A 42,177-nucleotide genomic window follows, 5' to 3' on the forward strand; every position below is an offset into this window, starting at 1 on the left:
GGCGCGCTCGCAGGCGGAGGTCGCGGGCACGGTCGCCCGGCTGGTCGCGCGCGGCCCGGGCGCCGTCGCGCCGGGGGCGCCCGGCGAGCGGGTGGGGGAGGCCGCCGCGGCCCTCGCGGCGGAGTGGGGGAACGCGCCGCTCGTCCGCGCCCGTCACACCCGCCCGTTCGTCAAGATCCAGGACGGCTGCGACGCGCGCTGCAGCTACTGCGTCGTGCCGCTCGCGCGCGGCGGCTCGCGCTCCCTCCCGCTCGACGAGGCGCTCCGCCGGCTGGCGCTGCTCGGCGCGCGCAACCCCGAGCTCGTCCTCACCGGCGTCCACCTCGGCGCGTACGGCCGCGATCTCTCCCCGCGCTCCTCGCTCGCGGAGCTCGTCCGCGCGGCCGTCCACGGTGGGCTCGCGGCGCGGCTCCGCCTCTCCTCGATCGAGCCGCTGGAGGTCCCGCAGGAGCTCCTCGCCGACCCCGAGGTGACTCCTTCACTGTGCGCGCACCTTCACCTGCCGCTCCAGAGCGGCTCGGATCGCGTCCTCGCCGCCATGCGCCGGCCGTACCGCGCAGACGGCTACCGCCGCGCCGTGCTCGAGGCGGCCGCGCGCCTCCCCGGCGCGTGCCTCGGCGCCGACGTCCTCACCGGCTTCCCCGGCGAGACCGACGCGGACCACCGCGCCACCGTCGCGCTCGTCGAGGCGCTCCCGCTCGCGTATCTCCACGTCTTCCCGTTCTCGCCGCGGCCCGGCACGGACGCCGCGGCGCTCCCCGGCGCAGCGCCCGCGGCGGTCGCTCGGGCCCGCGCGCGGGAGCTCATCGCCCTGTCCGACCGCCGGTGGCGGGCCTTCCTCGGCGGCCTGCGCGGCCGGGAGCTGGAGGTCGTGGTCGAGCGGGTGGAGGACGGCGTCGCGCGGGGCACCTCGCGCGAGTACGCGACGGTGCGGTGGGCGGCCGATCCGGCGGCAGGCGACGCGCGCGGCGCCCTCGTCCGCGTCCGGGTCCGCGGCGACGACGGGGAGGTCTGCGGGGGCGTCCGGACGGACCCACCTCCGCGCTCTTCGTGACGCCCCGCCGAGGCCCGGCCGGAACCTTGCCCTCGTGGGCCGTCCGGCCTAATCCATGCGCCATGCTGCTCCCCGACGGCCGCCAAGTCCCGGACCTCCCGCTCGATCGCGCCGTCGTCGACCGCTGCCGCGCGCTCGCCGACCAGGTCACCGCCCAGGTGCTGGAGTTCGTGGGCCGCCACTCGACCGTCTCGATCGAGCGCACGGTGCTGCGCCTCTACGGCCTGCACGACGCCGGCCCGCGCGGCGTGCCGCTCGTGAACCTCGCGGTGGACGCGCTCCACGAGAAGCGGCTCCTCGGGCGCGGCGCGGCCTACTGGATGGGCTACGCGCTGCGGCGCGGCGCGACCGATCCGATGGGTGTCGTCGAGCGGCTCGTGGCGCTGCCCTCGAGCCCCGAGCCGCTCCCCGAGGCGGAGGAGCGGGCGATGCTCGAGGAGATGCGCCGCGAGGCGCGCGCGAACGTGGACGAGCTCCGCGCCCGCGTCCGCCGGCGCGACGCGCTCAGGGACGAGCTGGGCGTCGGCCCGCGGCCCCACAAGTACCTCATCGTCGCGACCGGCAACATCCACGACGACGTGGAGCAGGCCCTCGCGGCGGCCCAGTCCGGCGCCGACGTCATCGCGGTGATCCGCTCGACGGCGCAGTCGCTCCTCGACTACGTGCCGCACGGCGCCACGACCGAGGGGTACGGCGGCACGTACGCGACGCAGGAGAACTTCCGCATCATGCGCGAGGCGCTCGACGACGAGTCGCGCCGCCTCAGGCGCTACGTGCACCTCACGAACTACTCCTCCGGGCTCTGCATGCCGGAGATCGCGTTCGCCGCGGCGTGGGAGCGGCTCGACATGCTGCTCAACGACGCGATGTACGGCATCCTCTTCCGCGACATCAACATGAAGCGGACGCTCTGCGATCAGTACTTCTCGCGCCGCATCTGCGCGCTCGCGGACGTCGTCATCAACACCGGCGAGGACAACTACATCACCACCGCGGACGCGGACGAGGCGGCGCACACCGTCATCGCCTCCCAGTTCGTGAACGAGAGCTTCGCCCACCGCGCCGGCCTCCCCGACCGGCTCATCGGCCTCGGCCACTCCTTCGAGATCGATCCGGCGCGCGAGGACACCGTCGCCCGCGAGTTCGCGCAGGCGCTCCTCGTCCGCACCCTCTTCCCGGAGGCGCCCATCAAGTACATGCCGCCCACGAAGCACAAGCAGGGCGACATCTTCTTCAGCCACGCGTACGACGTCATGGCGGACGTCGTGGGCTACGTGACGGGGCAGGGGATCCAGCTCCTCGGCATGATGACCGAGGCGATGCACAACCCCTTCCTCATGGATCGCTACGTCGCGCTGAAGAGCGCCGACTACGTCTACCGGGCCTGGCGCTCGATGGGCGCGGAGATCACGTTCCGCCCCGACGGCATGGTGCAGCGCCGCGCCCAGGAGACGCTCCGCGAGGCGCTGGCGCTCCTCGAGGAGGTCGCCCGCGACGGGCTCTTCCGGGCCATCGGGAAGGCGCGCTTCGGCGACGTCGCGCGCGAGGAGGACGGCGGCAAGGGGCTCGCCGGCGTCCTCGAGCGCGGCCCCCGCTACTTCAACCCGTTCCTCGAGATCATGGAGGCGAGATGAGCCACTCCGCGTTTCCGCGCGCCACCCGCGCCGCCCTCGTCCTCTGCGTCGCCGTCGCGACGCTCTCCGGGTGCGCCACCGTCCGCCAGGCGCTCTCGCCCGCGCCGAGGGGCGTGCCGAGCGGGAGGGACGGCTGGCTCGTCTACTCGGTCCACGCCCTCCGCTTCGAGGCGCCCGCGGCCTGGGGGGCGTCCGGCGGCGAGCAGCACCTCACCCTCGAGGCGCCGGACGGCAGCGCGCGGATGGAGATCTCGACGCCGGGCACGAGCTACGCCGACGAGCAGGCCTGCCTCGCCGGCGCCGAGGAGTTCCTGAAGCGCGGAGCGGCGCTCGAGCGCGTGCGCCGGCACCCGACCCGCCTCGCCGGCGTCAGCGCCGTCACGCTCGAGGGCGACTCCGGCGGCTGGCACGTCTGGGCGTACGCGGCCTGCGACGGCGGCACCCAGTACCAGCTCTTCTTCACCGCGCGCTCGCCCGCGGCCGCCGAGGCGGTGGAGGCGTACCGCACGCTCGTGCAGAGCGCGAAGATCGGAGGGCAGGCGTGAGGCCGCGCGACTGGGAGCCCGGGCAGATCGTCCGGCCCTACGGCGACCGCCGCGACGACGGCGTCGTGCAGCTCTCGTTCGTCCTGCCCGTGCCGCCGGGGGAGCGCGCGCGGGAGGCCGCGGCCGAGCTCGCCCGCAAGATGGGGATGGACCAGGTGCACGTCGCCTCGATGGAGCCGGCGGCGGAGCAGTACACCTTCTTCGTCGTCTACGGCCGGACCTCGGTCTCGGTGGACTACGCCGCGCTCTCCGTCCCCGAGGTGGTCGTCCGGAAGAAGGGCTTCGACGAGCTGAACGAGTACGCGCTGCGCGAGGTCGGGCGGCGGATGGTGGTCATCGGCGCGTGCACCGGCTCCGACGCGCACGCGGTCGGGATCGACGCGATCATGAACATGAAGGGCTTCGCCGGCGACTACGGGCTCGAGCGCTACGCCTGCTTCGAGGCGGCGAACCTCGGCGCGCAGGTGGAGAACGCCCAGCTCGCGCGTGTCTGCAAGGAGCGGGAGGCGGACGCGGTGCTTGTCTCGCAGGTGGTGACCCAGCGCGACGTCCACAAGGAGAACGCGCGGCAGCTCCTCCGCGAGCTCGAGCGGCTCGGGATCCGCGGCCGGGTGACGGCGATCCTGGGCGGGCCGCGCATCGATCACCGCCTCGCCGTCGAGCTCGGCTACGACGCCGGCTTCGGCCCGGGCACGAGGCCGTCGGAGGTGGCGAACTTCATCGTCGGCGCGGTGCTGAAGCGCATGGGCAAGGAGATGCACTGATGCCGCTGCACGAGAAGGTGACCCTCCGGCTGCGCATGTCCCAGGCGGACGCGCACTACGGCGGCGCGCTCGTCGACGGCGCGCGGATGCTCGCGCTCTTCGGCGACGTGGCGACGGAGCTCCTCATCCGCCACGACGGCGACGAGGGGCTGTTCCGCGCGTACGACGCGGTCGAGTTCCTCGCGCCCGTCCACGCCGGCGACTACGTCGAGGCCGAGGGCGAGATCGTGAAGGCGGGGAACACCTCGCGCGCGATGCGGTTCGAGGCGCGGAAGGTCGTCTCGCCTCGCCCGGACCTGTCCGACAGCGCCGCCGAGGTGCTCGCGCCGCCGGTGGTGGTCTGCCGGGCGACCGGCACCTGCGTCGTCCCCAAGGACAAGCAGCGGTTCCCGAGGTAGAGGTGCGTTGATCCGGCGACATCCGTCATGAACGGGCGAGGGCGCGGCCCGTTGCGGTAGGAGGAGCCACGATGGCCGAGAAGGTGATCGTCACCGCCGCCGTGGTCGGCGCAGAGGTGACGCGCGAGCAGAACCCCGCCGTGCCCTACACGCCCGCCGAGATCGCGCGGGCCGCCGTGGACGCTTGGCGCGCCGGCGCCGCGGCGGTCCACCTGCACGCGCGCTGGCCGGACGGCCGCGCCTCGCAGCGGCCCGAGCACTTCCGCGAGATCATCAACCGCATCCGTCAGGCGGGCAGCGACGTCGTGATCCAGTGCTCCACCGGCGGCGCGGTCGGCATGTCCGTGGACGAGCGGCTCGGCTCGCTCGTGGACGGCGCCGAGATGGGCACCCTCAACCTCGGCACGATGAACTTCGGGGACGAGGTCTTCCAGAACGCGCGGCCCGACATCGTCCGGATCGCCGGGCGGCTGCGCGAGCGTCGCCTCGTCCCGGAGTGCGAGGTCTACGACGCGGGGATGCTCGACACGCTCCGCTGGCTCCTCGAGAAGGGCCACCTCGCCGCGCCCTATCACGTGCAGTTCGTGCTCGGCGTGCCGGGCGGCATGTCCGCGAGCGAGCGCAACGTCCGGTTCCTGCTCGAGGGGCTGCCGGAGCCCACCCACTGGAGCATCGCCGGCGTGGGGCGGTTCCAGCTGCCCATGGCCGAGCTCGCGCTCGCGCTGGGCGGCCACGTGCGCGTCGGCCTGGAGGACAACCTGTACGCCGCGAAGGGCGTCCTCGCGAAGGGCTCGGACGCGCTCGTGTCGCTCGCGGTGGACCTGGCCGCGCGCGCCGGGCGCGAGCTCGCGACGCCGGCGGAGGCGCGGCGCATCCTCGGCATCGCCTGAGGTGCCGCCCGGGGAGGGCCCGGCCGCGGGCCGCGCTCGCTCCGGCGGCGCGGGCGGGGCGTCGCGTGTCAAGCCGGCGCGTCGCTTGACCGACCCGCGGGGCCGAGGCTAGCTTCCGCTCCCTCTCCCGGGGAAACGCATGACGAAGGCGGAGCTCATCGAGAAGGTGCAGGCGGCTCACGGCGATCTCTCGCGGCGCCAGGTGGGCCTGCTCGTGGACACGCTCTTCGAGCACCTCGCGAAGGGCATCCGCAAGGACAAGCGGTTCACGATGCCCGGCTTCGGCACCTTCGCCGTGAAGAAGCGCGCCGGCCGCGTCGGTCGCAACCCGCGCACGGGCGCCGAGATCCGCATCGCCCCCACCAAGACCGTCGGCTTCAAGCCGGCGCCCGAGCTCAAGAAGTCGCTCTGAGGAGCCTCTCGTGACGACCCTCGCCGCCTGGCTCTCCGCGTTCCGGACCCTGCACGAGAAGGCCCGCAAGGGCACGCTCGTGGGGATCGAGCGGGACGACTACCACGCCGGCCGCGACGAGCTCGCGCGCGCCCTCCTCGCGGCGCAGCGGCTCACGGTCGCCCAGGGGCAGCCGCCGCGCCAGGCGATCCGCGTCGCGCGCGCCCTCCAGCTCGATCTCGATCTCCTCACCTCGCGTGAGCGCGCCATCACGCTCGACCTCTCGACCGGGGGCTTCTCCTGCCTCCTCGCGAAGGCGCCGCCGCTCGGCGACGAGGCCCGCTTCTCGCTGCGGCTGCCCGGCGCCGAGGCGCTCTCCGGCCACGCGCGCGTCACCGACGCGAAGCCGAACGCGGGCAACGTCCGCGTCTCGTTCCAGATGATCGGGCTCTCGCCCGAGGAGCGCGAGCGCGTCGAGCTGTTCGTGTTCGACACGCTGCTCGCGCAGCTCGCGCCGTAGCTGGCCGTCGCTTCGCGGCGCCGTCCGGGCCGCACGTCGGGACGCGGCCGGGCGGCTCCTCTCGACGGCCCGCTGGTCCCAGAAAAGACCGCGGGGCGCCCCCGTCGCCGGAGACACCCCGCGGGACCGCTGCGGCCCACCCGCTGCGGCTCAGCGCTTCGCCAGGAGCTCGATGTCGGCGTCGAGCTGGAACGACCACATCCAGTCGCTGCCGCCCGGCTGCACCTTCGAGTTGAGGAAGAACACCGGCCCGGTGAGCAGCGCCACGGACGGCGTGAAGTAGAACGCGGCGCCCGCGCCCACCGCGCCGAGCGCGCTCTTCCCGGTCATCACGTCGGCCGAGGGGACGATCTTCTGCAGGCCGGGCGCGCCGATCTTGAGCTCCGGCCCCGTCCAGCTCGCCATGAAGCCGGCGTTCTCCTTGCCGCCGTTCTCGTCCACGAGCAGCTTGTCGTTGAGGCCGTAGTACCCGCCGACCGCGAGCGTCCCGACGACGGGGAACGTCTTCGACGCCGTCGCGTGCAGGATGTCGTAGTCGTTCACGTCCTTCTCGAACCCGAGGCTCTGGATCCCGAAGGACAGCCCCGGCGCGACGGCGCCGAGCGCGCCCTCCGGCACGGCGAGCTTCGCGTTGAGGAGGAACCCGTTCTTCGTGAACCCCGGGTAGAACAGATCGAACCCGATCTCGCCCTGCAGCTTCTCGAACGGCAGCACGCCGAGCGTGAGGCCGGTGTCGATCTGGTAGGCGCCGCGCTCGGCGAAGTACGTGTCGTACGTGAGGTGCGGCACGAGGTACGGCTGCACGTAGGTCGTCGCCGGGCTCCAGAACACGGTGGAGGGCGTGGCCAGGGCAGCGGGGGCGGCGACGACGAGCGCGGTGAGGACGAGCGCCTTCAGGACGGTCTTCATCGAGGATCTGTCTCCGGGGTGTGTGGGAGCTGCGACGGGACTACGCCGCGGTGGTGCCCGCGGGCTGGGGAGCCGCGATCGGCGGCGCGTGGTGAGGGCTGGCGGCGCCCGACGACGACTCGAGATCGGTCGAGATGTACCCGCGCTCGCCGGCCTCGGCCTGATCGAGGCCGGTCCACTCGTCCTGCTCGTCGGCGCGCAGCGGCGTGACGAGCGCGACGAGCTTGAAGAGCCCGAACGAGAGGACTCCCGAGTAGATCATCGTCACCGCCACGCCGAGCGCCTGCTTCCCGACGAGGGCGAGGCTGCCGTCGGCGCCGGCGGAGTTCACGGCGGTCGAGGCGAGCGCCCCGGTGAGGAGCGCGCCGAGCGTCGCGGCGACCCCGTGGACGGCGAAGACGTCGAGCGAGTCGTCGAGCCCGAGGCGCGGGCGCAGGCGCACCGCGCCGAACGAGGCCAGCGCGGCGAGGCCGCCCATGAGGAGGCTGGAGACGGGCTGGATGAACCCCGCGGCGGGCGTGATGGCGACCATGCCCGCGACCGCGCCGGAGGCGAGCCCGACGCCGGACATCTTGCCGTAGAGGAACAGCTCGAGGAGCCCCCAGGTCAGCGCCGCGGCCGCCGGGGCGAAGAACGTGTTCACGAAGCCGGTGGCGGCGAGGCCGTTCGCGGCGAGCGCGCTGCCGCCGTTGAACCCGAGCCAGCCGAACCAGAGCAGCCCCATGCCGAGGATCGCGAACGGCACGTTGTGCGGCATCACGGACGGCATCCGCAGGCCGCGGCGCTTGCCGATGAGGATCGCGCCCACGAGCGCCGCGGACGCGGCGTTGATGTGCACCACGGTCCCGCCGGCGAAGTCGAGCACGCCGAGGCCGCGCAGCCAGCCGCCCGGCGCCCAGACCCAGTGCGCGACCGGCGCGTAGACGACGAGGCTCCAGAGCGCGACGAACAGGATGTACGCCTTCATCCGGACGCGCTCGACGATCGCGCCGGAGATGAGCGCGGGGGTGATCACCGCGAACATCGCCTGGAACAGCATGAAGGCCGAGTGCGGGACGGTCGCCGCGAGCGACGCCTCGGGCGCGTCGCCGACGCCGCGCAGCCCGAGCCAGCCGAGACCGCCGACCACCTTGTCGAGCGCGCCTCCCGGGGAGAAGGCGAGGCTGTAGCCCACGAGCGCCCAGATGACGCCCGCGATGCCCATCACCACGATCGACAGGTTCATGGTGTGGACGACGTTCTTGGAGCGGACGAGCCCGCCGTAGAAGAAGGCGAGCCCGGGGGTCATGAGCATCACGAGGCCGGCGCTGACGAGCACAAGCGCGGTGTCGCCGGTGTCGACCCGGTCGGCCGCGAAGGCGGCGGCGGGCAGCGTGGCGGCGATGGCGAACAGCAGCAGCTTTCTCAAGGTGTCCTCCGGTGGGCGGGGGGCAGGGGTGAGTGAGTCCGGACGGGTCGCTCTGCAGCCGACATGCCGGCGGAGAAACGCCTGCGAAGCGCGCATTCCCGCGGGTCTGGGGCAGGCGCTGCCCGGGCCCGAGGCACGCCCTGCCGCGCGGTCGTGCACGGGCGGGCGACGCTGACACCGCCCAGGCAGGCGGGCGCGCGGCCGCGGCGCGCCGGCGCGACGCGCGGGCGGTACTCACTCAGGGTGAGGTCGGACGCTGGCGCCGCCGGAGAAGCCCCCGGGGCGCGCCTCGCCGCGGGAGCGAGCTCCCCCGACGGTCTCGCCTCAGCGCCGCGTCGAGGCCGTGCGGCTCGTGGGCCGCTTCACGGGAGCGGCGCTCTTCGCGCGCTTCGCCGGGGCGGCGCCGGACTTCTTCTTGGCGGCCGCCGCCTTCGCCTTCGCGGCGGGCTTCACGGCTGGGCGCTTCGCGGTCGCCGTCTTCGCCTTCGCCGCGGGGGCCTTGGCGGAAGGCTTCGGCGCGGGGCGAGCGGGAGCCACGGCGGGGGGCGGGGGAGGCGGGGCGGGCGCCACGGCGGGGAGCACGGGCGGGTCGTCGTCGCTGGCGCTGCGGATCCCCGCGGGCGCGCCCTCCACCGCGCGGTAGGGCCCGCGCTGCGCCGCCTCGACGGCGGCGGCACGCTCCGCCCAGCTCCGCGAGCTCGCGTCGAGCGCGGCGGCGTCGAGCGCCGCGTCTGCGCCGGCGCGATCCCCGGCCCGCAGGCGCAGCGCCGCGAGGTGGAGCGCGGCGCGGCCACGCTCGGGTCCGGGAGTCCGCTCACGATCCTCGAGGACGCGTCGCAGCGCGGTCGCGGCCTCGCCGTCCGTGGCGTGTCCGGCGAGCGCGAGCTTCGCGAGCCCGAAGGCGGCGCGGGGGTGCATCGGGGACGCGGAGAGCGCCGCCCCGTAGGACGCGCGGGCGGCGCCGAGATCGCGGCGCGTGCGGCGAAGGATGTCGCCGCGGAGCGCGAGGGCGGCGGGCGCGCCGGCCTCGGCGGCCGACTGGACCGGCTCCACGGCGGCGGCGATGTTGCCGGCGAGCAGGGCGATCCGCCCGGAGATCACGCGCGCCTCGGGCAGCGCGCCGGCGCGGACCGCCGCCGTCATCGCGTCCCCCGCCTCCCGCCGTCCGAGCGCGAGGGCCGCGGCCGCGAGGCTCGCCCGCGGCGGGACCTCGTCGGCCCGCATGGGCTCCACGAGCAGGAGCTCCGCCGTGCGCCCCGCCGAGGCGTCGCGGTAATCGGTCGCGAGCATCGCGAGCGCGAACGCCCGCGCCCCGCCGGCGTCGAGGGGATCGAGCTGGGCGAGGGGCTCGAGCAGCGTCGCGGCGCCCCGGTAGCCGGCTGCGGTGTCGAGTCGCAGCAGGGTGTCGGCGCGCGCGAGCCCGTCCTGCAGCACGGCCCGTCGGTGGTGGGTGCGGTAGCCGAGGAGCCCGCCCGCGAGGAGCGTCAGGACTGCGACGACGGCGCCGGCAAGGAGCAGCTTCCGCCGCGGCACGCGGGCGGAGCGCAGGGGCTCGTCCCCGGTCGGCACGTCGACGGCGTCGAACTCCTCGTCATCGAGCTCCGGAGGGAGCTCGTGAAAGCTCTCGCTCGAGAGCGGTTCGTCGGACGCTTCGGAAGGGTCGATGAGCGGAGATCTGGGCATCGGAGCAGGGAGGGCAGGCGACCCGCGAAGGGTAGCGCCCTCGACCCGCCAGGGCCAAAAAACGGATCGCGCCCGAGCCGGAATCCCGGCGCGGGCGCGTCGTAACTGTCCGGCGAGAGAGCGGAACGGGTGTGGTTACCCGCCCTTCTCCTCGCGCTCGTCCTCGCGCGCAACGCCAGACAGCACGTCGTTGACGGAGGGGAACCGCATGATCTCGCCCCGGGCGATGCGCCAGGCCTGCTGGACGATCCACGACAGCGAACGGTCCTGCCGGTTCGCCTCAGCCTGGATCTCGTTCAGCATGTCCTCGGGGAAGTACAGGGACTGCTTGCGCTTGTCAGTGCCGGGCATCGGTACTCCGTGCTGTGGGACAACCGCGACCTTGTACGCTGGCCCGCGCCTGGGGTCAAGCGCTCGTCCACCTCGGCCGGGGAGGTAGGGCGGACGGAGCGTGGAACCGCTGGATGAGGCGCTCCACGTCACCGCGGATGGACGGCCTTGACGCTGAGCGGAACGCATGAGCGTGGTTCGCGCAGGGTGTGCGCGGCGCGGGTGCGAGCGAAGTCTGCCGGGAAAAAGAGGAGAGCCGGCATTGCTGCCGGCTCTCCGTGGGCCCAGAGGGGGAGGGGGGGGACCCCTAGGCCCAGCGCCTGTAAGTTGTCTCACGCCCTGCCGACGTCAACGCCTGGCACCCAACATCGCATTCCCGCTCAGAAATCGCAATCCTGTCGCGGGCCTGCGCGGTGTGCCTCCCTCGCGTGCTTTGCCTCCATAACCGCGCGCCCGCCGCCTTCATTCCCGGTTGTCGCGCCTCGTCCCGGAGTTCGCGCGGGTACTATAGAAGCCCGCGCCTGAGGGCGCCGCACCGTGCGCACGAGAATCCATCCTTACCCGGCCGCCGTGCTGGCCACGATTCGCCGGCGACGGCTCCTCTCTCCCGGCGACCGCGTCCTCGTCGCCCTGTCGGGCGGCCCGGACTCGACCGCCCTGCTCGCCGCGCTCGCCGAGCTCCGCGACACGGGCTGTCTCCCATCCACGGGACTCGCCGCGCTGAACGTCGACCACGGACTCCGGCCGGGCGGGGCGGAGGACGCAGCCGCCGCCTCCGCCATCTGCGAGCGGCTGGGCATTCCCTTCGAGGCGGTCCGGGTGACCGTCGCCCCAGGCAACGTGCAGTCCGAGGCCCGCCGCGCCCGCTACGCCGCCCTCCGGGCCGCCGCGACCCGCGCGGGCGCGACACGCATCGCCACCGGCCACACCCGGACCGATCAGGCGGAGACGGTCCTCCTGCGGCTCATGCGTGGCGCGGGCGCGCGGGGACTGTCGGGCATCCCGCCTCGCCGAGGCCCGATCGTGAGGCCGCTCATCGACCGCTCACGCGAGGAGGGCCTCGAGTACCTCGCGGCGCGGGGGATCCCCTGGCGCGTCGATCCGACGAACGCGACGCCTCGCTTCGCGCGGAACAGGCTCCGGCTCGAGCTGTGGCCGGCGCTCACCGCGCTCGCGCCGGCGGCCGAGCGCGCCATCGCGCGCGCCGCCGATCTCGCGCGTGAAGACGAGCGGGCGCTCTCGCGCCTCGCGCGCGCGCTCGCCGGCGACGGCGCGAGCGTCGCGCTCGAGACGCTCCGCGGCGCGACGCCCGCGGTGCGGCGGCGCGTCGTCCGCCGGCTCTGGGCGCGGGCGACCGGGCAGCGCGGCTCGCTGGAGGCGAGACACGTCGAGGCGATCCTGTCGCTCGTGCGGCGCGAACGCCCGGGGAAGGTCACGCTGCCGGGTGGACGCCTCGCCCGCTGTCGGTACGGTCGGCTCGAGCTCCTCCCGTCCGAGCGCGCTCCCGAGGCAGGAACCCTCGCGCCCATCGAGGTCCGGGGCCCCGGAAGGTATGCGCTGCCGGAGCACAGGTGCGCCGTCGAGATCGAGTGCCTCCGGGAGGGCGCCGTGCCCTGGCCGCTCGCGCTCCGGACGCGGCGGCCGGGCGACCGCTGGCGCCCCGACGGAGGCCGCGGCTCCAAGACCCTCAAGCGCTGGCTCATCGATCGAAAGGTCCCCCGCGAGCGGCGCGACGGGCTGGTCCTCCTGGCGCGCGGGGCGGAGGTGGTGGCGATCCCGGAGCTGGCGGCCGTGGGCTCGGGCTTCGGCCCCACGGGCGCAGGGCTCGCCGTCCACCTGGTGAGCGACCCGTAGGACCGCCGGCCGCACTGCAAAAGGGGTGAGGGGCTGCTATAAGGTCCGCCTGGTCCGGAGCGCGGCTCGACGTGCAGGTCCGCGGAAGACGCGGCGAATCCCGTCGGTTTCGACGATCTGACGCTCCACCGAAGGGGAAAGAGAGCCTTGCGACAGTCCTACAAGACCGCCCTGCTCTGGGTCTTCTTGATCGTGATGTTCCTCGCGCTGTGGCAGCTGTTCCAGCAGCGCGGCGCTCAGGCGAAGCCCTACAACTGGTCGCAGTTCATGCAGAAGGTCGAGGCGGGCGAGGTGAAGGAGGTCCGCATCAAGGACCTCGACTACATCGGCCACCTCCGCGACGGCTCCGAGTTCGTCACGACGGGTCCCATCGACGCGTCCGCGACGATCGCCGAGAAGCTGCGCCAGCAGGGCGTGAACCTCTCGTTCGAGAAGCCCGAGCAGAGCTCGCTGTGGGTGACGGTGCTGCTCCAGTACCTCCCCCTCGTCTTCCTGTTCCTCCTGTTCTTCTTCTTCATGCGCCAGCTGCAGTCCGGCGGCGGGAAGGCGATGAGCTTCGGGAAGTCGAAGGCGAAGCTCATGACCGAGCACCACAACAAGATCACCTTCGCCGACGTCGCAGGGATCGACGAGTCGAAGGACGAGCTCGAGGAGATCATCTCCTTCCTCAAGGACCCCAAGAAGTTCACGCGCCTCGGCGGCCGGATCCCGAAGGGCGTGCTGCTCATGGGGCCGCCGGGCACCGGCAAGACGCTGCTCGCCCGCGCGGTCGCGGGCGAGGCGGGCGTGCCGTTCTTCTCCATCTCCGGCTCGGACTTCGTCGAGATGTTCGTCGGCGTCGGCGCCTCGCGCGTCCGCGATCTGTTCGAGCAGGGCAAGAAGAACGCGCCCTGCATCATCTTCATCGACGAGATCGACGCGGTCGGCCGCCACCGCGGCGCGGGCCTCGGCGGCGGGCACGACGAGCGCGAGCAGACGCTCAACCAGCTGCTCGTCGAGATGGACGGCTTCGAGTCGAACGAGGGCGTGATCCTCATCGCGGCCACGAACCGGCCCGACGTGCTCGATCCCGCACTGCTCCGGCCCGGCCGCTTCGACCGGCGCATCGTGGTGCCCCGCCCGGATCTCAACGGCCGGCTCGGCATCCTCAAGGTCCACACCAAGAAGACGCCGCTCGACACGGCGGTGGACCTCACGCAGATCGCGCGCGGCACGCCCGGCTTCTCCGGCGCGGACATCGAGAACCTGGTGAACGAGGCGGCGCTCTACGCCGCGCGGCGCAACAAGGAGAAGCTCGCGATCGAGGACTTCGAGTTCGCGAAGGACAAGGTCATCATGGGCACCGAGCGGCGCTCCATGATCATCTCCGAGAAGGAGAAGCGCACCACGGCGATCCACGAGGCGGGCCACGCGCTCGTCGCGAAGATCCTCCCGGGCACGGACCCCGTCCACAAGGTCACGATCATCCCCCGCGGCCGCGCGCTGGGCCTCACCCAGCAGCTCCCGCAGGAGGACCGGCTCAACATCTCCCAGGAGTACGCGCTCAACCAGGTCGCGATCCTCATGGGCGGCCGGCTCGCCGAGGAGATCACCTTCAGCCAGAAGACGACCGGCGCCGGCAACGACATCGAGGTCGCGACCAACCTCGCCCGCTCCATGGTCTGCGAGTGGGGCATGAGCGAGAAGATGGGCCCGCTCGCCTTCGGCAAGAAGGAGGGCGAGGTCTTCCTCGGCCGCGAGATGAACACGGTCCAGACCTTCTCCGAGCAGACCGCCCGCGACATCGACGCCGAGGTGCACCGCATCGTCTTCGAGCAGTACGACCGGGCGAAGCGCGTGCTCCTCGAGCACCAGACGATCCTCAACAAGATCGCCGACGCCCTCATCGAGTACGAGACGCTCGACGCGTCGGACATCGACCTGCTCGTCTCGGGCGGCTCGATCAGCCGTCCGCCGCCGCCGAAGCCGCTCGCCGCGGCCGCCGCCGAGAAGAAGAAGGGCGGCCTCCTCGACGCGGCCACGGCGCCCGTGCCGGCCAAGGCCTAGCGCGATGCGCATGCGGATCGGGGCCAGGCTCTTCGACGGGCCTGGCCCCTATCTCATGGGGATCGTGAACGCGACCCCCGACTCGTTCTCGGACGGCGGCCGGTTCCTCGACCCGGACCTGGCGGTCGCGCACGCGTTCCGGCTCGCCGAGGAGGGGGCGGACCTCGTCGACCTGGGCGGCGAGTCGACCCGGCCCGGCGCGCCGCCGGTGCCCGCGGACGAGGAGCAGAGGCGCGTGGTCCCGGTCGTCGCGGCCCTCCGCGCCCGCGGGTTCGCGCTCCCGATCTCCGTGGACACGACGAAGGCGACGGTCGCGCGCGCCGCGCTCGAGGCCGGCGCGGATCTGGTGAACGACGTGTCGGGCCTCGCCGATCCCGCGCTCGCGCGGGTCGTCGCGGAGGCGGGCGTCCCGGTCGTGCTCATGCACACGCGCGGGACGCCGGCGGACATGCAGTCGCGGGCGCGCTACGGCGACGTCGCCGCCGAGGTCCGCGCCGAGCTCGCCCTGGTGCTGCGGCGGGCCGAGGCGGCGGGTGTGGATCCGGAGCACACCATCCTCGACCCCGGCATCGGCTTCGCGAAGACGCCGGAGCACAACCTCGAGCTCCTCGCCCGGGTCGCAGAGCTGCGCGCGCTCGGACGCCCGCTCCTCGTCGGGCCCTCCCGCAAGAGCTTCATCGGCAAGGCCGCGGGCGCCCCCGTGGAGGATCGGCTGCCCGGAACGCTCGCGGCCGTGACGGCGGCGGTGCTCGCCGGGGTGGAGTGGCTGAGGGTCCACGACGTGGCGCCCGCTCGCCAGGCTGCCCGGGTGGCGGCGGCCATCCGGGACGCCGCGCGGCCCCGCTGACGAGTGCTCGGCTTGAAGTCGGCCTCACGGTAGACTGCCGCGCCCGGAGACCTCCGTTGCAATCCGTCCTCACGTTCCTCATCGGGCCGGACGCCACCGTCCGCGACGCGCTGCTCGCGCTCGTCGACGTCGCCGTCGTGGCGTTCCTCTGCTACCACGTGCTCCGCTTCATCCGGGGCACCCGCGCGACCGCGATCCTCGTCGGGCTCGCCCTCGTCGGCCTCGCGTACGCGGGCGCCGAGGGGGCCGGGCTCGCCACGCTCTCCTGGCTCCTCGGCCACTTCCTCAGCTACTCGTTCATCTTCGGCGTCATCGTGCTGTTCCAGGCGGACCTCCGGCGTGCGCTCGCCGAGCTGGGCCGCTCTCCGCGCCTGGCGCGGGTGGTGGCGAGGATCGTCCACGACGAGCGCGGCGCGCACGCCGAGCGGGTCGCGCGGATCGGCACGATCGACGCGGTGGTGAAGGCGGCCCTCGAGCTCGCCCGGCGGCGGGTGGGCGCCCTCGTCGTGGTCGAGCGGACCGCCGATCTCGCCGAGCTCGCCGGCTCCGGGTTCCGCCTCGACGCCGCGATCACGCCCGAGCTCCTCGTCGCGCTGTTCCAGCCCGCGAGCCCGATCCACGACGGCGCGGTCGTGGTGCGGGGGAGCCGGGCCGCCGCCGCGACGTGCCTGCTCCCGCTCTCCGCGGCGCCCACCGCGCTCGAGCTCGGCACGCGCCATCGGGCCGCCCTCGGCCTCGCCGAGGAGGTGGACGCCGCGGTGGTCGTCGTCTCCGAGGAGCGGGGCGAGATCTCCGTCGCGCTCGAGGGGACGCTGCACCGCGGGCTCGACGAGAAGCGCCTGCGCGCGCTGCTCTACGCCGCCGTCCTCGGCGCGGATCACGGCGGGGCGGGCGGTCTCGCCGCCGTCGCCCGGCCGGGGGAGGCGTCGCCCGCGAGGCGCCGGCAGGGAGGATCGCATGCGGCGCTCTGACGTCGCGCTCGCGCTCCTCGCCGTCGCGATCGCGCTCGCGCTCTTCGTCGTGGTGCGCGGCGAGCGGCGCGTCACCGCGGTCTACGCGGTGCCGGTCGAGGCGGTGCTTCCACCGCGCGTTCCGCCTCTCGACGCGCTCCCGGTCGAGGTCACCGTCGCGGTGAACGGGCCGTGGGCGCGCCTCCGGGTCCTCGACCCGGCGAGCCTCGGCCCCGTCCGCGTCGACGTCACGCGCGCCGGCGGCGGCCAGGTCGCGTGGCGCGCGCGGGCGGAGGCGCTGCGCCTCCCTCACGGCCTGCGCCTCGAGTCCATCACCCCCGCCCAGGGCACGATCGATCTCCGGCGGGACGCCCGTTGAACGCTCCTCCCTCAAACCCTAGGTTGCCTGCGATGCCCACCCGTGAACCCTCCCCGACGTCCCGCGCAGCCGTGAACGGCGCGGCGCGCGCGCGCCTCCCCCGCAACGAGGCGCGGAACACCCTGCGCGACGGCCTTTCCGGCAACGGCGCCCGGAGCCACGCGCCGGTCGCTCGCCGGCTGTTCGGCACCGACGGCGTGCGCGGCGTCGCGAACGTCCACCCGATGACCGCCGAGATGGCGCTCCAGCTCGGGCGGGCGCTCGCCTACGTGGTGCGGAACGGCTCGCACCGGCACCGCATCGTCATCGGCAAGGACACCCGCCTGTCGGGGTACATGCTCGAGCAGGCGATCGCCTCCGGGATCAGCTCGATGGGCGTGGACGTGATGCTCTCGGGCCCCCTGCCGACGCCCGGCATCGCGTTCCTCACCGAGTCGATGCGGGCGGACGCGGGCGTGGTCATCAGCGCGAGCCACAACCCGTACCAGGACAACGGGATCAAGTTCTTCTCGCGCGACGGGTTCAAGCTCCCCGACGCCGTCGAGCTCCAGATCGAGCAGCTCGTGCTCGGCGAGTCGGGCCTCGAGGAGTTCCACGCGCTCCGCCCGACGGCCACGCGCATCGGGAAGGCGAAGCGGATCGACGACGCCATCGGCCGCTACGTGGTGTTCCTCAAGTCGATCTTCCCGAAGAGCCTCACCCTCGACGGGCTCACCATCGTGGTCGACTGCGCCCACGGCGCGGCCTACCACGTGGCGCCGGCGGTGTTCGAGGAGCTCGGCGCCAAGGTCATCGCGCTCAACGTGAAGCCGGACGGGAAGAACATCAACGACGGGTGCGGCGCCGTTCACCCGGAGAGCATGGCGAAGGCCATCCAGAAGCACCGGGCGCACCTCGGCCTGGCGCTCGACGGGGACGCCGACCGCGTGATCCTGGCGGACGAGAACGGGCGCATCGTGGACGGCGACGCGGTCATGGCCCTCGTCGGGCGCGACCTCATCCACCAGAAGGCGCTCGCCAAGAAGACGGTGGTCGCGACGGTCATGTCGAACCTCGGCCTCGAGCGCGCCCTCGCCGGCGCGGGTGGCCGGGTGGTCCGGACGGCGGTGGGCGATCGCTACGTCGTCGAGGAGATGCGCCGCAGCGGCTACAACTTCGGCGGCGAGCAGTCGGGGCACCTCATCTTCCTCGACCACGTCACGACCGGCGACGGCGTCGCCGCCGGCCTGAACGTGCTCGCGGTGATGCAGCGCGAGGGGCGCCCGCTCTCGGAGCTCGCCCGCTGCTTCGAGCCGGTGCCGCAGGCGCTCGTGAACGTCGCGGTGAAGGAGAAGCGGCCGCTCTCGGACCTGCCGGGGGTCGCGGGCGCCATCGCCGCGGTGGAGAAGGCGCTCGGGAAGGACGGGCGCGTCCTCGTGCGCTTCTCCGGCACGGAGAACAAGGTCCGCGTCCTCGTCGAGGGCACGGACGGCAAGCGGATCCGGGCCCAGGCCGAGCAGATCGCCGAGGAGCTGCGCAAGGCGCTGGGGTAGCGGCCACCGAAGGTCCGTCGCGGGCACAGGCGCAGCCGGGTGAGGCTGCGCCGGAGCCGAGCGCGGGTTCGGGGGGGGACGCGCCGTGTGCGTCCCTCCGGCACGAAATGAGTTAGATTCCGGCCATGCCAGCTCGTCTCGGTGTCAACGTCGACCACGTCGCGACGCTCCGTCAGTCCCGCCGCACGACGTACCCGGACCCCGTCGCCGCGGTGGTGCTCGCCGAGCTGGGCGGGGCGGACCAGATCACCATCCACCTCCGCGAGGACCGCCGGCACATCCAGGAGCGGGACCTCCAGATCCTGCGGCGCACCGTCTCGACCCGGCTCAACCTCGAGATGGCCGCCACCCAGGAGATGGTGAAGATCGCCTACGAGGTGAAGCCCGACGTCGTGACGCTCGTGCCGGAGCGGCGCGAGGAGCTCACCACCGAGGGCGGCCTCGACGCCGTCGGCGGCCGCGACAACGTGCGCAAGGTCGTGAAGACGCTGCGCGACGCCGACATCAAGGTCTCGCTGTTCATCGATCCGGATCTCGATCAGGTGAAGGCGGCGCACCGCGCCGAGGCGTCCACGGTCGAGTTCCACACCGGGCGCTACTGCGACGCGCGGCTCGCCCCGGATCGCCGCAAGGAGCTCTCGCGGCTCGTGGACGCCTGCAAGGCGGCGTCGAAGCTGGGGCTCGAGGTGGCGGCGGGGCACGGGCTCAACTACCAGAACGTGCTGCCGGTCGCGGCCATCCCCGAGATCGAGGAGCTCAACATCGGCCACTCGATCGTGGGGCGGGCGGTGCTGGTCGGCATGGAGCGCGCCGTCCGCGAGATGCGGGAGCTCATCGCGAAGGCGCGGCCGTAGGTTCGATCCGCTCGCCCTGAGCTGTCGGGCGGCGCGGGCGAGGGGAGGCGACGTGGTCCTCGGGCTCGGCATGGACGTCGTGGAGGTGGCGCGGATCGAGCGCGTCCTCGCGGGCCCTCCCGGCCGCGCGGACCGCTTCCTCGCGCGCTGCTTCACCCAGGGCGAGCGCGCCTACTGCGACGCCGCCCGCGACCGCGCGACGCGCTACGCCGCCCGCTTCGCCGCGAAGGAGGCGGCGTCGAAGGCGCTCGGCGCGCCCGCCGGGATCCGCTTCACCGACGTCGAGGTGGTCCGGGGGCAGGGCGCGCCCGCGCTCGCGCTCCGCGGCGTGGCCTGGGAGGCGGCGGAACGGCTCGGCGTGCGGCGCGTGCTCGTCACCCTCACCCACGACGGCGGGGTCGCCGCGGCGACCGTCGTGCTCGACGGGGAGGCGCGATGAGGCTCGTCGGCTCCGCGGAGATGCGGGCCATCGACCGCGCCGCCATCGACGCGTTCGGGGTGCCTTCGCTCGCGCTCATGGACCGCGCCGGGCGCGCAGTGGCGGAGGCGGCGCGCGCGCTCGCGGCGCCGGACGGCCGGTTCGTCGTGGTCTGCGGCGGCGGGAACAACGGCGGCGACGGCTACGTCGCGGCGCGGATCCTCCGCGCGGCGGGGCGCGACGCCAGGGTCCTCTCCCTCGTCGCGGCGGCCCGCCTCGCGGGGGACGCGCGCGCGACGCGCGACGAGGCGGAGCGCGCGGGCGTGCCCATCGACGAGGCGGGCGCGCTCGGCGGGCTCGACGCCGGGCCGGGCGACGTGGTGGTCGACGCGATCTTCGGCACCGGGCTCTCGCGCGCGCCCGAGGGCGCCTTCGCGCGGGCCATCGAGCGCGTCGACGCCGCGCGGGCCGCCGGCGCGCGCGTCCTCGCCGTCGACGTCCCCTCCGGCCTCTCCGCCGACACCGGCCGGCCGCTCGGGGCCTGCGTCCGCGCCGACCGGACCGTCACCTTCGCGTTCCAGAAGCGCGGGCTCGTCCTGCACCCCGGCCCGTCCTTCGCGGGCGAGGTGACCGTCGCCGACATCGGCATCCCGCCGGAGGCGGCCGGGCGCGTCGCGGTCCTGTGCGAGCTCCTCGAGGCGGACGGGGCCCGCGCGCTCCTGCCGCCGCGCAGGCCCGACGCGCACAAGGGCGACGCCGGGCGGCTCCTCGTCGTCGCCGGCTCGCCCGGCAAGACCGGCGCGGCGCACCTCGCGCTCACGGGCGCGCTCCGCGGCGGCGCCGGCCTCGTCACGCTCGCGGCGCGGGCGGAGGCGCTGGCGCTCGCCCTGTTCGGCCGCCCCGAGGCCATGAGCACGGCGGTGCCCGGGACGGGACCGCTCGGGCGCGCGGACCTCCAGGCGCTGCTCGCCGCGGCGAAGGGCGTGGACGCGCTCGCCATTGGCCCAGGCATCCCGCGCGGCGACGAGACGGGCGAGCTCCTGCGCGCGCTCCTCGAGCGCGCGCGGCTCCCGGCCGTGCTCGACGCCGACGCGCTGAACGCGCTCGCGGACGATCCCGTACGGCTCGCGGGCCTGGGCGTGCCGCTCGTGCTCACGCCGCATCCCGGCGAGATGGCGCGCCTGTGCGGGACGACGATCGAGGCGGTGCAGGCGGACCGCCTCGGCGTCGCCGCCGAGAAGGCGCGCGAGTGGCGCGCGACGATCGTGCTGAAGGGCGCGCGCACGGTGGTCGCGGACCCGGAGGGTCCGGCGGCGGTGATCCCGACCGGCAACGCCGGCATGGCCACGGGCGGGACGGGCGACGTGCTCGCGGGGCTCGTCGGCGCGCTGCTCGCGGGCGGCCTCGCGCCCGGCGCGGCGGCGCGCGTGGGCGCCTGGGTGCACGGGCGCGCGGGAGATCGGGTGGCGGCGCGCCTCGGGCAGCGCGGGCTCCTGGCCGGCGACCTGGGCGAGGCGATCGGGGAGGTCTGGGCGGAGTGGGGACGATGACGGCGGAGCGGTTCACCGCGCGGCGGACGACGCGCTCGGCGCGCGCGACCTACGCGCTCGGGAGGAAGCTCGGCGGGCTCCTCCAGCCCGGCGACGTGGTGGCGCTCGTGGGCGAGCTCGGCGCGGGCAAGACCCAGCTCGTGCGCGGCGCCTGCGAAGGCGCGGAGGTCCCGGCGGAGGAGGTCTCGTCGCCGAGCTTCGCCATCGTCGCGACCTACCGCGGCAGGATCCCGGTGCACCACGCCGACCTCTACCGGATCGGCGACGAGGACGAGCTCTACGGGACCGGCTTCGGCGACCTCGTGGGCGGGGAGGGCGCGCTGCTCGTGGAGTGGGCGGACCGGATCCCGTCCGCGCTCTCGGCCGAGCGGCTCACGCTCACGCTGTCGCACGACGCGAAGGCGCCGTCGGTGCGGCACGTGGAGATCGAGGGCGTCGGAGCGCGACACGCGGCGCTCGCGCGGGCGCTCGCGGGGCCAGGGCGGCGCACCCGCCGCGTCGCGAATGCAGCCGAGCCGCTCGCGCGCGTCAAGCCCGGGAAGTGATCCCAGGGCGCGCCTCGCTCACCGGCAGCGACGCAACGCGCGGCGGCGGCTTCAGCGGCCGGCCCGACGGCACCACCTGCTCACCCGCGCTGCGCGGCCACGGCGGGTCCCCCGGCGCCGACCCGGGGGACCCGCGGCGGGCCAGCCGTCAGTACCAGAGATCGTCGCGGCGCACGCCTGCTCCCGGCCGCAGCCCCTGGTCGTCGAGATCCTGCGCGAGGTCGTTCCAGAGCGACTCCGCGAGCCCGGACAGCGCGCTGCGCTTGCGATCGAGGCTCATCGGGTCCGTGCGACCGCGGCCGGCCTGGAACTCCTGCGCGGCGCGGCGGAGGTACCCGGCGATGCGCCCGCTCCGCTCGGTGCGGGCGGCCTGCTCGGCCCGCTCCAGCTCGTCGAGGATCCTCGCTTCCACCCGCGCGACGAGGTCGGCGCTCCGGCGGACGCAGGCAGTGTCGAACTGGGCGAGCAGCCGGTCCACCTTCACCAGGAACGCGCTCACCTCCTCGTCGTCGCCCCCGCGCCCGGGCCGGCCTCCGCCCGAGCCGCCGGTGCGCTCATGCGCCAGCGCTGCGACCTCGTCGTCGGCGATGGCCCCGCGGTAGACACGGACGTCGTCGAGCCGCCCCTCGAGCCCGGTCCCGAGCCGCGCGCGGGCCCCGGTCGCGTCGGGGCGGGCGCCGAGGAAGGCCGGGCCCTTCGAGCCCTCGAGCCGCTGGAGCGACGCCTCGGCCTCGACGGACCCGTCGAGGAAGATCGCTGCGCGCTCGCCATCGAAGGTGGCGGCGACGTGGACCCACTGGCCCTTGGCCACCGCGCGCGCGGTCCGCACGCCCTGCGCCCGCGAGCCGTACCCACCGCCGGGGATGGCGAGGGCCACCTTGCCGCCCGCGTCGATCCGCAGCTCGAGCCAGCGATCCCGTGGGCCCTCAGCGGACGAGACCTTCGAGAAGATCACCTGCTCGCGGTCGGTGCGGCCGGGCCGGACCCAGGCCGCGATGGTGAACCGATCGGGCTCCGCCCGCTGGCCGAGGTCCACGTAGTCCCTGCCGGAGAAGGCGAGCGAACCCTCTGGGTCGCCGCCGCGGTCCTCCGCCGGGCGTGCCTTGCCGACGATCTTGCCGTCGGCGCGGCCCTGCCGGTCGGCCGCGTCGCCGTCGAGCGGGTACCACGCCACCAGCGCGGCGGCGCCGCCGCCGTCCGGGCCAGGCCCGCCGGGCGGCGGATACGGCATGGGCGGCACGGACGGCGGCGGCGCGCGGCCCGCCACGGCCAGCAGCTCCGCGTCGCCGAGCGCGCGATCCCAGAAGTTCACGTCCTCGATGCCGCCCTGGAACGCGAAGGTTGGGCCCGCCGGCGTGCGACCGTCGCGGCCACCACCCTCGGGGCGCGCGCCGATGAAGGTCTCGGTGCGGGTCTGGGCGTACGCCACCTCGAGCGGAGCGCCGTCGCGGACACCATCCACCCAGAGCTGCGCTCGTCTGCCGTCGTAGGTCGCGGCCACGTGCACCCAGCGGCCGGGCTCGAGCGCGCGCTGCCCCTGCGCCGCGTCCCAGTCGCCACCGCCCGGGACGTGCAGGAAGAGCCGGCCGCCGGGGTCGAGGCGCAGCTCGAGGTTCTTCTCGTAGTGGCCCGGGAGGTTCCGGATCTTGGAGACGATCGCCATCACACGGTCGGTCGCGTCGGGCCGGATCCAGGCGGCGATGGTGAAGCGCGGGAGCTGCAGCGCGTCGCCGAGGACGACCCATGCGCGCGCACCGTCGAACCAGAGCGCGCCCCGGGGCCGCCCATCGTGGCCCTCGAGCGGGCGCGCGCCGACCACGCGCGCCGGCCTCCGCGTGACGCGGTCCACGGCGTCGCCGTCGAGCGGGTACGACGCCACCAGGCCGCGATCGAGCTCGACCGAGACCGGGCTCGCGCTGGGCCGGCCGTAGGGATCGATCGACCGCGCCTGCGCCGTAGCGACGGCGGGCAGCACGAGGGCGAGGGCGAGAAGGGCGAGGGTGCGGGGTCGAAGCAGCATCGGGGCCTCCGGGTTGGGCGCGCAGGGTCGCAGGGGCTCGGGGCCGCCCGCAAGCGGTGGTTCGTACGACACCGGGGACTCCGGCGGCGCTCCGCGTATTCAGCCGCAGCGGGCTCCTCGCGCGGCCGGGTGGCGGGCTCCGTGCGCAACGCGTCGAAACTCTTCGGGTTGGCACTCGGCTTCGAGGCACGCCGCCGCGTCCTCGAACACTCTGGGTCCGGCGAAGCCGAAGCCTGGAAAGGATCGCGCGTCGAGTCAGGTTCCGGTGGCCCACTCGAGCGCGTCGTCGAGCCGGTCCTGGCCGAAGAAGAGCTCGCCGCGCGTGACGAAGTCGGGCGCGCCGAAGAGGCCGAGCCGGGACGCCTCGGCCGTCCGGTCGCGGAGGGCCTGCTTCACCTCGGAGGACGACGCCCGCGCGACGAGGGCCTGCGGGTCCTGCCCGGCGTCCGCGAGGAGCGCCGCGACGACCGCGGGGTCCGCGATGTCCCGGTCCTCGGCGAAGTTCGCGCGGAAGACCGAGCGGAAGAAGTCGGGCGCCCACGGCTCGGCCGCGACGATGCAGCCGATCCGCGCGGCGAGCAGGCCGTTCCGGGGGAAGAGCGAGGGCCTCCGCCACGGGAGACCGTACTTCGCGCAGAGCCGCTCCACGTCGCGCCACATGTAGCGGCCGCGCACCGGGTAGGCGTTGAACGGGGAGTCCTTGATCCCGAGCTGCTCGGTGAAGATCGGACCGAGCAGGAACGGCCTCCACTCGACCGGAACGCCCGCGCGGGCGGCGAGCGGTTCGATCCGCAGCGCGGCGACGTACGAGTAGGTGCTCGCGAAGTCGAACCAGAACTGGAGGGGCGCGCTCGGCATGCGACGATCTTAGCGCGCCCCTGGCCTCCGGGGCCGGGGCCGGCTGGACCCGTGTCGGACCCGCCTGCTACGTTGCACGTCCCTGAACGTATGTCCCGGCGTTACCAGCTCAAGTCCCAGGCCGCCCCGGCCCGCGCGCTCAACTACCAGGGCCTGCTCAACGACCAGCAGATCGCGGTCGTCGAGGCGGGCGAGGGGCCGATCCTCGTCGTGGCGGGAGCCGGCTCCGGCAAGACGCGCACGCTCACCTGGCGCGTGGCGCGGCTCCTCGCGGACGGCGTCTCGCCCGAGTCGATCCTCCTCCTCACCTTCACCAACAAGGCGGCGCAGGAGATGCTCCGGCGGGTCGGCGAGGTCTGCCGGCTCGACACGCGCCAGATCACCGGCGGCACGTTCCACCACGTCGCGCACCAGATCCTGCGCGAGCACGGCGGCGAGCTCGGCTACCAGAAGGGCTACTCGATCCTCGACCGCGAGGACTCGCGCGACGTCATGACCGCGGCGATCGCCGACTGCGGGCTCGCGGTGGGGGCCCGCCGCTTCCCCAAGGCGGACGTCCTCATCGACCTCGTCTCGATGGCGGTGAACACCCAGACGCCGCTCGCCGACGTCCTCGCCGACCGACGCCCGCAGTTCGTCCCGCTGACCGACGACGTCCTCCGCGTCGCGCGCCGCTACGCAGAGCGGAAGCACGAGCTCAACGCGATGGACTTCGACGATCTGCTCCTCAACTGGAAGATCCTGCTCGCCGAGCGCGAGACCGTCCGGCGCGCCGTCGCAGGCCGCTACGCCCACGTGCTCGTGGACGAGTACCAGGACACGAACCGGCTCCAGGGCGACGTCGTCGACCTCATCGCCGCCGGGCACCGGAACCTCTGCGTCGTCGGCGACGACGCGCAGAGCATCTACGCGTTCCGCGGCGCCCACTTCGCGAACATCCTCGAGTTCGAGAAGCGCTACCCCGACGCGCGCCGCTACGACCTCACCGTCAACTACCGCTCCACCCCGCAGATCCTGGGCCTCGCGAACGCCTCCATCGCCGCGAACATGCGGCAGTTCGAGAAGGAGCTCACGAGCGTCCGCGCCGACGGCACGCTCCCGGCGGTCGTGCCCTGCCGCGAGGTCCAGCAGCAGGCCGCGTTCGTCGCGCAGCGGGTGCTCGAGCTCCGCGACGAGGGCATCCCGCTGCCGGAGATCGCGGTCCTCTACCGCGCGCACCACCACGCGATGGAGATCCAGTTCGAGCTCGCGCGGCGCGGCATCCCCTTCGTCGTGCGGAGCGGGGTGCGGTTCTTCGAGGCGGCGCACGTGAAGGACGTGCTCGCCCACCTGCGCTTCGTCCGCAACCCCGGCGACGAGCTCGCCCTCAAGCGCTGCCTCAAGATCACCCCCGGCGTCGGGACCGCCACCGCGGAGGCCGTCTGGAACGCGTTCCTCGGGCGGCGGCGGCGCGGGGCGGGCACGGTGGACGAGCTCCTCGCGCCGGACGTCGCCTCCCACGTGCCGCCCAAGGGGCGCACGGGGTACCGCAAGCTCGCGGAGCTCCTGCGGGCGCTCTCGCGCAAGCCCACCGCCGACCTGCCGGGCGAGGCGATCGAGAAGGTCATCGAGGGCGGCTACGAGGAGTACCTCCGCGCCGAGTTCCTGAACGCCGACTCGCGCGTGGAGGACCTCCGCCAGCTCGCCGAGTACGCGCGCGGCTACGAGGACACCGAGACCTTCCTCGCCGAGATCTCGCTCCTCACCGAGCTCACCGCCGAGACGGTCTCGGAGGGCGGCGAGCCGGACGAGAAGATGATCCTCTCGTCGGTGCACCAGGCGAAGGGGCTCGAGTGGCGGGCGGTGTTCGTGGTGTGGCTCTCCGACGGGAGGTTCCCGTCGGCGCAGGCGCTCAAGGATCGCGACGGGGAGGAGGAGGAGCGGCGCCTGTTCTACGTCGCGTGCACCCGCGCCAAGGACGAGCTGTACCTCACGTACCCCATCCTCGCCGCGCCGCGCGACCGCGAGCGCGTCGTCATGAAGGCCTCGCGCTTCGTCGAGGAGCTCCCCGGCGAGCCGGAGCTGTTCGAGCGCTGGCAGCTCGACGAGCCGGGGGGCGGCGCGCCCGCGCTCGGCGCCGCGCCGCCGCCGCACGGGCAGCTCCCGCCGCGCGACCCGCGCGTCGTGCCGGCGCTCTTCGGCGCGCCCGATCCCGCCGACGCGCCGCGCCTCGGCGCGCGCGGGAGCGCCGCGCGCGAGCTGCCGGCCGCGAACGACGGGCCCGAGGACGGGGACGGGGACGGGGACGGGGACGACGTGCCGTTCTAGATTCGTGCTAAGGATCCGGGCACATGGCCGCCCGCGAGAAGCCCGTCCTCGGCATCGATCTCGGCACGACCAACGCCTGCGTCGCGCACGTCCGCAGCCGGCTCCCCAAGGTGGTCCCGACCGACCGCGGCAACCTCATCCTGCCCACGGTCGTGGCGCTCTCGGACAAGGCCGACTTCCTCGTCGGCGCCGTGGCGAAGGACCAGCTCGTCACGAACCCGAAGAACACCATCTACGGCGCGAAGCGGCTCATCGGGCGCAAGTGGAGCTCCAAGGTCGTCCAGGAGCTGCGCAACTACTATTCGTACGACATCGTCGAGGGGCCGAACGGCGACGCGGCGGTGACGCTGGGGGGCAAGATCCTCACGCTCCCCGAGATCTCCGCGATGGTGCTCGCGCACATCAAGAAGATCGCCGGCCAGTTCCTGCAGAAGGACATCGACGAGGCGGTCATCTCGGTGCCGGCCTATTACTCCGACGCCCAGCGCCAGGCGGTGCGCGAGGCCGGACGGCTGGCCGGGTTCGAGGTGAGACGGATCGTGAACGAGCCGACCGCGGCCGCGCTCGCGTACGGGTTCGGGCGCGCGCTCGACCAGAAGATCCTGGTCTACGACCTCGGCGGCGGGACGTTCGACGTCTCGGTGCTCCAGCTCCAGGGCAACGTCTTCGAGGTGCTGGCGACCGGCGGCGACACGTTCCTCGGCGGCGTGGACTTCGACAACCGCATCATCGACTACGTCCTCGAGGACTTCTGGCGGCAGCACAAGATCGACCTCGCCGGCTCGCCCATCGCGATGCAGCGGGTCAAGAAGGGCGCCGAGGCGGCGAAGATCGACCTGTCGCTCATCCCGAACGTCACGATCGACCTGCCCTACATCGAGGAGAAGAAGGGGCGCCCGCTCGACGTCCGCGTGCCGCTCTCCCGCCAGCAGCTCGACGACCTCACGATGGACCTCGTCTACCGCACCTTCGAGCTGTGCGACCAGGTGCTCGCCGACAAGCGGCTCCGCCCGCAGGACATCGACGAGATCATCCTCGTCGGCGGGCAGAGCCGGATGCCGCTCGTCCAGCAGAAGATCCAGCAGCACTTCGGCAAGCCGGCGCGCAAGGGCGTCCACCCCGACGAGTGCGTCGCGCTCGGCGCGGCGATCCTGGGCGACTCCCTCGGCCAGATCGACTCGGTGACGCTCGTGGACGTGCTGTCGATGCCCATCGGCATCGCCACGCCGCAGAACCTGTTCCGCCGGGTGCTCGAGAAGAACACCACCATCCCCGCCTCGAAGAGCTTCCGCCTCCCGCCGCCGCGCGAGCCGGGGAAGCCCATCGAGATCGACATCTACCAGGGCGACTCGGACCACGTGGTGGACGACGAGTTCCTCGGCTCGATCCGGCTGCCCGCGGCGGCGACGGGCCGGCGCATCGACTTCAGGCTCGACGAGGAGTGCCTGCTCAAGGTGAGCTTCGACGATCCGGTGAAGGGCATGACCGAGCTCGAGCTCGCGACGCGCGACACGCCCGAGGCGATCCGGCGCGCGCTCGCCGAGGACGCGCGCGGGCGGGCGGCGGGGGAGGGCGGTCGCGCCGCCGAGGGCGACGCGGGCGAGCGCCGCGGCGGCATCTTCGGGTGGCTGAAGCGGGGCTAGCGATGCGCTTCGGATCTCGCGAGTGGATCGACGCGGTCGCCGCCGCGCTCAACCGGCAGCCGGACCTCGCGAGGGCGCTCGCCGGGCTCGGCGCCGACGCCGCCTTCGTGGTCGAGGCGGAGAGGCCCGCCTGGAAGGCGGACGTGGCGGCCTACGCGCGCCACGCGCGCGGGCAGATCGTGGAGTGGCGTCTGCTCGAGGATCCCGACGATCTCCTCGAGCTCGAGCCCGCCTACGTCGTGCGCGCGCCCTACGGCACATGGAAGGGGCTCTTCAACGGGGGCGACCCCGTGAAGGCCGCGATCTCCGGCCGCGTCCGGGTCGAAGGTGACCTCGAGGCGCTGGTGCGGCGGAGCGGATTCCGTTACGTGGTCGATGCGGCGCTCTGCGCCGTCGTGACCGAGTTCCCCTGAGGAGGCGGAGACGGATGGCGCGCAAGGGCTTCGCAGAGCGGCTCCTCGAGACGGGGACCCGGCTCGTCACCCAGGCGACGGAGGCGGTCCTCAAGGACCCGCGCGGCCAGGAGGCCGTGGCGCGCGCCGTGGGCGCCGCGCAGCGCGGTCGCAAGCGGCTCGAGGAGGCGCAGACCCGCTTCATGAAGGCCGCGGGCGTGCCCGGCCGGCAGGATTACCAGGAGCTCGCGAAGCAGCTCGCCCGCATCAAGCGCAAGGCGCGGGAGCTCTCGCACCGGCTCGACGAGCCGGGTCGGCCGGGCGACGGACCGGACGGTCCCACGACGCATTGAGCTCGTTGACACGACCCGGGACCGACGGCATACTCCGCCGCCTCGTTGCACCGGGGCGCTTAGCTCAGCGGTAGAGCACAGCCTTCACACGGCTGGGGTCGCAGGTTCGAAACCTGCAGCGCCCACAAGAAGATCGAGGGGTTGGCGGAGACGCCAGCCCCTTTCCCTTTTCTGGAGGGTCGCCTCGGGCGCCTACCCGCCGGGAAACCCCGCGTCCTCTCGGCAGCGACGATCCGCGGCTGCCGAGCGTGGCCGTGCGTCACCCAGGGTGACCTCCGGGGGCCGGACGGGCCATCGCCGGCAGGACGCTCGCGGGGCTGCGCGCACCGAGGCGCCCTGCTACAGGGTGAGTTGCGGCGCGCGGCGCACGACGCGTCCGCCCCGCGCCAGGAGGCCGCCATGGCGGACGTCGCGTATCGCCCGGAGATCGTCATCGAGCGGCTCGCGGGCTCGATCCGGAGAGCCCACCTCCCTGCCGAGCCCGAGCCCGTGCTCTTCGGGACCCACGGCGCGGTCGCGGAGCACTACGGTAGGGCGCCCGGCACGTTCGAGCCCCATGCGACGACGCTCGACTACGTCATCGGCGCCACCGGCGGCTGACTGCTCGGCACCTTCGGAGGCGCGCTGGAGGCGCGCCAGATCCCGGCCACCGGCGACAGGCTCCGTGCGCGGGTCACGGGCGAGGTCGAGCTCGAGGAGCGCGTGCTCGTCATCCGGCGCATCCACGTGGTCCTGGAGCTGAAAGGGAGCGCCGAGCAGCGGGAGACCGCCGAGCGCGTGCACGGCTTCTTCGCGGACGCGTGCCCCCTGTACCGCACGCTCCGGAGCGCCATCGCCATCACGACCGAGCTCGCCCTTCTCGGTCGGCTAGAGCGCCTGCCCGTCGCCCCCCGGGTCGCGCCCCGCGCACGATCACAGCTCGTACTCGCGGGCGACGAGGCCTTGCAGCCTGCGCGCCTGCCGGAACGCCTCCTTGAGGACGTGGCGGTCGAGGTCGTTGAGCTCCCTCGGGTCCACCCGGTTCGCGCCCTCGCCCGGCGCGTGCGTCGCCTGGTTTCGCAGGCGGAGCAGGTGGATGAAGTAGAAGGCGTCGACGAGGGCGGCGACGCTGCCGGAGCCGAGGTGCCCGGCGTCCGCGACCGCACGGAGGCGCTCGGCGCTGCTCGTGTGCGGGATGCGGTGGGCGAGCGCGAGGATGCGCGCGGCGTCCACGAACGGTCGCGAGCCGTAGGTCTTGAGCTCGAGCGTGTGGGGGAAGTCCTTCGCCCGGTTGTCGAAGACGAAGTCGCGGAGCGTGCCGAGCGGCGGCTGGCACGTGAGCGCGTTCTCGGCCAGGACGCGCAGGAAGAGCGGCCGCTCCGCAGTCTCGGCGAGGAGCCACTCCCGGAGCTGCTCCGCGAGGCGGTCGGCCCCGTGGATCGGCCTGAGGTCGAAGAAGACGGAGGCGTGGAGGAGCGCCTGCGCCTGCGGCTCGTGGATCCAGCGCCCGAAGGCGCGCCGCCACTCGTCGAGGGTGAGGCACCACTGCGGGTTGCCCGCCATGATGCCCCCCTTGCAGAGGGGGAAGCCGCAGGCGTCGAGCTTCTCGTTCACCGCCCGCGCGAACGGGACGAGCGCCGCGCGGACCTCCGCGGCGTCCGACTCCTCGGCCTCGAAGACGAGGCCGTTGTCCTGGTCGGTGCTGAACGTCTGCTCGAGGCGGCCCTCCGACCCGAGGGCGATCCAGCAGAACGGCACCGGCGGCAGGTCGTGCTCGTCGATCGTCAGGTCGATGATCCGGATGGTGAGCAGATCGGTGAGCGTCGAGGTGAAGTGGGTGAGCAGCTCCGCGCCGACGCCCTGGGCCACGAGGCCGATCGCCAGGTGCCGGATCTCCGCCGCCGCGCCGCGGAGCGCGGCGAGGTCCTTCGCCGCGGCGATCTCGCCGCTCACCTCGCCGAGGCCGACCCGCTGGAGCCCGAAGAGATCGTCCCGCGACACGACGCCGGCGAGCCGCCCCTCGCCGTCCACCACCACGACGTGTCCCATGGCGTTCCGGGCCATCAGCAGCGCGGCCTGGTGCGCGGTCGCCTGGGGCCGGAGCGTGACGAGGCCGCCCGTCATCGCCGCGGCGATCGGCTGCTGCAGGTCGCCGCCGGGCAGCGTGACGCGCCGGAGGAGGTCGCGCAGGGTGAAGATGCCGAGTGGGACGTCTCCCGTCCGGTCCGTCACCACGATGGAGTCGATGCGCGTCCGCTCCATGCGCTCGAGCGCCACCCGGAGGGTCGCGTCGAGCGGCACCGTCACCGCGGGGCGGCGGATGATCGCCGCCAGCGGGCTGAACATCGACAGCGTCGCGCGTCGCCCCTCGGTCCCCACGGTCGCTCCTCCGTCGCTCGCGCGAGGCTCAGCGCCGGACGCCGAGCAGGTCCTTCATCTGCGCCAGGAGCTCCTTCGTGGAGAACGGCTTCGTCACGTACGCGTCGGCGCCGGCCCGGAGCCCCCGGGCCACCTCGGTGTCGCGGCCCCTGGCGGTGAGCATGAGGATCTTCGTCCCCCGCCACCGCGGGTCGGCGCGGATGCGCTCGCACACCTCGAAGCCGTTCAGCTTGGGCAGCATCACGTCGAGCACCACCAGGTCGGGCGCCGCCGCCATCGCCTCGAGCGCCGCCTCGCCGTCCGGGGCGACCGCCGTCTCGTAGCCCTCGCGCTGCAGGAGGTACTCGAGCGAGATGACGATGCTCGGCTCGTCGTCCACGATCAGCACGCGCTTGCTCATCGCCCGACCTCCTTCCGCTCCGCCACGCGCGGAGCCTCGCCGGCGGCGCGGGCGCCCGCGTCGAGCGGCAGCACGAACGAGAACGTCGCGCCGTGGCCGGGCTCGCTCTCGACCCAGAGCCGTCCCCCGAAGTGCTCGACGATCCTGCGGCTGATGGGCAGGCCGAGGCCCGTCCCGCGGGGCTTGCCGGTCAGCGTGTCGCTCACCTGCCGGAACTTCTCGAAGATGAGCTCCTGGTCGGCCGCGCCGATCCCGGGGCCGCTGTCCTGCACGTCCACCCGCACGCCGTCCGGCGCCGGCGCGAGCCGGACCTCCACGCGGCCGCCGCGCGGGCAGAACTTCACCGCGTTCGACAGGAGGTTCATGAGCACCTGCACGAGGCGGTCGCGGTCGGCGCGGACGCGCGGCGCCGGCGCGAACGAAACCGTGAGCTCGACGCCGCTGTCGCGGAACAGCTGGCTCGTCGCGTCGACCGAGTCCTGGATGGCCTCCTGCACGTCGAGCTCGGAGGTGTGCCACTCCGCGCTGCCCGACTCGATCTTCGCCATGTCGAGGAGCTGGTTGATGAGGCGGGTGAGCCGCTCGGTCTCCTTGACGATGATGGCGAGGAAGCGCGAGCGGTCGGCGAGGTTCGTGCGGGGATCCTCCCTGAGGATCTCGGAGAAGGCGCGGATCGACGTGAGCGGCGTCCGGAGCTCGTGGGTGACGCTGGACATGAACTCGTCCTTCATCCGGTCGAGCTCCTGGAGCTGGGCGTTCGCCGCGCGCAGCTCGGCGGTCGCGGTCTCGAGCTCGCGCGACTTCTGCTCGAGCTCGCGGCTGTAGGCGCGCACCTGCGACGCCTCGTCGAGGATGTCCATCACCTCGTCGATCGAGACCGGCTCCTCCTGCACCACGGAGGCGACGAGGACGCGCGCCGAGGCGCCCCCGATCGCGCCGGCGAGCTGGGTCTCGGCGAAGTGGACGAGATCGGCGTCGGCGGGCAGGGCGTCGAGCGACGCGCACCCGCGTCGCCGCGCGTAGGCGAGGAAGGCCTCCCTCGCGCGGTCCGGTCCGAGGAACCGCCCGGTGAGGGGGAGCAGATCCTGCACCGAGGCGCTGCCGCGCCAGAAGCGGGACCGGTCGAAGGCGTGGGTGCGCTCGAAGACGTCGACGAACAGGGTCGCCTGGCTCGTCTCGGCGACGCCGGGCCGGCTCGCGACCGACACGCCCACGTAGAGGCCGATGTTCGCGAGCATGCTCCAGAACAGGGCGTGCGGGATCTCGTCCATGCCCACGAGCCCGAACAGCTCCTGGGGCCGGAGCAGGGCGAGGCCGAAGAGCCCGTCGGTGAGGAAGCGCGCGGGCAGCCACCCCGACTTGGCGAAGGACGGGAGGAGCAGGGTGTAGGCCCAGACGACGAACCCGCCGGAGAGCCCGGCGATCGCGCCGGAGCGGGTGCCGCCGCGCCAGTAGATGCCGCCGAGGATCGCCGGCGCGAACTGGGCGACCGCCGCGAAGGAGATGAGGCCGATCGCGACGAGGGCGTACGCGTCGCCCGCGACGCGGAAGTAGACGTAGCCGAGGAGGAGGATCGCCCCGATCGCCAGCCGGCGGATCGAGAGCAAGAGGCCCGAGACGTCGCGCCACGCGTTGAGGCGCAGGGACTTCAGCCGCAGCAGCACCGGCATGACGAGGTCGTTGCAGACCATGGTGGAGAGCGCGATCGTCTCCACGATCACCATCCCGGTGCCGGCGGAGAGACCGCCGATGAACACGAAGAGCGTCAGCGCCTCCTTCTGCTGGGAGATCGGCAGGGTGAGCACGAAGGTGTCCGCGTCCACGCCCGCCTCAGCGAGGAGGGAGAGCCCGCCGATGGCGACCGGCAGGACGAAGACGTTGATGAGCAGGAGGTACAGCGGGAAGAGCCAGATCGCCTTGCCGAGGTGGTCCTCGTCCACGTTCTCGACGACGGTGATCTGGAACTGCCGCGGCAGGAACATGATCGACAGCATCGACAGGAGCGTCAGGAACGCCCAGGTCACGTAGCTGCCGCTCGTGCTCGGCACGGTGAGGAGCCCGCGCAGCTCCGGCGTGCGCTCGGCGAGCCGGAAGACCTCGCCGAAGCCGCGGTACATGCCGAACGTCACGAACGCCCCGACGACCAGGAACGCGAGCAGCTTCACGACCGACTCGAAGGCGATGGCCGCCACGAGCCCCTCGTGGCGCTCGGTGGCGTCGAGGTGGCGGGTGCCGAACAGGATCGTGAAGGCGGCCAGCATGAGCGCGATGTAGAGGGCGCTGTCCTGCAGGAACGGCTGCGCCTGCGCCTTGCCCGGCATGACGATGCCCGGATAGTGCAGGAGGATCGTGAAGCTGCCGGAGATCGCCTTGAGCTGGAGCGAGATGTAGGGGATGACGCCGAGCACGGCGATGATCGTCACGAGCCCGCCGAGCAGCTGGCTCTTGCCGTAGCGCGAGGCGACGAAGTCGGCGATCGAGGTGATGCGGTAGGCCTTGCTGATGCGGAGGATCTTCCGCATCACGTACCACCACAGCGGCACCATGAGCGTCGGCCCGAGGTAGACGGGGAGGAAGCCGACGCCGCTCGACGCCGCGCGGCCCACGCTGCCGTAGAACGTCCAGGTGGTGCAGTACACCGCGAGCGACAGGGCGTAGATGTACGGGTTCGCGATGAGCGACCGGCCGGCGGCGGCGCGCCGGTCGCCGTAGTACGCGATCGCGAACAGCACGCCGAGGTAGGCGAACGAGGCGACGCCGATCACCCAGCGCTGGAGCATGGGCCCCGCTCCTAGACCCGCGCCCGCTCGATGACGAGCGCCATGAGGAGGATGATCAGGATCCACACCGCGAACACGTAGGCGTAGAGCAGCGGGATCCCGGCGAGCTCGCCGGGACGCGCGAAGAGGAAGAGGATCGGGTAGTTCAGCAGCGCGCCGCCCATCAGGAAGATGGCGACCAGGCGCGGCCCCGTCGTGCCCGAGCGGCTCATCGCGCCTCCGACCGCAGGTCGAGGTGCACTATAGCGCGCTCCTCGCGGCCCATGCGGGACGGCCCGGATCGCTCGGACGGCATTCGAATGCGACGGACGAGCAAAGGGCGCCCCCGTTCGTGCGAGGCGCCCTCACCGCGGGGCTTTTCGAGCAGGCTACTTGAGCTCGATGGTGGCGCCGTTCACGAGCCGCACTTCCTCGACCGTGAACGCGGCCTTCCCGATGAGCGCCTGGGCGTTCGCGAGGCCGGTCGTGGAGGTCGTCGTGCGGGCCTGGACCGTGATGGTGTGGTAGCCGACGTCCACGTTCGCGGCGCCGAAGAAGAACGCGTGGGCCGCCTCGGTGTCGAGCACGAGCTGGAGGATCTCGTCCTGATACGCGCAGCCGTCGAGCGCGACGGTGCCGTCGGCGAGGATCTGGCAGCTGAAGCCGTCGAACTGCGCCATCAGGTACTGGCGCCGGCGATCGAACGTCACCTCGTTGGGCGCCGCCTCGTTGCCGTCGACCAGCACGCGGACCTCGATCTTCGCCTCGGCCTCGGCCTCGCTCTTGCGGTACTGGCTGCTCGCCACCGTGGTGTCGGTGAACAGCGAGGTGACGAGCGACACGCCGAACATGAGGTCCTTCTGGGACGACGTGTGGATGCTGCCCGTCATGAGGGTCTGCCACTCACCGGCGCCGGCGGCCGCCGCCTTCGGCAGCGCCTTCAGCACTCCCATCCCCATGTCGACCTTGGCGGACTGCGCATACGCAGTTCCGGAGAGCACGACGAACGCCACGAGCAGCTTGCTGAGGAGCTTCATCTGATTCCCCTGTCCTGGAAGAGGCGGCCTTGATGGCGCGCAGGGGGGGAGTTAGGCAGGCGAGCCATCGCCCGGTATCCCGCCGTCCATGGACCAGGCGACGGGTTCCACCGTAGGTGACGACCCCTACGGCGCGTGCAACTGGCGAATGCAGCGGAGATTCCGGGATGGTCCGCACAACCCGTGATAACGACTGTGCGTGAAACCCGGTCGCACCCGCTGTGACGACCCCCTGCACGGCCACGGCGGGGAGGTGACCGCAAGCCTGCTTTCTTGAGGCCGCCACGCCGGGCTGACACCAGGGGAGCAGCCGCTCGCACGCGGAGCGCGCGCGCGGGTCACGGCTGCGTTATGGTGCGCCCGCTCGGGGCTCAGGCCCGGGCGGAGGGCGACATGCACGCGGAGAGCGTCGAGAGCTGGCGGCACGAGCACGCCTTCGTCGGGCAGGAGCCGGCGCGCGCCGAGCGGCGCACCCGCTGGGTGGTCGGGCTCACGCTCGCGATGATGGTCGCGGAGATCGCCGCCGGGATGCTGTTCCGGTCGATGGCGCTCCTCGCGGACGGCTGGCACATGGGAACGCACGCGGCGGCCCTCTCGGTCGCCGCGTTCGCCTACGCCTACGCACGAAGGCACGCCGCCGACCCGCGTTACACCTTCGGCACCGGCAAGGTCGGCGCCCTGGGCGGGTTCGCGAGCGCGGTGGGGCTCGCGGTCATCGCGTTCCTCGTGCTCGCCGAGAGCTCCGTCCGGCTCGCCTCGCCGGTCTCGATCCGCTTCGATCAGGCGATCCTGGTCGCCTGCATCGGCCTCGCCGTGAACCTCTTCTGTGCGTTCCTCCTGCGCGAGGACCACGGGCACGACCACGGCCATGCCCACGATCACGACCACGATCAGGATCACGAGGAGGACCCCGCGCACGACCACCCCGGCCCCGGGGATCCCGGCGCGGGGCACGCCCACGCGTCCCGCCACGGCCACCGAGACCACAACCTCCGCGCTGCCTACCTCCACGTGCTCGCCGACGCGCTCACCTCCGTGTTCGCGATCGTGGCGCTCCTCGCGGGCAAGACGCTCGGCTGGACCTGGATGGATCCGGTGATGGGCATCGTCGGTGCGCTGGTCATCGCCCGCTGGTCCGTGGGGCTCCTGCGGGACACCTCCGCCGTGCTGCTCGACGCGGAGGTGGCGCCCGGACGTCGCGAGGAGATCCGTTCGGCGCTCGAGGAGGGCGGCGATCGGCTCGCGGATCTGCATGTCTGGCGCGTCGGCCCGCGCCACCTCGGGGCGATCGTCTCGGTCGTGACCGAGGACCCGCGTCCCCCGGCCGCCTACAAGCAGCGGCTCGCGCGCTTCCCGGATCTCGCGCACGTCACCGTCGAGGTGCACCGCTGCGAGGCGGGCGGCTCGCGCGGCGCGGCCTGACCGCCGTCCTCGATCGCGGCCGCCTCGGCTCAGAACGTCCGGCTCTGACCGCCGTCCACCACCCAGCACGCACCGTTCACCCAGCTCGCGCGCTGCGACAAGAGGAAGGCCACGACCGCGGCGACCTCCTCGGGACGCCCGAAGCGCCCGCCCGGGATCTCGCGGCGCACGAACTCGGCGATGCCCTCCGGGTCGGCCAGCCGGCGGCGCTCCCAGCCGCCGCCGGGGAACTCGATCGAGCCGGGCGCGACCGCGTTCACGCGGATCCCGTCCGCGGCGACCTCTCCGGCGAGGGCCTTCGCGAGGCTCAGCTCCGCGGCCTTCGCGATGTTGTAGGAAGGCCCGCCCCCGGCCTCGCGTCCCCAGATCGACGCGATCATCACGATCGCGCCGCCGCCGCGGCGCCGCAGCTCGGGGATGACCCGCAGGCTCGCGCGCAGCGCGGGGAAGAGGTTCCGGTCGAGCACCGCGCGGAAGTCCGCCTCGTCCGCCTCGGCCAGGCGGCGCGCGCCCGAGCCGCCCACGTTGTTCACGAGCAGATCCACGCCCCCCAGGCGCTCCGCCGCCGCCCGGACGAGGGCGTCGACCCCCTCCGCCGTGGTCAGATCGCAGGGGAGGGCGAGGTGCGGCCCGGGTCCCTCGGCCTCGAGCGCGCGCAGCGTCTCGCCGAGCGCGGCCTCCCCCCGCGCGCCGATCGCGACGCGCGCTCCCTCGCGTGCGAGCTCGACGGCGATGGCGCGCCCGATCCCGCGGCTACCGCCGGTCACGATCGCGATCTTCCCGCTGAGGCCGAGGTCCATGGCGCGAGTGTAGCGCGGCTCGAGTCCCGCTCGCCTCGCGCGCGGCCGGGCGCGTCGGCGCGCCACCGCGATCGCGCACGGCGTGCCGAGCAGCGCGCCCTCGGTCCTCAGTGCTCGAACGGCGCGAGCGGGTGGCGCACGATGGTGAGCAGCGCGTCCGGCGGCGTGGGCGGACCGTTCAGGTAGATCTCGTGGATCGGAGGGGCGAGGCGGCGCCCCTCCTCCTGCGCCGCGGCCTCGAGGCGCGCGACGGCCGGGCCCACGGCGTCGTAGCGCCCGCGGTGGAGCGTCTGCAGGCACTCACCCTCGGAGAGCTCCTGGATGCGGACGTCGCGCGCGAGCGGCGACGCCTCGGCGACGGCGGCAGCGGCCTCGGCCAGCGCGACGCGTCCGGGCGCGGCGTCGGCGAGGCGCAGGAGCAGCTCCCACGTGAACGTCCCCCGCGTGACGTCGGGGGTCCACCAGAGCGCCTCGAGGAACCCGGGCTCGGTCGGGACACCGCGGCGCGCCAGCTCGCCGGCCACCGCGAACAACGCGGCCACGTCCGCCTGGAAGGCGCCGCCTCCGGGCTCGCCCCGCCCGACCTTGGCGAGGTACCGCGCCGGCTCGACGGTCACGAGGCGCGGCGCCTCCGCTGCGGCGTATTCGCCGCGACCGGTCAGCGGCGGCTCGGCCGCGTGCGCTCCCTCCATGACCACCTCCCAGGCTCTGGGGGAAACAACGCGCACGCTCGGGCGAGGACGCAAGCCCGCGCCGCACGAGCTCGCGGAGGGAGCAGCTGCGTCAGGGCCCGCGCACCGGCCCCGCCGCCTGGCGCTCCCCGCCCGCTCAGGTGTTCGGCGTGAGCGCCGGGAGCTCGCAGCGCGAGTCCTGGGACCTTTCTCGCTCGCGCAGCCGGCGCCGGCACTCGGCGCAGGTGACCGTCTCCTGGAGGATCGTGCACCAGCGTGCCTCGACTGCTCCGCACAGCGCCGCGTTCTTCGCAACGAAGTGGATGCGGTCCATGGTTCCTCCGGAATCGGGTTACGGCGGACCGGGTCGCGGAACCAACGCTTGCGAGTATTCGCGCAGAACCTCCGACCCGGGAGTCCCACGATCCCGGTCGTAGGCCGCTGTGTGGGGCGGTGTTCTTCTCGTGATCTCGCGCCCCTGGCCCTGCGACGGCCCGTCCGCGGCGCGAGGCCGCGTTGGACTGAGGGTGAATCGTCAGGCGGTCGCGCCCGGCTCAAGGTCCTCGGCCGACCACGCCAGCGCGAGGGGGAGCCCGGCGGCGACCTCGTCCTCGAGCACCTCGAGCCCGAAGCCGGAGAGCAGGCGGGCGTGATCTGAGCTGCCCGGCAGGAAGGCGATCTGCTTCGTTCGCCAGCACTGCCGGCTGAACGTCGCGAGGATGCTCGCGGCGAACTCGAACGCCTCCTCGGCGTGCGTGAGGTCGACCACGAAGCGCGTGGCCTCCGACTCCTCCATGGCGAGGCGCAGCGCCCAGGCCGACGCGCCGTCGAACGCGCCGTGGACCGCCAGCACGACCGCGTCCCCCGCCTGCCATCGAACGATCGCTGCGCCCGTCATCTCGAAGGAACGTTAGGCACTCGCTGCGCGGCGCAAAGGGAGAATTTGCACTATGCTCCGCGTCCCTTGTCGGCACGCGACCCCATCGCCATCCTCTTCGACCTCGACGGCACGCTCGTCGACACCGTCCCCTTCATCCTCGCCTCGGTCCGGCATGCGTTCGAGGGCTACGGCCGCTGCCCGACCGACGCCCAGTGGATCGCAGGGATCGGCACCCCGCTCAGGGCGCAGGTCGCCTCGTTCGTGCGTCGTCCGGAGGACGTGGACCCCCTGGTGGCGCGCTACCGCGAGTTCTGGGTCGAGAATCACGACCGGATGGCGCGTGCCTTCCCCGGGGCGCTCCAGGTGGTCGAGTCGCTCGCGGCGGGCGGGCACCCGATCGGCGTGGTGACGGCCAAGACCGAGGAGGGTGCGCTGAGGACCCTCCGCCACACCGGCCTCCTGCGGTACATGCAGGCGATCGTGGGCGCCGACACCTGCGCGCGGTGCAAGCCGGATCCCGAGCCGGTGCACGTCGCGCTCGCTCGGCTCGAGCGGCCCCCGACGCAGGCGATCCTCGTCGGGGACTCGCCGCATGACATCGCCGCGGCGCGCGCCGCGGGGGTGAGGGCTTACGGGGTCCTCCACGGTGCGTGCGATGGCCCGCGGCTCCTCGCCGCGGGTGCCCTGGCGCTGCTCGAGGATCTCGCCCCGCTGCCGGCCCTCGCCGCGGCGGCCAGCCATTAGCCGTCGCCGGGAGCGACGGCTCGCACCCCACCGGGCGCAGCAGCTCCTCACCCACCCGCGCGCACGCCGGGCTACGCTCCCGCGGGGCGGCCGTCCCGCGGCACGAACGCGCGCGCGGCTCCGCTGGACGGAGGACACGATGGTGGACGCTACCGAGGCGACGCGCCGGACCGGCTTCGCGAAGGAGTTCCGGGAGTTCCTGCTCAAGCAGAACGTGGTCGCCCTGGCCGCGGGCGTGGTGATCGGCGCGGCGATCGGGAAGGTCGTCTCCGGGATCGTCGAGCTCGTGGTGATGCCGATCGTCGGGCTCCTGCTGCCGGGACAGAACGAGTGGCGGCAGATGAAGCTCGAGATCGGTCGCGGGAACGCGATCGGCTACGGCGAGGTGCTCGGCAGGCTGCTCGAGTTCGGCGTCATCGCGCTCGTCGTGTTCCTCGTCCTGAAGGCGTTCGTCCGCGCGCCACCGCCCGCCGCGCCGTCGCCGACGAAGGCCTGCCCGCAGTGCCTCGAGACGATCCCCGCCGCCGCGCGCCGGTGCCGCGCCTGCACCTCCGAGGTCTGAACGAAGCCGGCGCGCGAGAGCGCGGCGAGGCCTCTGCGCCGTGGTAAGAGTCGAGGATGCGCATCGCCTACCTCGGCCCTCCCGGCACGTTCAGCGAGGAGGCCGTCTCGCGCTGCGACCTCGTCCGCGGCGGCGAGGCGATCCCTCGGCCCACCTTCGCCGACGCCTACCACGCGCTCCGCCGGGGCGAGGTCGACGGCGCGCTCCTCCCCATCGAGAACTCGATCGAGGGGAGCGTCGGCGCGACGCTGGATCTCCTCGTGCACGAGCCCGGGCCGCTCATCCGCCGCGAGCTGCTCCTGCCCGTCCGCCAGCACCTCCTCGCGCGCCCCGGCACGCGGCTCGAGGAGGTCCGCCGCGTGCTCTCGCACCCCCAGCCGTTCGGGCAGTGCAGCCGCTTCCTCGGCGAGCGGCTCCCGGGCGTGACGCTCGAGCCGACCCACTCCACCGCGGAGGCGGCGCGAAAGGTCGGGGCGGGAGAGGCGGGCGCGGGCGCGGCCGCCATCGGCTCGCGCGCGGCCGCCGCTCGCTACGGGCTCGAGCTGCTCGCCGAGTCGATCCAGGACGTGGACGAGAACTTCACCCGGTTCGTCCTGCTCGCGCAGGCCGACGAGGCGCCGACCGGCGCCGACCGCACCAGCATCGCCTTCACGCTCGACCGGGATCGGCCGGGCGGGCTGTACGAGGTCCTCGGCGAGCTCGCGAGCCGCGGGATCAACCTCTCCAAGGTCGAGAGCCGCCCGATGAAGCAGGCCCTCGGGCACTACGTCTTCTTCCTGGACTTCGAGGCGCACCGGCTCGACGCCGCGGGCGCGGAGGCGCTCGCCGGGGTCCGCGCGCGCGTGCACCGGCTCTGGCTCCTCGGGTCGTACCCGCGCGGCGGGACCCCGTAGCCCGTTCGCCTACGCGATCGCGCGCCAGCTCGCCGCGACCGCGCGGAGGTGATCGCCCGTCGCGCCGCAGCAGCCGCCCGCGAGCGCCGCCCCAGCGCGGAGCGCGGGCGAGAGGTCCGCCGCGAAGGCTTCTGGCGCTCGCACCGCGCCCGGCAGCCCCGCGCTCGGCTTCGCCACGAAGGGGACGGGGAGGGCACCCCGCGCCCACGCCGCGAGCTCCGCGAGCGCCGCCCCGGGGGCGACGCAGTTCACGCCCGCGGCGCTCGCGCCGAGCGACGCCATCGCGAGGAGCGCCTCCTCGACGGGCGTGCCGTCCGTGAGCGTCCACGGCGGCCCGCCGGAGGGGGTGAAGGTGACCACCGCCTCGAGGCCGGTGGCTCGCGCCGCGACCAGGGCGAGGCGCGCCTCGGCCCGATCGTGCTGCGTCTCGAGCCAGAGGAGGTCCGCGCCCGCGGCGCAGAGCGCCCGGGCTGCGCGCCCGTAGCCCGCGGCGAGGGCGCGGACCGGCGCGGATCGTCCCGGGCCGGCGAGGCCCGTCGGGCCGAGCGCGCCGGCGACCCGCGCGTGCGGAGCCGCC

At 73.7% G+C, this 42,177-nt stretch carries 43 protein-coding genes and 1 tRNA gene; 28 read left to right on the forward strand and 16 right to left on the reverse strand.

What is annotated here, in order from left to right; genetic code table 11:
• From MNZ29_RS13080 to MNZ29_RS13115, 8 genes are all read left to right on the forward strand, one after another.
• The coding region (locus MNZ29_RS13080) for a radical SAM protein (RefSeq protein ID WP_242355502.1) at nucleotides 1-1,054 on the forward strand (1,054 nt) is incomplete at its 5' end.
• A gap of 62 nt (nucleotides 1,055-1,116) precedes the next feature.
• A complete protein-coding gene (locus MNZ29_RS13085) occupies nucleotides 1,117-2,688 on the forward strand; it encodes a lysine 5,6-aminomutase subunit alpha (RefSeq protein WP_242338062.1) in 1,572 nt (523 codons plus the stop codon).
• Nucleotides 2,685-3,233, forward strand: a complete 549-nt coding sequence (locus MNZ29_RS13090) for a hypothetical protein (RefSeq protein ID WP_242338060.1) — start codon at nucleotides 2,685-2,687, stop codon at nucleotides 3,231-3,233. The genes MNZ29_RS13085 and MNZ29_RS13090 overlap by 4 nt, the downstream gene beginning before the upstream one ends.
• Nucleotides 3,230-3,997, forward strand: a complete 768-nt coding sequence (locus MNZ29_RS13095; RefSeq protein WP_242338058.1) for an OAM dimerization domain-containing protein — start codon at nucleotides 3,230-3,232, stop codon at nucleotides 3,995-3,997. The genes MNZ29_RS13090 and MNZ29_RS13095 overlap by 4 nt, the downstream gene beginning before the upstream one ends.
• Nucleotides 3,997-4,395: a hotdog domain-containing protein gene (locus MNZ29_RS13100; protein WP_242338057.1), complete on the forward strand. Its 399-nt coding sequence runs from the start codon at nucleotides 3,997-3,999 to the stop codon at nucleotides 4,393-4,395. Before MNZ29_RS13095 ends, MNZ29_RS13100 begins: the two co-directional genes overlap by 1 nt.
• 71 nt (nucleotides 4,396-4,466) lie before the next feature.
• Nucleotides 4,467-5,285, forward strand: a complete 819-nt coding sequence (locus MNZ29_RS13105; protein ID WP_242338055.1) for a 3-keto-5-aminohexanoate cleavage protein — start codon at nucleotides 4,467-4,469, stop codon at nucleotides 5,283-5,285.
• A gap of 139 nt (nucleotides 5,286-5,424) precedes the next feature.
• On the forward strand, nucleotides 5,425-5,697 hold the full coding sequence (locus tag MNZ29_RS13110) for an HU family DNA-binding protein (protein WP_242338053.1): 273 nt from the start codon (nucleotides 5,425-5,427) through the stop codon (nucleotides 5,695-5,697).
• Between the two features lie 10 nt (nucleotides 5,698-5,707).
• A complete protein-coding gene (locus MNZ29_RS13115; RefSeq protein ID WP_242338051.1) occupies nucleotides 5,708-6,196 on the forward strand; it encodes a PilZ domain-containing protein in 489 nt (162 codons plus the stop codon).
• A 150-nt stretch (nucleotides 6,197-6,346) separates the two neighbouring features.
• On the opposite strand, the gene MNZ29_RS13120 is transcribed toward MNZ29_RS13115, so the two are convergent.
• The 4 genes from MNZ29_RS13120 to MNZ29_RS13135 form a co-directional block, all read right to left on the reverse strand.
• Nucleotides 6,347-7,105, reverse strand: a complete 759-nt coding sequence (locus tag MNZ29_RS13120; protein ID WP_242338049.1) for a hypothetical protein — start codon at nucleotides 7,103-7,105, stop codon at nucleotides 6,347-6,349.
• A 40-nt stretch (nucleotides 7,106-7,145) separates the two neighbouring features.
• Complete coding sequence (locus MNZ29_RS13125; protein ID WP_255821266.1) at nucleotides 7,146-8,513, reverse strand: ammonium transporter; 1,368 nt, start codon at nucleotides 8,511-8,513, stop codon at nucleotides 7,146-7,148.
• Nucleotides 8,514-8,837: 324 nt separating this feature from the next.
• A complete protein-coding gene (locus MNZ29_RS13130; RefSeq protein WP_242355503.1) occupies nucleotides 8,838-10,196 on the reverse strand; it encodes a hypothetical protein in 1,359 nt (452 codons plus the stop codon).
• A 135-nt stretch (nucleotides 10,197-10,331) separates the two neighbouring features.
• Nucleotides 10,332-10,547: a TIGR04563 family protein gene (locus tag MNZ29_RS13135; RefSeq protein ID WP_012097128.1), complete on the reverse strand. Its 216-nt coding sequence runs from the start codon at nucleotides 10,545-10,547 to the stop codon at nucleotides 10,332-10,334.
• Nucleotides 10,548-11,063: 516 nt separating this feature from the next.
• On the opposite strand from MNZ29_RS13135, the gene tilS reads away from it, so the two are divergent.
• The 10 genes from tilS (at nucleotide 11,064) to tsaE (ending at nucleotide 21,501) form a co-directional block, all read left to right on the forward strand.
• A complete protein-coding gene (gene tilS / locus MNZ29_RS13140) occupies nucleotides 11,064-12,380 on the forward strand; it encodes a tRNA lysidine(34) synthetase TilS (protein WP_242355505.1) in 1,317 nt (438 codons plus the stop codon).
• A 147-nt stretch (nucleotides 12,381-12,527) separates the two neighbouring features.
• Complete coding sequence (gene ftsH / locus MNZ29_RS13145) at nucleotides 12,528-14,426, forward strand: ATP-dependent zinc metalloprotease FtsH (protein WP_242338043.1); 1,899 nt, start codon at nucleotides 12,528-12,530, stop codon at nucleotides 14,424-14,426.
• A gap of 4 nt (nucleotides 14,427-14,430) precedes the next feature.
• Nucleotides 14,431-15,273 (forward strand): dihydropteroate synthase, encoded by an 843-nt coding sequence (folP, locus tag MNZ29_RS13150; RefSeq protein ID WP_242355507.1) that lies wholly within the window; start codon nucleotides 14,431-14,433, stop codon nucleotides 15,271-15,273.
• A gap of 56 nt (nucleotides 15,274-15,329) precedes the next feature.
• Nucleotides 15,330-16,244: a diadenylate cyclase CdaA gene (gene cdaA, locus MNZ29_RS13155; RefSeq protein WP_242355509.1), complete on the forward strand. Its 915-nt coding sequence runs from the start codon at nucleotides 15,330-15,332 to the stop codon at nucleotides 16,242-16,244.
• Nucleotides 16,231-16,602 (forward strand): hypothetical protein, encoded by a 372-nt coding sequence (locus MNZ29_RS13160; protein WP_242338037.1) that lies wholly within the window; start codon nucleotides 16,231-16,233, stop codon nucleotides 16,600-16,602. Before cdaA ends, MNZ29_RS13160 begins: the two co-directional genes overlap by 14 nt.
• Before the next feature lie 122 nt (nucleotides 16,603-16,724).
• Nucleotides 16,725-18,134, forward strand: a complete 1,410-nt coding sequence (gene glmM, locus MNZ29_RS13165; RefSeq protein ID WP_242355534.1) for a phosphoglucosamine mutase — start codon at nucleotides 16,725-16,727, stop codon at nucleotides 18,132-18,134.
• Nucleotides 18,135-18,259: 125 nt separating this feature from the next.
• Nucleotides 18,260-18,988, forward strand: a complete 729-nt coding sequence (locus tag MNZ29_RS13170; RefSeq protein WP_242338035.1) for a pyridoxine 5'-phosphate synthase — start codon at nucleotides 18,260-18,262, stop codon at nucleotides 18,986-18,988.
• A gap of 52 nt (nucleotides 18,989-19,040) precedes the next feature.
• Nucleotides 19,041-19,427: a holo-ACP synthase gene (gene acpS / locus MNZ29_RS13175; protein WP_242338032.1), complete on the forward strand. Its 387-nt coding sequence runs from the start codon at nucleotides 19,041-19,043 to the stop codon at nucleotides 19,425-19,427.
• Complete coding sequence (locus MNZ29_RS13180; RefSeq protein WP_242338031.1) at nucleotides 19,424-20,956, forward strand: NAD(P)H-hydrate dehydratase; 1,533 nt, start codon at nucleotides 19,424-19,426, stop codon at nucleotides 20,954-20,956. Before acpS ends, MNZ29_RS13180 begins: the two co-directional genes overlap by 4 nt.
• A complete protein-coding gene (gene tsaE, locus MNZ29_RS13185; RefSeq protein WP_242355536.1) occupies nucleotides 20,953-21,501 on the forward strand; it encodes a tRNA (adenosine(37)-N6)-threonylcarbamoyltransferase complex ATPase subunit type 1 TsaE in 549 nt (182 codons plus the stop codon). Before MNZ29_RS13180 ends, tsaE begins: the two co-directional genes overlap by 4 nt.
• Nucleotides 21,502-21,649: 148 nt before the next feature.
• On the opposite strand, the gene MNZ29_RS13190 is transcribed toward tsaE, so the two are convergent.
• The gene (locus tag MNZ29_RS13190) at nucleotides 21,650-23,521 is read right to left on the reverse strand and encodes a LamG domain-containing protein (RefSeq protein ID WP_242355511.1); all 1,872 of its coding nucleotides are present in this window, start codon (nucleotides 23,519-23,521) and stop codon (nucleotides 21,650-21,652) included.
• Between the two features lie 255 nt (nucleotides 23,522-23,776).
• On the reverse strand, nucleotides 23,777-24,379 hold the full coding sequence (locus MNZ29_RS13195) for a 2-hydroxychromene-2-carboxylate isomerase (protein WP_242338025.1): 603 nt from the start codon (nucleotides 24,377-24,379) through the stop codon (nucleotides 23,777-23,779).
• A gap of 90 nt (nucleotides 24,380-24,469) precedes the next feature.
• Here MNZ29_RS13195 and MNZ29_RS13200 point away from each other — a divergent pair, with 90 nt between their 5' ends.
• The 6 genes from MNZ29_RS13200 to MNZ29_RS13225 all read left to right on the forward strand — a co-directional run bounded on the left by MNZ29_RS13200 (nucleotide 24,470) and on the right by MNZ29_RS13225 (nucleotide 29,674).
• Nucleotides 24,470-26,686 carry an ATP-dependent helicase gene (locus MNZ29_RS13200; RefSeq protein ID WP_242355513.1) on the forward strand — a complete coding sequence of 739 codons (2,217 nt, stop codon included), beginning with the start codon at nucleotides 24,470-24,472 and terminating at the stop codon, nucleotides 26,684-26,686.
• Nucleotides 26,687-26,709: 23 nt separating this feature from the next.
• Complete coding sequence (locus tag MNZ29_RS13205) at nucleotides 26,710-28,329, forward strand: Hsp70 family protein (protein WP_242355516.1); 1,620 nt, start codon at nucleotides 26,710-26,712, stop codon at nucleotides 28,327-28,329.
• Nucleotides 28,330-28,331: 2 nt separating this feature from the next.
• Nucleotides 28,332-28,742: an SCP2 sterol-binding domain-containing protein gene (locus MNZ29_RS13210; protein ID WP_242339961.1), complete on the forward strand. Its 411-nt coding sequence runs from the start codon at nucleotides 28,332-28,334 to the stop codon at nucleotides 28,740-28,742.
• A 14-nt stretch (nucleotides 28,743-28,756) separates the two neighbouring features.
• The gene (locus MNZ29_RS13215; protein ID WP_242339962.1) at nucleotides 28,757-29,074 is read left to right on the forward strand and encodes a hypothetical protein; all 318 of its coding nucleotides are present in this window, start codon (nucleotides 28,757-28,759) and stop codon (nucleotides 29,072-29,074) included.
• Between the two features lie 53 nt (nucleotides 29,075-29,127).
• Nucleotides 29,128-29,199: transfer RNA gene (locus MNZ29_RS13220), tRNA-Val, on the forward strand.
• Nucleotides 29,200-29,473: 274 nt separating this feature from the next.
• Nucleotides 29,474-29,674, forward strand: coding sequence for a hypothetical protein (locus MNZ29_RS13225; protein WP_242339963.1), 201 nt, complete (start codon nucleotides 29,474-29,476; stop codon nucleotides 29,672-29,674).
• Between the two features lie 312 nt (nucleotides 29,675-29,986).
• Here the strand turns inward: MNZ29_RS13225 and MNZ29_RS13230 are convergent, their stop codons facing one another.
• The 5 genes from MNZ29_RS13230 to MNZ29_RS13250 form a co-directional block, all read right to left on the reverse strand.
• Nucleotides 29,987-31,432 carry a DUF294 nucleotidyltransferase-like domain-containing protein gene (locus MNZ29_RS13230; RefSeq protein ID WP_242339964.1) on the reverse strand — a complete coding sequence of 482 codons (1,446 nt, stop codon included), beginning with the start codon at nucleotides 31,430-31,432 and terminating at the stop codon, nucleotides 29,987-29,989.
• Nucleotides 31,433-31,460: 28 nt separating this feature from the next.
• The gene (locus MNZ29_RS13235) at nucleotides 31,461-31,832 is read right to left on the reverse strand and encodes a response regulator transcription factor (RefSeq protein WP_242339965.1); all 372 of its coding nucleotides are present in this window, start codon (nucleotides 31,830-31,832) and stop codon (nucleotides 31,461-31,463) included.
• The gene (locus MNZ29_RS13240; protein WP_242339966.1) at nucleotides 31,829-34,612 is read right to left on the reverse strand and encodes a sensor histidine kinase; all 2,784 of its coding nucleotides are present in this window, start codon (nucleotides 34,610-34,612) and stop codon (nucleotides 31,829-31,831) included. The genes MNZ29_RS13235 and MNZ29_RS13240 overlap by 4 nt, the downstream gene beginning before the upstream one ends.
• An 11-nt stretch (nucleotides 34,613-34,623) precedes the next feature.
• Nucleotides 34,624-34,824: a hypothetical protein gene (locus MNZ29_RS13245; RefSeq protein ID WP_242339967.1), complete on the reverse strand. Its 201-nt coding sequence runs from the start codon at nucleotides 34,822-34,824 to the stop codon at nucleotides 34,624-34,626.
• Between the two features lie 156 nt (nucleotides 34,825-34,980).
• Nucleotides 34,981-35,628 (reverse strand): hypothetical protein, encoded by a 648-nt coding sequence (locus MNZ29_RS13250; protein WP_242355518.1) that lies wholly within the window; start codon nucleotides 35,626-35,628, stop codon nucleotides 34,981-34,983.
• 393 nt (nucleotides 35,629-36,021) lie between these two features.
• Here MNZ29_RS13250 and dmeF point away from each other — a divergent pair, with 393 nt between their 5' ends.
• Nucleotides 36,022-37,050: a CDF family Co(II)/Ni(II) efflux transporter DmeF gene (dmeF, locus tag MNZ29_RS13255; protein ID WP_242339970.1), complete on the forward strand. Its 1,029-nt coding sequence runs from the start codon at nucleotides 36,022-36,024 to the stop codon at nucleotides 37,048-37,050.
• A gap of 29 nt (nucleotides 37,051-37,079) precedes the next feature.
• Here the strand turns inward: dmeF and MNZ29_RS13260 are convergent, their stop codons facing one another.
• From MNZ29_RS13260 to MNZ29_RS13275, 4 genes are all read right to left on the reverse strand, one after another.
• Complete coding sequence (locus tag MNZ29_RS13260; protein ID WP_242355520.1) at nucleotides 37,080-37,850, reverse strand: SDR family NAD(P)-dependent oxidoreductase; 771 nt, start codon at nucleotides 37,848-37,850, stop codon at nucleotides 37,080-37,082.
• 107 nt (nucleotides 37,851-37,957) lie between these two features.
• Nucleotides 37,958-38,542, reverse strand: coding sequence for a GyrI-like domain-containing protein (locus MNZ29_RS13265; RefSeq protein WP_242355523.1), 585 nt, complete (start codon nucleotides 38,540-38,542; stop codon nucleotides 37,958-37,960).
• A gap of 136 nt (nucleotides 38,543-38,678) precedes the next feature.
• Nucleotides 38,679-38,855 carry a hypothetical protein gene (locus MNZ29_RS13270; protein ID WP_242339973.1) on the reverse strand — a complete coding sequence of 59 codons (177 nt, stop codon included), beginning with the start codon at nucleotides 38,853-38,855 and terminating at the stop codon, nucleotides 38,679-38,681.
• A gap of 201 nt (nucleotides 38,856-39,056) precedes the next feature.
• On the reverse strand, nucleotides 39,057-39,419 hold the full coding sequence (locus tag MNZ29_RS13275) for a hypothetical protein (RefSeq protein WP_242339974.1): 363 nt from the start codon (nucleotides 39,417-39,419) through the stop codon (nucleotides 39,057-39,059).
• A 66-nt stretch (nucleotides 39,420-39,485) separates the two neighbouring features.
• On the opposite strand from MNZ29_RS13275, the gene MNZ29_RS13280 reads away from it, so the two are divergent.
• From MNZ29_RS13280 to pheA, 3 genes are all read left to right on the forward strand, one after another.
• Nucleotides 39,486-40,145 (forward strand): HAD family hydrolase, encoded by a 660-nt coding sequence (locus tag MNZ29_RS13280; protein WP_242355525.1) that lies wholly within the window; start codon nucleotides 39,486-39,488, stop codon nucleotides 40,143-40,145.
• A gap of 139 nt (nucleotides 40,146-40,284) precedes the next feature.
• Nucleotides 40,285-40,707 (forward strand): large conductance mechanosensitive channel protein MscL, encoded by a 423-nt coding sequence (gene mscL, locus MNZ29_RS13285; protein WP_242355528.1) that lies wholly within the window; start codon nucleotides 40,285-40,287, stop codon nucleotides 40,705-40,707.
• Between the two features lie 56 nt (nucleotides 40,708-40,763).
• Nucleotides 40,764-41,600 carry a prephenate dehydratase gene (gene pheA, locus MNZ29_RS13290; protein WP_242355530.1) on the forward strand — a complete coding sequence of 279 codons (837 nt, stop codon included), beginning with the start codon at nucleotides 40,764-40,766 and terminating at the stop codon, nucleotides 41,598-41,600.
• Between the two features lie 9 nt (nucleotides 41,601-41,609).
• On the opposite strand, the gene MNZ29_RS13295 is transcribed toward pheA, so the two are convergent.
• A partial coding sequence (locus MNZ29_RS13295; RefSeq protein WP_242355532.1) for a homocysteine S-methyltransferase family protein occupies nucleotides 41,610-42,177 on the reverse strand: 568 nt, incomplete at its 5' end.

Source organism: Anaeromyxobacter sp. SG64, assembly GCF_022690745.1.
GTDB lineage: Bacteria > Myxococcota > Myxococcia > Myxococcales > Anaeromyxobacteraceae > Anaeromyxobacter > Anaeromyxobacter soli.

What these genes read in the sequence shown, in the direction of transcription:
- MNZ29_RS13085 (WP_242338062.1), top strand. Translation starts at nt 1,117, where the DNA reads ATGCTGCTCCCCGACGGCCGCCAAGTCCCGGACCTCCCGCTCGATCGC.
- MNZ29_RS13090 (WP_242338060.1), top strand. Translation starts at nt 2,685, where the DNA reads ATGAGCCACTCCGCGTTTCCGCGCGCCACCCGCGCCGCCCTCGTCCTC.
- MNZ29_RS13100 (WP_242338057.1), top strand. Translation starts at nt 3,997, where the DNA reads ATGCCGCTGCACGAGAAGGTGACCCTCCGGCTGCGCATGTCCCAGGCG.
- MNZ29_RS13105 (WP_242338055.1), top strand. Translation starts at nt 4,467, where the DNA reads ATGGCCGAGAAGGTGATCGTCACCGCCGCCGTGGTCGGCGCAGAGGTG.
- MNZ29_RS13110 (WP_242338053.1), top strand. Translation starts at nt 5,425, where the DNA reads ATGACGAAGGCGGAGCTCATCGAGAAGGTGCAGGCGGCTCACGGCGAT.
- MNZ29_RS13120 (WP_242338049.1), bottom strand. Translation starts at nt 7,105, where the DNA reads ATGAAGACCGTCCTGAAGGCGCTCGTCCTCACCGCGCTCGTCGTCGCC.
- MNZ29_RS13130 (WP_242355503.1), bottom strand. Translation starts at nt 10,196, where the DNA reads ATGCCCAGATCTCCGCTCATCGACCCTTCCGAAGCGTCCGACGAACCG.
- MNZ29_RS13135 (WP_012097128.1), bottom strand. Translation starts at nt 10,547, where the DNA reads ATGCCCGGCACTGACAAGCGCAAGCAGTCCCTGTACTTCCCCGAGGAC.
- folP (WP_242355507.1), top strand. Translation starts at nt 14,431, where the DNA reads ATGCGCATGCGGATCGGGGCCAGGCTCTTCGACGGGCCTGGCCCCTAT.
- MNZ29_RS13160 (WP_242338037.1), top strand. Translation starts at nt 16,231, where the DNA reads ATGCGGCGCTCTGACGTCGCGCTCGCGCTCCTCGCCGTCGCGATCGCG.
- MNZ29_RS13170 (WP_242338035.1), top strand. Translation starts at nt 18,260, where the DNA reads ATGCCAGCTCGTCTCGGTGTCAACGTCGACCACGTCGCGACGCTCCGT.
- MNZ29_RS13180 (WP_242338031.1), top strand. Translation starts at nt 19,424, where the DNA reads ATGAGGCTCGTCGGCTCCGCGGAGATGCGGGCCATCGACCGCGCCGCC.
- tsaE (WP_242355536.1), top strand. Translation starts at nt 20,953, where the DNA reads ATGACGGCGGAGCGGTTCACCGCGCGGCGGACGACGCGCTCGGCGCGC.
- MNZ29_RS13190 (WP_242355511.1), bottom strand. Translation starts at nt 23,521, where the DNA reads ATGCTGCTTCGACCCCGCACCCTCGCCCTTCTCGCCCTCGCCCTCGTG.
- MNZ29_RS13195 (WP_242338025.1), bottom strand. Translation starts at nt 24,379, where the DNA reads ATGCCGAGCGCGCCCCTCCAGTTCTGGTTCGACTTCGCGAGCACCTAC.
- MNZ29_RS13200 (WP_242355513.1), top strand. Translation starts at nt 24,470, where the DNA reads ATGTCCCGGCGTTACCAGCTCAAGTCCCAGGCCGCCCCGGCCCGCGCG.
- MNZ29_RS13205 (WP_242355516.1), top strand. Translation starts at nt 26,710, where the DNA reads ATGGCCGCCCGCGAGAAGCCCGTCCTCGGCATCGATCTCGGCACGACC.
- MNZ29_RS13210 (WP_242339961.1), top strand. Translation starts at nt 28,332, where the DNA reads ATGCGCTTCGGATCTCGCGAGTGGATCGACGCGGTCGCCGCCGCGCTC.
- MNZ29_RS13215 (WP_242339962.1), top strand. Translation starts at nt 28,757, where the DNA reads ATGGCGCGCAAGGGCTTCGCAGAGCGGCTCCTCGAGACGGGGACCCGG.
- MNZ29_RS13225 (WP_242339963.1), top strand. Translation starts at nt 29,474, where the DNA reads ATGGCGGACGTCGCGTATCGCCCGGAGATCGTCATCGAGCGGCTCGCG.
- MNZ29_RS13235 (WP_242339965.1), bottom strand. Translation starts at nt 31,832, where the DNA reads ATGAGCAAGCGCGTGCTGATCGTGGACGACGAGCCGAGCATCGTCATC.
- MNZ29_RS13240 (WP_242339966.1), bottom strand. Translation starts at nt 34,612, where the DNA reads ATGCTCCAGCGCTGGGTGATCGGCGTCGCCTCGTTCGCCTACCTCGGC.
- MNZ29_RS13245 (WP_242339967.1), bottom strand. Translation starts at nt 34,824, where the DNA reads ATGAGCCGCTCGGGCACGACGGGGCCGCGCCTGGTCGCCATCTTCCTG.
- MNZ29_RS13250 (WP_242355518.1), bottom strand. Translation starts at nt 35,628, where the DNA reads ATGAAGCTCCTCAGCAAGCTGCTCGTGGCGTTCGTCGTGCTCTCCGGA.
- dmeF (WP_242339970.1), top strand. Translation starts at nt 36,022, where the DNA reads ATGCACGCGGAGAGCGTCGAGAGCTGGCGGCACGAGCACGCCTTCGTC.
- MNZ29_RS13260 (WP_242355520.1), bottom strand. Translation starts at nt 37,850, where the DNA reads ATGGACCTCGGCCTCAGCGGGAAGATCGCGATCGTGACCGGCGGTAGC.
- MNZ29_RS13265 (WP_242355523.1), bottom strand. Translation starts at nt 38,542, where the DNA reads ATGGAGGGAGCGCACGCGGCCGAGCCGCCGCTGACCGGTCGCGGCGAA.
- MNZ29_RS13270 (WP_242339973.1), bottom strand. Translation starts at nt 38,855, where the DNA reads ATGGACCGCATCCACTTCGTTGCGAAGAACGCGGCGCTGTGCGGAGCA.
- MNZ29_RS13275 (WP_242339974.1), bottom strand. Translation starts at nt 39,419, where the DNA reads ATGACGGGCGCAGCGATCGTTCGATGGCAGGCGGGGGACGCGGTCGTG.
- mscL (WP_242355528.1), top strand. Translation starts at nt 40,285, where the DNA reads ATGGTGGACGCTACCGAGGCGACGCGCCGGACCGGCTTCGCGAAGGAG.
- pheA (WP_242355530.1), top strand. Translation starts at nt 40,764, where the DNA reads ATGCGCATCGCCTACCTCGGCCCTCCCGGCACGTTCAGCGAGGAGGCC.